The 57671-nt window shown below is 47.1% G+C and carries 47 protein-coding genes, 1 tRNA gene and 1 riboswitch; of the genes, 28 read left to right on the forward strand and 20 right to left on the reverse strand.

Annotated features, from left to right (window positions below; genetic code table 11):
• Positions 1 to 487: 487 nt before the first annotated feature.
• On the reverse strand, positions 488 to 949 hold the full coding sequence (locus tag IKW96_RS08620; RefSeq protein WP_296573218.1) for a hypothetical protein: 462 nt from the start codon (positions 947 to 949) through the stop codon (positions 488 to 490).
• A gap of 135 nt (positions 950 to 1084) precedes the next feature.
• Between IKW96_RS08620 and IKW96_RS08625 the strand changes: the two genes are divergently transcribed.
• Complete coding sequence (locus tag IKW96_RS08625) at positions 1085 to 2539, forward strand: polysaccharide biosynthesis C-terminal domain-containing protein (RefSeq protein ID WP_296573221.1); 1455 nt, start codon at positions 1085 to 1087, stop codon at positions 2537 to 2539.
• A gap of 42 nt (positions 2540 to 2581) precedes the next feature.
• Here the strand turns inward: IKW96_RS08625 and IKW96_RS08630 are convergent, their stop codons facing one another.
• Positions 2582 to 3613: a dockerin type I repeat-containing protein gene (locus IKW96_RS08630; protein ID WP_296573225.1), complete on the reverse strand. Its 1032-nt coding sequence runs from the start codon at positions 3611 to 3613 to the stop codon at positions 2582 to 2584.
• Entirely contained in the window at positions 3610 to 4278 is a 669-nt protein-coding gene (locus IKW96_RS08635; RefSeq protein WP_296573228.1) for a hypothetical protein, read from the reverse strand. The genes IKW96_RS08630 and IKW96_RS08635 overlap by 4 nt, the downstream gene beginning before the upstream one ends.
• Positions 4279 to 4594: 316 nt before the next feature.
• On the opposite strand from IKW96_RS08635, the gene IKW96_RS08640 reads away from it, so the two are divergent.
• The gene (locus IKW96_RS08640) at positions 4595 to 5254 is read left to right on the forward strand and encodes a GNAT family N-acetyltransferase (protein ID WP_296573229.1); all 660 of its coding nucleotides are present in this window, start codon (positions 4595 to 4597) and stop codon (positions 5252 to 5254) included.
• A gap of 105 nt (positions 5255 to 5359) precedes the next feature.
• The gene (locus IKW96_RS08645; protein WP_296573231.1) at positions 5360 to 5881 is read left to right on the forward strand and encodes a hypothetical protein; all 522 of its coding nucleotides are present in this window, start codon (positions 5360 to 5362) and stop codon (positions 5879 to 5881) included.
• 85 nt (positions 5882 to 5966) lie between these two features.
• On the opposite strand, the gene IKW96_RS08650 is transcribed toward IKW96_RS08645, so the two are convergent.
• The 9 genes from IKW96_RS08650 to IKW96_RS08690 all read right to left on the reverse strand — a co-directional run bounded on the left by IKW96_RS08650 (position 5967) and on the right by IKW96_RS08690 (position 16580).
• Entirely contained in the window at positions 5967 to 6656 is a 690-nt protein-coding gene (locus IKW96_RS08650; protein ID WP_296573233.1) for an L-ribulose-5-phosphate 4-epimerase, read from the reverse strand.
• Positions 6646 to 8079 (reverse strand): L-arabinose isomerase, encoded by a 1434-nt coding sequence (gene araA / locus IKW96_RS08655; RefSeq protein WP_296573236.1) that lies wholly within the window; start codon positions 8077 to 8079, stop codon positions 6646 to 6648. Before araA ends, IKW96_RS08650 begins: the two co-directional genes overlap by 11 nt.
• A gap of 19 nt (positions 8080 to 8098) precedes the next feature.
• Positions 8099 to 9685: an FGGY-family carbohydrate kinase gene (locus IKW96_RS08660; RefSeq protein WP_296573239.1), complete on the reverse strand. Its 1587-nt coding sequence runs from the start codon at positions 9683 to 9685 to the stop codon at positions 8099 to 8101.
• Positions 9682 to 10773 (reverse strand): sugar ABC transporter permease YjfF, encoded by a 1092-nt coding sequence (locus IKW96_RS08665; RefSeq protein ID WP_296573242.1) that lies wholly within the window; start codon positions 10771 to 10773, stop codon positions 9682 to 9684. Before IKW96_RS08665 ends, IKW96_RS08660 begins: the two co-directional genes overlap by 4 nt.
• Positions 10774 to 10803: 30 nt before the next feature.
• Complete coding sequence (locus IKW96_RS08670; RefSeq protein ID WP_296573245.1) at positions 10804 to 11901, reverse strand: ABC transporter permease; 1098 nt, start codon at positions 11899 to 11901, stop codon at positions 10804 to 10806.
• A complete protein-coding gene (locus IKW96_RS08675; RefSeq protein ID WP_296573248.1) occupies positions 11901 to 13412 on the reverse strand; it encodes a sugar ABC transporter ATP-binding protein in 1512 nt (503 codons plus the stop codon). The genes IKW96_RS08670 and IKW96_RS08675 overlap by 1 nt, the downstream gene beginning before the upstream one ends.
• Before the next feature lie 143 nt (positions 13413 to 13555).
• Positions 13556 to 14599 (reverse strand): ABC transporter substrate-binding protein, encoded by a 1044-nt coding sequence (locus IKW96_RS08680; protein WP_296573253.1) that lies wholly within the window; start codon positions 14597 to 14599, stop codon positions 13556 to 13558.
• Between the two features lie 147 nt (positions 14600 to 14746).
• The gene (locus tag IKW96_RS08685; RefSeq protein ID WP_296573256.1) at positions 14747 to 15439 is read right to left on the reverse strand and encodes a helix-turn-helix transcriptional regulator; all 693 of its coding nucleotides are present in this window, start codon (positions 15437 to 15439) and stop codon (positions 14747 to 14749) included.
• 52 nt (positions 15440 to 15491) lie between these two features.
• The gene (locus IKW96_RS08690; RefSeq protein ID WP_296573258.1) at positions 15492 to 16580 is read right to left on the reverse strand and encodes a GntR family transcriptional regulator; all 1089 of its coding nucleotides are present in this window, start codon (positions 16578 to 16580) and stop codon (positions 15492 to 15494) included.
• Positions 16581 to 16904: 324 nt separating this feature from the next.
• Between IKW96_RS08690 and IKW96_RS08695 the strand changes: the two genes are divergently transcribed.
• Both IKW96_RS08695 and IKW96_RS08700 read left to right on the forward strand, forming a co-directional pair.
• On the forward strand, positions 16905 to 18320 hold the full coding sequence (locus IKW96_RS08695; protein WP_296573261.1) for a GGDEF domain-containing protein: 1416 nt from the start codon (positions 16905 to 16907) through the stop codon (positions 18318 to 18320).
• Between the two features lie 133 nt (positions 18321 to 18453).
• A complete protein-coding gene (locus IKW96_RS08700; RefSeq protein WP_296573264.1) occupies positions 18454 to 20421 on the forward strand; it encodes a metallophosphoesterase in 1968 nt (655 codons plus the stop codon).
• A 60-nt stretch (positions 20422 to 20481) separates the two neighbouring features.
• Here the strand turns inward: IKW96_RS08700 and abc-f are convergent, their stop codons facing one another.
• Together abc-f and IKW96_RS08710 are read right to left on the reverse strand one after the other, a co-directional pair.
• Positions 20482 to 22008: a ribosomal protection-like ABC-F family protein gene (gene abc-f, locus IKW96_RS08705; protein WP_296573267.1), complete on the reverse strand. Its 1527-nt coding sequence runs from the start codon at positions 22006 to 22008 to the stop codon at positions 20482 to 20484.
• Between the two features lie 382 nt (positions 22009 to 22390).
• Complete coding sequence (locus tag IKW96_RS08710; RefSeq protein WP_296573270.1) at positions 22391 to 24874, reverse strand: glycoside hydrolase family 3 protein; 2484 nt, start codon at positions 24872 to 24874, stop codon at positions 22391 to 22393.
• 235 nt (positions 24875 to 25109) lie between these two features.
• On the opposite strand from IKW96_RS08710, the gene IKW96_RS08715 reads away from it, so the two are divergent.
• The 11 genes from IKW96_RS08715 (at position 25110) to IKW96_RS08765 (ending at position 37370) form a co-directional block, all read left to right on the forward strand.
• A complete protein-coding gene (locus IKW96_RS08715; RefSeq protein WP_296573273.1) occupies positions 25110 to 26651 on the forward strand; it encodes a serpin family protein in 1542 nt (513 codons plus the stop codon).
• Between the two features lie 258 nt (positions 26652 to 26909).
• On the forward strand, positions 26910 to 27371 hold the full coding sequence (locus IKW96_RS08720; protein WP_296573276.1) for a sigma-70 family RNA polymerase sigma factor: 462 nt from the start codon (positions 26910 to 26912) through the stop codon (positions 27369 to 27371).
• Positions 27368 to 28525, forward strand: a complete 1158-nt coding sequence (locus IKW96_RS08725) for a hypothetical protein (protein ID WP_296573278.1) — start codon at positions 27368 to 27370, stop codon at positions 28523 to 28525. Before IKW96_RS08720 ends, IKW96_RS08725 begins: the two co-directional genes overlap by 4 nt.
• 127 nt (positions 28526 to 28652) lie before the next feature.
• Positions 28653 to 30041: a dockerin type I domain-containing protein gene (locus tag IKW96_RS08730; RefSeq protein WP_296573281.1), complete on the forward strand. Its 1389-nt coding sequence runs from the start codon at positions 28653 to 28655 to the stop codon at positions 30039 to 30041.
• Positions 30042 to 30057: 16 nt separating this feature from the next.
• Entirely contained in the window at positions 30058 to 30885 is an 828-nt protein-coding gene (locus IKW96_RS08735) for a hypothetical protein (RefSeq protein ID WP_296573284.1), read from the forward strand.
• Complete coding sequence (locus IKW96_RS08740) at positions 30879 to 31928, forward strand: acyltransferase family protein (protein ID WP_296573287.1); 1050 nt, start codon at positions 30879 to 30881, stop codon at positions 31926 to 31928. Before IKW96_RS08735 ends, IKW96_RS08740 begins: the two co-directional genes overlap by 7 nt.
• A 45-nt stretch (positions 31929 to 31973) precedes the next feature.
• A complete protein-coding gene (locus tag IKW96_RS08745) occupies positions 31974 to 32705 on the forward strand; it encodes a GNAT family N-acetyltransferase (protein WP_296573290.1) in 732 nt (243 codons plus the stop codon).
• A 92-nt stretch (positions 32706 to 32797) separates the two neighbouring features.
• Positions 32798 to 33142 carry a hypothetical protein gene (locus tag IKW96_RS08750; protein WP_296573292.1) on the forward strand — a complete coding sequence of 115 codons (345 nt, stop codon included), beginning with the start codon at positions 32798 to 32800 and terminating at the stop codon, positions 33140 to 33142.
• A 48-nt stretch (positions 33143 to 33190) separates the two neighbouring features.
• The gene (locus tag IKW96_RS08755) at positions 33191 to 35413 is read left to right on the forward strand and encodes an ATP-dependent RecD-like DNA helicase (RefSeq protein WP_296573295.1); all 2223 of its coding nucleotides are present in this window, start codon (positions 33191 to 33193) and stop codon (positions 35411 to 35413) included.
• A gap of 15 nt (positions 35414 to 35428) precedes the next feature.
• Positions 35429 to 36448, forward strand: a complete 1020-nt coding sequence (locus tag IKW96_RS08760) for a rod shape-determining protein (protein WP_296573298.1) — start codon at positions 35429 to 35431, stop codon at positions 36446 to 36448.
• 82 nt (positions 36449 to 36530) lie between these two features.
• Complete coding sequence (locus IKW96_RS08765) at positions 36531 to 37370, forward strand: PIN domain-containing protein (protein WP_296573301.1); 840 nt, start codon at positions 36531 to 36533, stop codon at positions 37368 to 37370.
• Positions 37371 to 37494: 124 nt separating this feature from the next.
• Here the strand turns inward: IKW96_RS08765 and IKW96_RS08770 are convergent, their stop codons facing one another.
• The gene (locus IKW96_RS08770) at positions 37495 to 38319 is read right to left on the reverse strand and encodes an Mrp/NBP35 family ATP-binding protein (protein WP_296573304.1); all 825 of its coding nucleotides are present in this window, start codon (positions 38317 to 38319) and stop codon (positions 37495 to 37497) included.
• A 187-nt stretch (positions 38320 to 38506) separates the two neighbouring features.
• A riboswitch (FMN riboswitch) is annotated at positions 38507 to 38620 on the forward strand.
• Positions 38621 to 38768: 148 nt separating this feature from the next.
• On the opposite strand from IKW96_RS08770, the gene ribD reads away from it, so the two are divergent.
• From ribD to IKW96_RS08815, 9 genes are read left to right on the forward strand one after another with little or no spacing between them, the layout of a single operon-like run.
• Complete coding sequence (gene ribD / locus IKW96_RS08775; RefSeq protein WP_296573306.1) at positions 38769 to 39878, forward strand: bifunctional diaminohydroxyphosphoribosylaminopyrimidine deaminase/5-amino-6-(5-phosphoribosylamino)uracil reductase RibD; 1110 nt, start codon at positions 38769 to 38771, stop codon at positions 39876 to 39878.
• Complete coding sequence (gene ribE, locus IKW96_RS08780) at positions 39859 to 40503, forward strand: riboflavin synthase (protein ID WP_296573310.1); 645 nt, start codon at positions 39859 to 39861, stop codon at positions 40501 to 40503. The genes ribD and ribE (IKW96_RS08780) overlap by 20 nt, the downstream gene beginning before the upstream one ends.
• Positions 40504 to 40517: 14 nt before the next feature.
• The gene (locus IKW96_RS08785; protein WP_296573315.1) at positions 40518 to 41420 is read left to right on the forward strand and encodes a hypothetical protein; all 903 of its coding nucleotides are present in this window, start codon (positions 40518 to 40520) and stop codon (positions 41418 to 41420) included.
• Between the two features lie 5 nt (positions 41421 to 41425).
• Complete coding sequence (locus IKW96_RS08790) at positions 41426 to 42625, forward strand: bifunctional 3,4-dihydroxy-2-butanone-4-phosphate synthase/GTP cyclohydrolase II (RefSeq protein WP_296573318.1); 1200 nt, start codon at positions 41426 to 41428, stop codon at positions 42623 to 42625.
• Between the two features lie 10 nt (positions 42626 to 42635).
• The gene (locus tag IKW96_RS08795; protein WP_296573321.1) at positions 42636 to 43103 is read left to right on the forward strand and encodes a hypothetical protein; all 468 of its coding nucleotides are present in this window, start codon (positions 42636 to 42638) and stop codon (positions 43101 to 43103) included.
• A 12-nt stretch (positions 43104 to 43115) separates the two neighbouring features.
• On the forward strand, positions 43116 to 43646 hold the full coding sequence (locus IKW96_RS08800; RefSeq protein WP_296573324.1) for a hypothetical protein: 531 nt from the start codon (positions 43116 to 43118) through the stop codon (positions 43644 to 43646).
• Positions 43647 to 43664: 18 nt separating this feature from the next.
• A complete protein-coding gene (gene ribE / locus IKW96_RS08805; protein ID WP_296573326.1) occupies positions 43665 to 44132 on the forward strand; it encodes a 6,7-dimethyl-8-ribityllumazine synthase in 468 nt (155 codons plus the stop codon).
• Positions 44132 to 44788 (forward strand): HAD family hydrolase, encoded by a 657-nt coding sequence (locus IKW96_RS08810; RefSeq protein ID WP_296573329.1) that lies wholly within the window; start codon positions 44132 to 44134, stop codon positions 44786 to 44788. Before ribE (IKW96_RS08805) ends, IKW96_RS08810 begins: the two co-directional genes overlap by 1 nt.
• 15 nt (positions 44789 to 44803) lie before the next feature.
• A complete protein-coding gene (locus IKW96_RS08815; RefSeq protein ID WP_296573333.1) occupies positions 44804 to 46450 on the forward strand; it encodes a hypothetical protein in 1647 nt (548 codons plus the stop codon).
• Between the two features lie 34 nt (positions 46451 to 46484).
• Here IKW96_RS08815 and IKW96_RS08820 read toward each other — a convergent pair whose 3' ends face one another.
• The 3 genes from IKW96_RS08820 to IKW96_RS08830 form a co-directional block, all read right to left on the reverse strand.
• Positions 46485 to 49487, reverse strand: a complete 3003-nt coding sequence (locus tag IKW96_RS08820; RefSeq protein WP_296573336.1) for an ABC transporter ATP-binding protein/permease — start codon at positions 49485 to 49487, stop codon at positions 46485 to 46487.
• A 184-nt stretch (positions 49488 to 49671) separates the two neighbouring features.
• Positions 49672 to 50817 carry a ribose-phosphate pyrophosphokinase gene (locus tag IKW96_RS08825; protein ID WP_296573338.1) on the reverse strand — a complete coding sequence of 382 codons (1146 nt, stop codon included), beginning with the start codon at positions 50815 to 50817 and terminating at the stop codon, positions 49672 to 49674.
• 71 nt (positions 50818 to 50888) lie between these two features.
• A complete protein-coding gene (locus IKW96_RS08830) occupies positions 50889 to 51419 on the reverse strand; it encodes an inorganic diphosphatase (RefSeq protein WP_296573341.1) in 531 nt (176 codons plus the stop codon).
• Positions 51420 to 51785: 366 nt separating this feature from the next.
• Between IKW96_RS08830 and IKW96_RS08835 the strand changes: the two genes are divergently transcribed.
• From IKW96_RS08835 to IKW96_RS08845, 3 genes are all read left to right on the forward strand, one after another.
• Positions 51786 to 53717 carry a GGDEF domain-containing protein gene (locus IKW96_RS08835; RefSeq protein WP_296573344.1) on the forward strand — a complete coding sequence of 644 codons (1932 nt, stop codon included), beginning with the start codon at positions 51786 to 51788 and terminating at the stop codon, positions 53715 to 53717.
• A gap of 122 nt (positions 53718 to 53839) precedes the next feature.
• Positions 53840 to 53912 (forward strand) — tRNA-Ala (locus IKW96_RS08840).
• A 141-nt stretch (positions 53913 to 54053) separates the two neighbouring features.
• Positions 54054 to 54845 carry an AraC family transcriptional regulator gene (locus IKW96_RS08845; RefSeq protein ID WP_296573347.1) on the forward strand — a complete coding sequence of 264 codons (792 nt, stop codon included), beginning with the start codon at positions 54054 to 54056 and terminating at the stop codon, positions 54843 to 54845.
• 68 nt (positions 54846 to 54913) lie between these two features.
• On the opposite strand, the gene IKW96_RS08850 is transcribed toward IKW96_RS08845, so the two are convergent.
• On the reverse strand, positions 54914 to 56488 hold the full coding sequence (locus IKW96_RS08850) for a TIR domain-containing protein (RefSeq protein ID WP_296573352.1): 1575 nt from the start codon (positions 56486 to 56488) through the stop codon (positions 54914 to 54916).
• Between the two features lie 79 nt (positions 56489 to 56567).
• Positions 56568 to 57320, reverse strand: a complete 753-nt coding sequence (locus IKW96_RS08855) for an amidohydrolase family protein (RefSeq protein WP_296573355.1) — start codon at positions 57318 to 57320, stop codon at positions 56568 to 56570.
• Positions 57321 to 57671: the final 351 nt, after the last annotated feature.

Genomic DNA, 57671 nt, shown 5'->3' on the forward strand with positions numbered 1-57671 from the left:
GCGCAACACTTTTTTTGCCTTTTTTTATTTTTGAGTGAAAAACTTTGTAGATTGTGGGAAAACGGCTCATAAGAACAGCCGCGGCAAACAGTTGATACAGGGACAGGCTGCTGAAGAAATAAAAAGCAGGCGGATACTCCGAAAATGAAGTTTCCGCCTGTCCGCTGCATGCGGTATGTATGAAATGCATAAACAACATTAGTCCAAAACTAATTGTGATTTTATATGCAAGGAGATAAAGGCATATTCTCGTAAGCTCTCTTAAGATGGCTATGAAGGACATCACTAAAAAATGGACCTGACGCCGTCAGGACTGTAGCCGAATAATACTTTCATTTTGACAGTCAAATAATCATGTGCTGATATGCAGATGAGACCGACTGCTTTCACAATCGGTCTCATCATATACTCTTTTATTTCACTATTTCTCGTTTACACAGAATTTGGGATTGACTCGAACCTTAAGCAAACTTGAAATTAACAAAACTTATTTAAGTTCGCTAATCTTAGCACTCTTGACATCACTATAGAATGTTGATGTCTTGCCGTTCTTAGTTACTGTCACATATCCTACTGCCCAGATAGTATTGTCATCAACAGGTGTTACATTCAGTGCCTTAGATGCTGTAGGATCAGATGTTGGTTTATCAATACCTTTCTGCTGAAGTATAGCCAGTGCGTTTTCTGCTGTAATATCATCGGTATTTTCCTTAATGAAGATAATACCTGACTTTGTGATCTCATAACCTTCTGCGCCAACAGGGGGCATAACAAATCTTGCCTTTGTGCCGTCCTTGAGAACAGCATCTGCAAGCTCTGCCTTGATACCAGCCTCAACAGCCGCCTGCTCAGCAGAAATAACGTCAACAGTAGCTACTGCGATAGGATCGGTTGTGTAATTGTCCTTCCTGAAATGCATTGTGCCCTTGCCTGTACCTTTATCAGTCATTCCGCCTGTAACGAGAGTCTGTGCAAACAAGTTCGCAGCATAATAAAAACCTTCGTTTTTTTCCTATACTCGTTGCTATTTTCTTCATTTTATGATATTATGATATAATAATACACTCTCTTTCGGAGGACTAACATGAACAAATACAAAAAACTCGCAGTAAATACTCTCATTTTCTCCCTAGGCAGCTTTGGCGCGAAGATATTTTCCCTTTTGCTGAATAATCTTTACACAAAACATCTCAGCCCCTCGGGGCTCTACACAAAGACTCTTCTCGAGACCCTTGTGTTGTTTCTGCTCCCTGTGTTCACCTTTTCCCTTACGGAAGCGGTCGTGCGATACGGACTCGACAACGAATACGACAAAAAACAGGTATTCACAACGGCAGGTATCATAACACTGGGCGGACTGTTATTAATGCTGCCCGTAACGCCTTTCCTGCACCTTATACCCGTACTCGAGCCCATAAAAAGCTACTCCGCTTTGCTGTATATCTATGTTTTCGCCTCTGCGCTGAGAGCTCTGTGCTCACAGTTCGTAAGGGCGCGGAATATGGTAAAGCTGTTCTCGCTCGACGGAATACTGGCAACTTTTTCACTTTTCGCATTCAATATCATTTTTATCTCTAAGCTCGGCATGGGAATAAAGGGATTCATGCTCTCGATGATACTTTCCGACACCTGTTCGGCGATATTCCTTTTCATTGCGGCAAAACTCCATGAATATGCTGATATAAGGAGCTTCGACCACTCTTTCGGTAAAACTATGCTGCGCTTTACGCTGCCTCTTGTTCCAACGACGATAATGTGGACATTCACAGGCTTTTCAGACCAGATATTCATAGGGAATATGCACAGCGACAAGGTATTCCTCGGAAGGGACGCTGCCGGAATATACGTGGCTGCAACAAAGATACCGAACCTGATATCCATGATGTCCACTATTTCCATGCAGGCGTGGAATATGTCCGCAATCATGGAAAACAAGTCCGCAGACAGGGACAAATTCTACGAAAAGGTCTATTCCGCATACGAATCCCTGCTTTTTATCAGCTCCGCGGGACTTATACTGCTTATCAAGCCTGTTTCCGCAATACTGATAAACTACACAAGCTTTCCCGAATACAGAACAGCATACAGCTACACTCCTCTGCTCATCGCAGCCGCTGTGTTTACCTGTCTGAACCTTTTCCTTGCAGGCATATATACTGCGACAAAGCACACTAAAAACGCTTTTTACACTATCTTTGCAGTCGCAGCGGCAAATATTTTCCTCAATCTGGGACTTATCCCAATATGGGGCATTCAGGGAGCGGCTCTTGCAACATTTCTCAGCTATCTCCTCTGCTACATAATAAGAATGTTCGACGCAAGACGCTATGTGCCCTTTAAGTTTTCAGCGGTAAAAACAGCCGTAAATACTATACTGCTGCTGCTAATGAGCGTTCCTGTAATATTCGGCTTCGATAAGTGGTTCTTATATGAAATTCCCGTGGCTGCTGCTATAGTTTTCATCAATAATAAGGCGATTTTTGACACGGTAAGAAAGCTGCTCGGCAAAGAGAGCGGAACAACTGAAAAAACGACGTAAAACCATAAAAGCGGTCCCGAAGGACCGCTTTTTTTCATCAATTTACAGCTCAGGAGCTTTCTTTGTAAAGGTTATCCTGTAGAAATAATTAATGCCGTCATTTACAGTGATCTGAGACATAATGACCTCTTCACTGCCGAACTCCACCAATTTTCGTGTAACATTACCATAATCGCTGGTCTTTATCATTACTCCCTCATCTGTAATTCCATCTATCTCGAGTATAAGCACTCCGTGTCGGACTCTTCCTTTCACGCCTCTCTCCCATTTTCCGCTGCTGCGCTCATAAAAAGCATCACCGTCCGCAGCTTCATATGTATTGGTAAAAGTACCATGTCCGAGATCCTGCCCTGCGACACCGTATCCGCCATAACTAACTTCAAACTTCATTTCTGTGCTTTCACTTTCAAGTTTTCCGAGGAGAGCCTTTCTCATCATGACAAGATCAAAAGCATAAAGGACTCCGTCTCTTGTGAAGTCGGCAGCTACCCAGTTTACGGCGTCCTTCTCTTCCTTTCCGAGAAGAAGGTTCTGCAAAGCAACAATGTCGGAGACCGCCAGCTCATTGTCATTGTTGAGATCTCCTGCAATGTATGTATCAAGCTTATAAACTATGTCCATGGAGCCGTCGGGATATTTTACGACAGTTCCCTTTTCGTCCGTGAGATAATTTCCCGCGGGAAGCGTCTGCTGAGCTATACTGTACTCGAACAGATCATAGTCCGCATATTCCGCAAGGTCGCAGGTCATAGGATTTGTGTCAATGGTATAAGCCGCACGGTCAACATATACATAAATCGGAGAGCCGTTTTCCTCCCCTGCTTTTTCTCCTATTTTCGGAATCAGCATCACGTTTGCCCCGTTAAGGTCAACAAGCTCGCCCGTTATGCTGTCCTCGAAGGTTATCCTTGCAACTCCCTCGCCAAGTCCGTCCTTTTTCAGCTCGATCGTCGAAAGATCATCGCTAATGACGTAATTCTTTTCATATGACGCTGTTATCTCGGGATATTCATTATCAAGGTAATAGTCGAAGCGTACATTGACTTCGCCGCTTTTTTCAGGCTTGTAAATCACAAATTTATCCACGTCGCTGTCAGTTCTGTAAACATCGGGATTTTCCGTACAGTTGACAGCATGAACTCTGCAAGCTTTATCTCGTCATTCTGGGTTATCTTCCATTTCAGTATAGAAAAAGGGTTCCAGCTGGCACAAAAAGCCACAAAGCCGTTTTCAGCGCTTATTATTCCATGCTGCTCCCGATACTCATTATACTCTGTGATACAGTCGGGCGCCCATGAATAGATATCGGTCTCCGTCAGCCGACTGCTTCCATCGCTACGGAAGCTGTATGAACTTTCCATTTTTTCGCCGTGATACAGGCTGACATCAAAATCCTGAGGAGACATACAATTGTTTACACAGGCAACTACTTCATATGTGCGATTATCTTCGTTTACAATTCTTTCGCGGTAGAGAATTTCCGTCCCAAAGGGAACTTTTACCTCATATTTTTCATCATAATACTCAGGAAAGATAACGCAGGCAACATCACCGTGAACGCCTTTCCCGATATGAGTTGAGCCGTATGTATTGCTGAAATCAAGGACTTCCGCAAAGTTTCTTGGTATCCAGTCGGGAATCTCAGCTTCTTCGGCGGCAGAAAAAGTACCCGGAACTGCACTGAGCATTACTGCCGCAGCAGACAGCATTGCCAAAAAGCCTTTTCTGATCTTATTCATGATGAACATCCGATCCTCGCGCATATCATACACGTTTTTCTTCATTATAACAGCGATCCTGACATAAGTCAATAGCAAAAGTCTCTTTTTTTATGCAAACAGCTCATTTCCGCTTGACATTCCTCCCCTGTCATGATATAATGCAATTAAAGTGAAACAGGCGCAATTCCGCTGCATTCGCTTCATTTTATTTAAAGGAGATCGTTGTTTGAAAAACAATAACAGAACTGAGATAGCAGCGTAAACGGGTGGTTTGCGAATACTGTCTCACACAAGCCTCCCGTGTTCGGTCAACAATTTCAGGAGGAAAAAAACAATGAATAATAATGACTTTATCATACGCAGGGAAACTAAAAATGATTACCGCGAGGTAGAAAACCTCGCCCGTGAGGCTTTCTGGAATCTCAGCAAGCCGGGCTGCTTCGAGCACTACTTCATACACATTATGCGCAGTCACGCAGACTTTATCCCCGAACTCGACTATGTTATCGAGGTCGGCGGAAAAATAGCGGGCAGCGTCATGTACTGCAAGGCTAAGCTCAGGGACGAAAACGGGAACGAAAAACCGATAGTTACTATGGGACCGCTCTGTGTACTCCCCGAATATCAGCGAAAAGGCTACGGAAAGGCTCTGCTGGAGCATACTTTCAAAATCGCAGCCGATATGGGATACGATACGGTCATCAACTTCGGCAATCCCGATAACTACGTTGCAAGAGGCTACAAAAGCTGCCGTAAATACAACGTCTGCTTTGAGGGAGACTTCTTCCCTGCTGCGCTTCTTGTAAAGGTACTGAGAGAGGACGCTCTCGACGGCAGGAAGTGGTTCTACTGTCCAAGCGATGTTGACGCTCCGTGCGACGACGAAGAAGCTGTTGAACAGTTCGATGCACAGTTCCCGCCAAAGGTCAAGGGTTGGCAGCCAAGTCAGGAAGAGTTCTATATCCACAGTCATTCTGTGATAAACCGCGAATGATAACATCAGACGCCTCCGAGTTTCGGCTCGGAGGTGTTTTTTTCTTGACTATCCCGCATAATTATATTATAATTATCTTAAAATCAAACTAAGGAGGACAACTGCATGGAGCTTGAAGAAGAATACACCCGAAACAGAACAGTAATGAAGAAGATAAAGAATCAGGATACTCAATGCTTTATTGCATTCGCTGCAAATCTTATGATCATACTATTCATGGTCTATTCTTTCATAATGACCGGCAAATTTATATATCTGATAATAAGTCTGATAACAATATGTACTTCTGTTACAGTTTTTTCAGCGTATATAAGAAAAGGTTCTCCTCTTGCGATAATTTCCGCTTCACTGATGGCAGCCGAGATCGTACTGCTATTCATGGATTGGGGTTTTTCATTGATACCTCTTTTCGGCTTCGGAGTTTTTATGTATTACGCTGTTGTAAATGTTATCAACTGCAAAAAATACGAATGGCTCAGTCAGCAGGACGGATTCCCGAATTTTGAAGTTAAGCAGAAGATGTATGAAATGGAAAAGGCACAATGGGACATAAAGGATCCCTACACACAGAAAAAAGAAGACATCGAAAAAAGGAACTCAGGCTCCGGCGGAATGCAGGAGTTATAATAAAACAGTAAAAGGAAAAGACTTCGCATTGCTGCGAAGTCTTTTCCTCATTGGAGAGAAATTCTATTTATAATGGATGGTCATGCTATTTTGATTGTCCGTAATAGGCATTTGCGCCGTGCTTACGGAAAAAGTGCTTGTCAAGAAGTCTCTGCGGCATTGCTCCCGTATCGGGACGGAGAGTCTTTGTAATCCACGCCATAGCCGAGAGCTCTTCAAGAACTACCGAATTATGAACAGCTTCCATGCAGTCACCGCCCCATACGAAAGGACCGTGATTTGCAACCAGCACCGCAGGGATATTCTTGTAATCAGGGCAGCACTCAACGATAACTTTTCCTGTTTCGAGCTCATACTCGCCCTTGACCTCTTCATCGGTCATTTCCCTTGTACACGGTATCTCACCGTAAAAGTAGTCGCCGTGGGTAGTGCCGAGTGGAGGGATCCCCATACAAGCCTGTGCAAAGGAAGTCGCATAGCGGCTGTGAGTATGAACTACACCGCATACGCCCTCAAAGTTCCTGTATATTTCAAGATGTGTGGGTGTATCGCTTGACGGTGACAGCTTTCCGTCGACTTTTTTGCCGTCGAGGGTCAGCACAACTATATCATCAGCCGTCATGGTATCGTATTCAACTCCGCTTGGCTTTATTGCCACAAGACCTGTTTCACGGTCGTATTCGCTGACATTGCCCCAGGTAAATGTAACAAGTCCGTGCTTCGGGAGCAGAAGATTTGCTTTGAGAACGCGTTCTTTAAGCTCCTTAACGTCCATATATCACATCTCCGATCATGATATCGCGCTCAAGCTTTTCCTTAGTTGTATCCTTGTTGATAACTACAAGCTCGATACCCATTATTCTTGCGAAATCCCTTACAGTTTCGTCGGTGATATCATAAGAAAGCACTGTATGATGAGCTCCGCCCGCAATAATCCAGCACTCCAGTCCTTCGAGGAAGGACGGTGCAGGTCTCCACATCGTTCTTGCAACAGGGAGATTGGGCATTGACTGGAAGGGCTTTTCGCACTCGATATCCTGCTGGATAAGTCTGAGTCTGCCGCCGATGTCGATAAGCGAGAGAACCTTTGCTGAACCTGCCCTGCCCTCGAATACTATTCTCGCAGGGGGCTCCTTGCCGCCTATGCCAAGGGGATGAACTTCTATACGCGGTCTGTCCGCAGCGATCGACGGACAAACCTCAAGCATATGTGAACCGAGTATGAGCTTTCGCTCGTAATCGTATGTGTAATCCTCCATAAAGGAAGTGTTTCCGTCGGGATACATTGCCTTTACAACGGCTGTCATTCCTGCGGTCTTCCAGTCGCCCTCCGCGCCGAAGCCGTAGCCCTTGTGCATAAGGTGCTGGGTAGCAAGTCCCGGAAGCTGCTTCATGCCGTGAAGATCCTCGAATGTATTCGAGAAAGCCTTTGCCCCCTCGCGTACAAGTATCTTTTCGATAGCGATCTCTTCACGTGCCTGATATCTGATAGTTTCCTCATCAGCCTTGTCATAGTCGTAAAGCTCTGCGTATTCCTTCATCAGAGCGTCTATCTCAGCGTCTGTAACAGCATTCATGCACTCAACAAGGTCACCTACTGCAAATGTATTCACCTGCCAGCCCAGCTTGAGCTGTGCCTCGATCTTGTCGCCCTCTGTAACAGCAACTTCGCGCATATTGTCGCCGAAACGAACTATTTTAAGGCTCCTGCTGAACATTACTCCGACAGCGGCGCGCTGCCATTCAGCTATCTTTGCCTGCACCTCGGGATCCTTCCAGTGTCCTGCAACAACTGCTCTCGGTACGCGCAGCCGAGCCCCAATGAAGCCGTGCTCCCTGTCGCCGTGCGCCGACTGGTGCAGATTCATGTAATCCATGTCTATAGCCTCATTGGGAATAGTCTCGTTAAACTGCGTATGAAAGTGAAGCCAAGGCTTTTGTAAGATTGCAAGACCGTTTATCCACATCTTTGAAGGTGAAAAGGTGTGGCAGAATGTGATGATACCGGCGCATTCCTCGTCAAAGTTTGCCTCCCTGACGATACGCTCTATCTCAGACTCTTTCTTCACAGTGAGCTTATACTCAACAGGGAAAGGAAGCTTTAGTCCGTCTACTATTTTCTTTGAGTCCTCTTCGACCTGCCTGAGAGTTTCCTCACCGTACAGGAACTGAGAACCCGTAATAAACCAGAATTTCATTTTTGATCTATCCTTTCTTTCATTCGGATACTGCAGCTCTTACAGCTGAAAGACCCGAAAGATATTTTTTCATATATGCATTGATACCGTCGATGTCTTCCTGTTTCGGAGACACGGTGCTTCCGACCATATCGGCGAACACTCTGCTGCTCAGATATGTCTCGAGGCTCTCGCCGCTGCTCTTGTTGACCATGTACGCAGCAAGCAGGGCAATTCCCCATGCGCCGCCCTCACCTGCAGTTTTCATCAGCGTCACATCGGAGCCGAGGGCTGCTGCAAGGAAGTTCTGACTTGGGAAAGGCGTTTTGAAGAAACCGCCGTGAGCATATATACGCTCAAGCTTTACGTGCTCCTGCTCGGTAAGAATGTCCATGCCTGCCTTGAGCGAAGCAACACAGGAATAAACAAGACTTCTTGCAAGATTTTTTATGCTGAAATCCGAATCCGGACTCCTCATAAGCAGCGGTCTGCCGTCCTTTATGCCTGTAACCGGCTCGCCTGCATAATAGTTGTAGGACACAATGCCGTCGCAGTCTGCGCTGCCCTCTGCCGCAAGGGAATACATGGTATCATAGAGCTTTCCCTTTGGTATATCCAGCCCGAACTCTTTGAGAAGTCCGCCGAACATACTGAACCATGCGTCGAGGTCGGATGTGCAGCTGTTGCAGTGCACCATGGCCACAGGTGCGCCGCAGGGCGTAGTAACTATATCTATCTCACGATGTACAGCCGAAAGGTTCCTTTCAAGCACTATCATGGAGAATATGGAAGTTCCTGCCGAAACATTTCCCGTTTTCGGAGTTATGCTGTTTGTTGCAGCCATTCCGGTCTGCGCGTCGCCCTCGGGAGGACAGAAAGCAACTCCGGCTTTGAAAGTTCCGGTAGGATCAAGCAGCCTTGCTCCCTCCTCCGTAAGTTTTCCGGCGCATTCTCCTGCGGCAACGATACGGGGCAGAAGCTCTCTGAGATTCCTGCGGAGCTCTGTGCCTGCCGCAAGCTCGTCAAACTTTGCTACCATATCCATGTCGTAATCGCAGGTCTGCGGGTCAATAGGGAAAATTCCCGAAGCGTCGCCTGCACCGATAGTCTTTTCACCTGTCAGAAGATAATGTACATATCCTGCAAGGGTAGTTATAAACGCAAGTCTTCCTATATGCGGCTCGTTATTCAGCACAGCCTGATACAGGTGAGCTATGCTCCAGCGCTGCGGTATATTGAACGCAAACGTCTCTGTGAGCTTATCGGCAGCCTCTTCTGTCATGGTATTCCGCCATGTTCTGAAGGGAACAAGCTGCTGATCGTTCTCGTCAAAGGCAAGATAACCGTGCATCATTGCCGAAATACCGATTCCTGCGGCTTTTTCAAGCTTCACACTGTAGTTTTTTTCAACATTCTTCATAAGATCGGCAAAGCATTCCTGCAGACCTATCTTTACATTTTCAAGGGAATAGGTCCACACACCGTCAAGCAGTTCGTTCTGCCAGTCATGTATGCCAGCCGCAAGGGGCGAATGATCCTCGCCGATAAGTACTGCCTTGATACGGGTCGAGCCGAACTCGATACCGATCACTGCTTTACCGTTTTTTATCTGTTCTGCACTGCTCATGTTTTAACTCCTTTTACTTCCGCAGGCTTATCCGCAGAAAGGTTTGCCTTCTTGCGTCTTGCGATGATGATACTCTGGACAACAAGGAATATACAAAGCATCGAAGCATTTGTTATACCTGTCCACCATGCCTCGTCAAGACCTGCTGATGATACTATGTTCTGTATGAGAGCAAGTGAAAGTACGCCGAAAAATGTTCCTGCGATATTTCCGACGCCGCCCGTAAGCATCGTTCCTCCGATGATAGAGGAAGCTATGGCATTCATCTCCGCTCCCGTTGCGTGAGATGCTGAGCCTGAGCCTGCGTGCATAAAATATACGAATCCACCAATTCCGCCTAAGATTCCGCACATGAGATATGCAAGGAATGTCGTTCTCTTTACATTTATTCCAAGCATAAGTGCGCTTTGCCTGTTACCGCCCACTGCATAGAAGCTTCTTCCTGTCTTTGTCCATTTGAGGAAGAGGAAAAGTGCGGCAACTACCACAAGAGCTACAACGACGCCGATCTCTATATATGCGTCGATATAATCGCCTCTCTTGTTTACAGAGCCCATACCGGGGATTATTATTCTTGTTTCCTTGAGCTTTACAAATGCTTCGTTCTGAACATTGAACGGGTTTGTATTGACAATGGTAGTCATGCCCCTTGCAAAGAACATTCCTGCCAGCGTTACGATAAACGGCTGAATGTCAAGGTAAGCTACGAGTAATCCCTGTACGAGACCGAATGCAAGTCCGATACCGAGCGATATCATTATTGCACCAAAGACGCTGCCGTTGTGATGATCGAGATACACAGCCGAGCACATACTTACAAGAGCTGTCATACCGCCCAGCGAGATGTCGATACCGCCTGTTATCATGACAAGGGTCATTCCGCAGGCAAGTATTATCAGTGCAGCGTTTGCATTAAGCATATTAAAAAATGTCTGTGCTTTGAGGAAGCCTGCACCAAGTCCGAATATCGCAAATAAATACATGAGTATAAATACGATTATCGTTATTGACATAAGCAGATTAGTGTCAGATATTCCTCCAAGCAGACGTCGGCGTTTTGCGCCGGCATTCATATCTGTTTGCGGCATAAATCATTCCTCCGTTCTGCGCCGATGTTATCAGGTATTGCTCCCTGCTTTTTCGGGAGTACGCAGCTTTCTGAACACAGCTGCGATCTTTTCTCTTACTATCGGTGCGCTGAGTATAACAAGAACGATAACTACTACCGCCTTGTATGCAGGAAGAGCATCCGACTGTACCTGAAGCTTGTAAAGCGTTGTGGTAAGGAACTGGATAACATATGCTCCGAGTACCGAAGCAGTAATGTTGAATTTACCTCCTCCCAGTGAGTTACCACCGAGTGCAACTGCAAGAATGGCATCCATTTCAATATCCTTTGCAACTACAGAGTAGTTTATCGTACCTATTCTTGCAACTTTTATAAAGCCTACAACTGCAACGCAGAGTCCGAGGATGACATATGTAATAAACTTGATAAGTGCAGGATTCAGACCGTTCAGACGCGAAGTCTTTTCATTGATACCGACAGACTGGACATACAGTCTGAGGTTTGTGAATTTCATGACCAGCCATATCACAATAAAGCATACTATCGCTATGAACACAGGAGTCTGAACAGGTATTCCGGGGAAGACCGTTCCGAAGCTCAGGAATGTCTTGTCGTTTACTACAGGAAGCTCATTATTATTTATCCATGCAGCTATTGAACGTCCTGCTGTGAAGAGTATGAGCGTCGCGACCATCGGCTGTATCTTAAACACGGAAACGAGAGCTCCGTTGAAAGCTCCGAAGGCCATTGCCACAAGACAGCTTACAAGGAATGCCACAATAATAGGCGCCTGCAAAGTCTCGGGACGTGAGTTCGTACCGCAAAGCACCCGCAGTATAACGCTTCCGCTTATAGCGATCGCCGCACCCACACTGATATCCTGTCCGCGTGAAGAAGCTGTTACAAGAGTCATGCCGATAGCCAATATGGCAAGTTCAGAGCCGTAGTCGATAATGGAAATGAGATTTCCCGAAAATATAGGATTGCCGTCGTTGTTGTGCCCAAGGGTTATCTTGAAGAACGACGGATCAACTATAAAGTTGAAGACCGCAAGTATTATCAGAGCTGCGATCGGTATAAAGATCTGTTTTCTGATAATGGCTGACAGAAAAGATGTCTTTTCAGCCGTTTTTACCTTTGATGACATTACCGATCACCTCCCGCAATAGTATTCATGATAGTGTTCTGAGTCAGCTCATCGCCTGTAAGCTCGCCTACAAGCTTACGGTCGCGCATAACGAGGAGTCTTGAACAGGTACGCAGCATCTCGTCTGTCTCCGATGAGATGAAGGTAATGCTCATGCCCTCGGAAGCAAGCTTCAGAACAAGCTTCTGGATATCGACCTTTGTACCGACGTCGATTCCGCGGGTAGGTTCATCGAGAATAAGGTATTCCGGATTAGTAAGCAGCCAGCGTCCGAGGATGACCTTCTGCTGATTACCGCCAGAAAGCGATTTTATGGGAGTATTCACGGAAGCAGTCTTGATATCCAGCAGCTTTATGTACTCCTCTGCGAATTTGACTGCTTCTGCCTTTGAAAACGGCTTGAAGAATCCCTTTTTGACCTGTAATGCAAGTATGATATTGTCCTTAACGGAGAGGTCTCCCACGATACCGTCACGCTTACGGTCCTCGGGAAGATAAGCTATACCGTTCTTCATGGCGTCAATAGGCTTGTTGATCCTTACTTCCTTACCGTTGACCTTCACCCTGCCGCCTGTTACCTTGTCAGCGCCGAATATAGCTCTTACGCACTCGCTTCGTCCGGAACCGAGAAGTCCTGTGAAGCCGTTTACTTCGCCCTTGCGGATATTGAAGCTGAAAGGCTTTATGCCCTCAGAACTGCAAAGTCCCTCCGCTTCGTAGACATAGCCCTTATTTTCCTTGGAGTAAGGCGGAGCGTCGTTCTTGATATCCGCCATATCATCCAGCTCTTTGCCCAGCATTTTCGATACGAGCTGTACACGGGGAAGATTTTCTATCTCATATTCGCCCACGAGCTGTCCGTCGCGGAGCACTGTTATCCTGTCGCATACCTCATAGACCTGGTCAAGGAAATGAGTAACGAAAATGATTCCAACGCCGCGCTCCTTGAGCTGTCTCATAAGCTTGAAGAGCTTTGCGACCTCAGATTCGTCAAGGGAGGAGGTAGGCTCGTCAAGTATGAGCACGCTGCACTCCATGTCAACAGCTCTCGCTATAGCGACCATCTGCTGGACAGCTATTGAACAGCTTGCAAGCTGCTGAGTAGGTTTAACGGCTATTCCGAGAGAATCGAGAAGTTCCCCTGCCTTTTTATTCATGTTACGCCAGTTCACGAACTGACTTTTGCCTCTTCCGAGGAAAATATTCTCAGCTACCGACAGATTCGGGCAAAGCGATATCTCCTGATATACGGTGCTTATTCCCAAATTCTGTGCTTCCTGCGGCGAGTGTATCTGAACGGGACCGCTTTGTCCCTTGATGAAGATATCTCCGCTGTCCTTGATGTGTACGCCCGTAAGGACTTTTATGAGAGTAGATTTTCCTGCGCCGTTTTCGCCCATAAGCGCGTGTATCTCACCGCCGCGCAGCGTAAAATCAACATTTGTAAGAGCTTTTACACCAGGAAAGGACTTGTATATCCCTCGCATCTCCAGCAATGATTTCTCCTGCATTGCTTTTGCCTCCTAAGTGAGTTTTCATATTGCTCCGTAATGTGTAATACGGAAAAGTTTTTAAAATTAGTGCGGTGACATAAAGCATTCACGGATGCGTCACCGCACTTGATTTAATTATTCAGTGTCCTGTAACAGAATAATCAGATACCGTACTGCTCTACGTCAGCGTCGGTGATAGTCTTTGCATCGAAGCCCTTTTCGTCCATAATGATGGTCTTCTCAGGGAGTGTCTCGCCCCTTTCGAGCTTGTCGATTATGTCCTTGATGTAAGATGACTGGAAAGGATTGCACTGTCCGTCGTAGTTCCAGTTGCCCTTCTTGAGCTCCTCGAGGGCCCACTTGTTGCAGTCGAAGCCTATAACGACCACATCCTTGTCAACGCCGTGCGAGATATTTGCTCTGTCGAGAGCAGCAACTGCACCCATTGCCATATCGTCGTTCTCTGCATAGATAACATTGAACTTCTTGTTGGCGTCGATAGCTGACTGAACGATCTGCTGCGCCTTTTCAGCATTCCATTCAGCTGTCTGCTGTGTAACGATGTTCCAGCCGAGTTCCTTGGCTGTCTTGTCAAGAGCTCCCGAACGGCCCTTCTGAGCAGCCGAGCCCATTACACCCTGAAGGTGGATAATGTCGTATGCCTTGAGATCCTGAGACTTGAGCCAGTCAACAGCCTTTTCGCCTTCCTTGTCCATGTCTGAAACGATAGAAGCTTCATAGAGGCTCTCGTCAGCGTCGATAGTACGGTCGAAGAGGATAACTCTTACGCCTGCTGCCTGAGCGTCCTTGAGGACTGAATCCCAGCCTGCCGTATCAGCTGCGGAGAGGAGAAGATAATCAACTTCGTCCTGAATGAACTTCTGAGCGGCATTGATCTGCTCTTCGTTCTTAAGGCTGTAGGTAAAGGAGGCGTCAAAGCCGTTTTCCTTTGTAAATGTAGCCTTAAGGTCGTTAACATTGGCTGTACGGTAGCCCGACTCATTCGGATCGTTATTGATAATGCCTACTTTTATCAATCCGTCCGACTTCTTGTCGTCAGTCTTTGCTGTGTCTGCACTTGTAGCTTTTGGTGCGTCTGTTGTATCAGCCTTGTTCGACGAGCCGCTTGTTTCGCCGCAGCCTGCGAACATTGCACCGCAAAGGATCGTACTTGCAGCCATTGCTAAAATCTTCTTCATTTTCATAATTAAAATTCCTCCATCCGAATTTATTATGCCATTAACGTACATTCCGTTAACTTGTACTTACATTATAATCAATTTGTACTTACATTGATACCAAAAATGTTACACTAAATGTTTATTATTTTTTGGATATACTTCCTGTTTTTATCAAGGGCATATATTCGCACTGTTCTGGAACTGTCTCGGCGTCTGTCCCGTATACTTCTTGAATATCTGGCTGAAATACCTGTAATCGCGGAATCCCACGTCATAGGCTATCTCGTATATCATCTTTGATGTGCAGCAAAGAAGCTCCCTTGCGCGTGCTATCCTCGCAACAGCGATATATTCGGACAAATTTTGTCCGTACTCTTTCTTGAACTGTGCGCTGAGATAAGAGGGGCTCAGTCCCACAGCCTCTGCTACGAGCATAAGAGAAAGCTCGTCGTTCATGTAGTTCTTGTCTATGTAGTCCCTTGCCTTCGCAACTATGCTTCTGCTGCTTTCCTTTGCCGATTCCACGCGCCACATTATGCAGTCGTGGATTATCTTATGCAGGAACTTCATTGTATCGTCCGCAGTCATCAGCTCAGTGCCTATATCATCGGCAGTACCGAAATGTCCGAAGAACTTCTCATTGCTCACGCCTATCTTACGGGCAAATGTATGAGCTGCAACATAGATATCCATACATACGTACAATCTTATCATGAGCGACTTGATCCTTGTATACTCGACCTCGCTCAGAATATCGTCGAGCATCTCATCACAGTTCTCAAGGCAGCCACTTTGCAGAAGATCCTCGATCTTCTTGATATCAAGACGTTTGACGTCCTGCGCCATATCTTTTTTCTCATTCATACTTAATACCCCTCACGCTCCATTAACACCGTCTTATCTTTATTTATGAGTATCAGAGCTTTTTAACAGAATCCCGTATTTTAAGCTCGGGAGTAAATATGATATCGTCGTTTTCTGCCGTAAAAGAGCTTATCCCGTCTATCAGCTTCTCCGCAACAGCTTCGCCCAGTTTTCTCTGCGGATGTATTATCGTGGTAAGCGGAACATCGCATATCGACGCATATTTTGAATCATCAGTGCCTACTATCGAGAGGTCGTCGGGGACACTGATGTCATGCTCCTTGCAGAATTGCAGGAGCTTAATGGCAATGTTGTCATTATAACATACAACAGCAGTTGTCTCGCTGAGGAACTCCAGCAGACGGTTCCCGCCCGATGTAAAAATAAAGTTCTTGTCAGTCGTTGCAAACCACATAACATTTTCCTCGGCATTTTTCAGTCCGTGGGCTATGCAGCTCTTTATGAAGCCGCTGTATCGCTTATGTCCCTGAATATCGTCAAGTGCGAACAATCCTGCTATCTTTGTGTGACCGCAGTCAAACAGGTAATCCGCCGCCATTCTGCCTGCGGCTTCGTCGTCAAGAGCAACACAGGGATACCCCGACCACGGGTAGTTCGCATTGAAGAACACAACAGGGATATTCTTGCTCCTGAGCTCGTCATAAAGCGCCATATTCGGATTAGGGAGAGCACTCTTGGAGGGCTCCACGATAAGTCCCTGAACTCCTCCCGATATCATGCTCTGGAGAGCCTGCTGTTCTTCGGCAACCTTATTATGAGTTATCGCCAGCTGCATGGAATAGCCCGAATCGTTGAGAACGCTCTCGATGCCCGTTACGATCTGCGGAAAGATATAATCCGTAAAATACGTGGATATTACGCCGATATTCCGCGTCTGCACCTGTGAAACCGGAACGCTCTGCGAATAGCCGCCCGAAACGAAAGCGCCGCTGCCGCGGACACGGCAGATCACATTGTCGTTCTCAAGACACATAAGAGCCTGCCGCACAGTCTGTCTGCTGACGCCGTGTATCTCACAGAGCTCCTTTTCAGTGAGAAAACGATCTCTTGGTCTGAGCCCTTTGGAAGCAATATAGTTCTTAGCCCATTCCACGATCGCCAAATATTTATAATCTTCCATAATATCCTCCCATATCCGAAAAACATTCGGCTTTTTCTAAATAATACCATACAATTCTCTATTTGTAAATACAACTTTTACAATGCATACGCAAAATTGTATGTACATACAAAAAGTCTTTTCCCTGATTGTGCATTACGACAAATTCGCATTTAATTTTCGTCAATACATCTTCTGCAAATTAAAAGAATTTGTATTGTCCGCCTCTGAAACCGTCTGTTTTATCATAAAAAATTAACAAAATATCGGTTGATTGTTATTTAAAAGTATGATATAATACTATATAAGCCAAAAGCTATCTTAACCAGAATGCGAGGTATCAATATGGATTTTAAAAAACTGCTTGAATCATTTGACTCCGTGACCTGCATAATGTCAGTCGAAAAGAAACCTGACGGCGGCTACGGCGACATAAGGATAGTTGACGGAAACAAAGCATATATCGATTCTATAGAACGCAACGGCGACAGCAATACGGACATCGCAAAGGAAAAAGTATTTGTTCCGAACTCACTTTACACCAAATACTTTCCGCTTGATCTCAATTTCGAGGATTTCTGCTACCGCTCGGCTGTTAAGAAGGAAGTACTGCACACATATGTGCACCCGGGACGCTACGATATATGGTTCAACCTCTTCTTCATGCCCGTTAAAAGCGATGATGAGAACATAGGCTATTGCACATACACATACACGATCACGCTGAACGCTGATTCCGAACTCATGTCGAACATTCCGCTTGAGACTGCCTCAAATGTGCTCCAGGCGTGTATAAAGCTGTACAGCGGCTCGGATTTCCAGACCTCGATAAATGATGTTACAGCTCATATCCGAAAGCTCTGCAACGCCAACCGCTGCTGCATACTGCTCACGGATTTCAACGCCGGAATGTGCAGGCTTCTCAGTGACGACCACATAATCGAAGGACCTCAGGGTCCCATAACAGGCATAATCACCCCTGAGTTCTTCGATATTGTCTCAACATGGCCTGCAACTATCGACGGAAGCGACTACCTCATGATAAAAAACGAACAGGACATGCTGCACCTGAAAGCGCGCAATCCTGCATGGTACGAATCGCTGAAGCAGTACGACACAAACACTCTTGTGCTCTTCCCTCTCAACTACGGCAACGAGACCAAGGGCTACATATGGGTGACCGACTTTGACGTGGACGAAGCTCTGAATATACGCGAAACTCTCGAGCTGACCACATATTTCATCTCATATGCCATAGCGAACTATCAGCTTCTCAACCGTCTTGAGATAATGAGCACTATCGACCTTCTCACAGGCGTAAAGAACCGCAACGCCATGAACAACCGCGTCAATTCGCTCGTTGACGGCAAGGAGCCTTATCCTGCCGACCTGCGCGTCATCTTCGCCGACCTCAACGGTCTGAAACAGGTCAACGATAATCAGGGTCACATAGCAGGCGATCTCCTGCTGAAAAATGCTGCTCTTATTTTGCAGGACGCATTTATAGGTCAGGAAATATACCGTGCAGGCGGAGATGAGTTCACCGTTTTCGTGTCGGGACTGAGCGACGAAGATTTTGAACAGGGTATAGCAAAACTCCGCAGTTATGCCGACAGTTCCGACGGAGTCAGCTTTGCAGTAGGCTTCTGCTGTGACGAGGGCAGAAACGACATAAGGTATGCAATGGCGACTGCCGACGAAAGAATGTATGCCGACAAGGAAGAATACTACAAGCGCCACCCCGAGCGCCGGCACAAGTAAAACAACGCCCCGAAGCGGCAAAAGCCGTTGCTTCGGGGCTTTTTATGCAGAATATCCACCTAAAATGCATATGTTCCCTTTGACATACCGCTAAAAAAATGGTATAATAATAGCACTGAGACATTTTACGGAGGTGACACCTATCAATATACACACTAAGCTTTCTCTGCTGTTTGCGGCAGTTTCTGCCGCTTTTATGATGCATTTTGCAGACACATATGTTTACGGAGCAGCAGAGGACTTCTCAGCAACTGTTCCGCATACTTCCGAAAAAGGCGTCATAACACTCGATAACGATCAGAAGTGGTTCAAGGCTACGGAACTCGAAAACGGCAGAAATTACCTTATCACCGCCAGGAACTCTGACGGCAGAGACGTGCTCCTCACAGCCGACGACCACAGAAGCGCAGAGTACATATGGCATTTTTATGAGGAAAAAATGGTCTCCAGCACCACTCCTCATTACACCTACTTATACACTGATACTCACCGCCTCTGCTGTCACGGGAACGACCTGTATCTCACACAGGACTGGTGGTCGGAAGGCGATCAGACATGGAATTATTCCGACGGCAGACTATTCTACATCGACAACGGCCAAAAGACCTACCTTACCTATACTGATGGCGCCCCGGTTCCCTTCGGCTGTACAGACAACGCAGCGGAAGCAGCTGATATCGAGCTGTACACCAGCGGCGAGGAGCTTGCCCGATGCATAAAAACACAGCCCTGCGCTCAGAGCTTTGCAATAGAGGGCAGCGGCTATTCAGCTCCCGAATTTACTGTTGAGCTCCTTAATGATTCCATTGTTGCCGACAGCGTAAAATGGTTCATTGACGGAGAGGAAAGTGCAACAGGCGGACTCAGTTTTACTGCTGACGCTCTTGCCGGTCTGCCGACGGGAGTTCATCACGTTAGTTGTATCGTCGAAGCACATGACAGTACTGACCATTATTACCGTGAAAAATCGCAGGAAGCACTGTTTGTCATTGCAAAGGGAGCTGTTCCGGATTCTGTCATTACATTTTCAGACATACACGAACAGTACGACCTTATAAGCAAGGCTATCGAAAATGTTCTTGACCGCACAGACGGCTATATACCGTCCCTTATTGTATGTACAGGCGACATGATAAACGGTCCGACTATGGACTATGATACAATGATAAACACATATGCTCCGCGGATAAAGCCTTATCTCGGCGGACTTGATACCGTATATGTGGCAGGAAATCACGACGCCTCAAAGGCAGTTTCGGAGCTTTCCATAAAAGCCGGTCTCGGCGCTGACAGCGATTTTTCCGACGGCTGCGGAGTTATTTTCCGCGGGAACTCAGCCGCTGCAGCTTCAAACGGAAAAAGCAGCACCGCCGCAAAGGATATAATTGTTTACGGTATAAACTACGGTTCTCTCGAGAGTTCACCTGCTCTGCCGCAGGATTACAGCAATGTAAAAAGCCAGCTCGAAAGCTTTCTCAAAGAAACAGCCAGGAACTATAAGGGAGAGATAATCATTATTTCTGCCCATGCAGGTCTCCACGCACTTGGAGTTCAGCCACAAAGCGGCAGCTCAACAGGAGCATGGGCAGGCTCTACCGCCTATAATATCAGCAATTCCTACGATATCGCAGAGCTTATCAATTCCTATGCCGTGAAATATGACATGAACATTCTTTATCTGTTCGGACACGACCACTCACGAGGCGAAACGGAGTTCATACTAACCGAGGGCGACACCATTATTTGTCCGACAGATTCGGCAGATTGGCAGACAAATACTACAGAGCTCGGCTTCACTTACGCACATTCCGGCTACCTGTCCACAGTCATCGGCTCTGCCGACGCGCATTTCAGCTTTATTTACCGAAACGGCAATGATCTTGCATATGAGCTGTTCCGTGCAGGCTCGTCGGAGTACGTAAGACATACGGATATACCGCTGAAAAATTTAAAGCTTCTGAACGCGGCAAGTCCTGTTTCGACAGCAAAAGCCCTGAGAAGCACCGGAAACAGTCCGAAAACATCGGGACGTTTCAGCATTACACCATTCCTCATAATATCTCTTGCAATGGTAATAATAAGCAGGAAACGCAGGAAATAACTCAATATTGCATAAAACACGCCCGAAAGCAGCAGAAATAATGCTTTCGGGCGCTTTTGTTTACAATTCGATCACCTTGGTTGCAACTTTTTCGCGGAACCGCGTATCATGCTCCACAAAAAGCATAGTCGGCTTATATTCCAGCAGAAGCTTCTCTATCTGCATACGCGAAAAAATGTCGATATAGTTCAGCGGCTCGTCCCATATGTAAAGATGTGCAGGCGTGAGCAGACTTGACGCTATCAGCACCTTTTTTTTCTGCCCCTCGGACAGATCCGTCAGCGGCTTTGCAAACTGCGAGCGCTCAAAGTCCAGCTGCCTGAGGATCGTGCAGAACATACCGAGGTCAATCCCTCTTGCATAGCAGAAGTCCTGTACACTGCCCTTCAGCATGGAAGTGTCCTGATCCACATAGGAAACAACAAGCCCCGAAGCCACATCGCATATGCCGTTTTCGGTGATATTCCGTGCTTTTGAAGCGTCGCCCGCCTTTGCGAGTATATTCTTTATCAGAGTAGTTTTCCCGCAGCCGTTTCCTCCGTTGAGAGCAGCTCTGTCTCCCCTTTTCAGCTCAAAGGTTAGCCCCGAAAATACATTGCTCTCCGCCGTATTATACCGCAGGCTCAGCTCCCTCACATTCACAAGGGTACTGCTGTGATGAACGAGCTGAGAGAGCTTCAGCTCGGGAGTCCTCTCTATATCGCTGAGAAGCCCCTCTTTTTCCTCTATCTCCCTGCCAATGCGCTTTTCGATATTCTTCACTCTGCTCTGCATTTTCTTGGTCTTTGCACCGATAAAGGAACGGGTGCTTATACACCTGTCGTTTTCCTTGACAGGGTCGAAGCCGATCTTTGTACGCTCGCTTTTATCCGCCCAGTCGGAAGTCCTTTTTGCAGCCTGCCTGAGCTTTTTTATCTCCTTTCTGTGCTTCTCGTTCTCAGCTATAGCAAACTGATCCTTGCGCTGCTTGTTTTCCCACCAACTTGAAAAATTACCGTTCTGCACCTCGATAGTCTTTCTGTTCAGCACAAGGACATGGTCGATACAGGCGTCAAGGAGCTCGCGGTCGTGAGAAACGAGTATAAATCCGCTTTTTGAAGCGAGGTACTTTTTTACAGTCTCCCTTGCATTGCGGTCAAGATGATTTGTAGGCTCGTCTATCAGCAAAAACTCATTTTCACCGGAGAAAAGAACTGCAAGCAGCACCTTTGTACGCTCACCGTGACTGAGTGTGCGGAACGGTCTGTAGAGGAGCTCCGCAGTCTCGCCGAGCTGACTCAGCTCGCATATGACACGCCATTCCTCGCAGTTATGCTTTATATCTCCGATGAACTCAGAAGCTGATCCTTCCATCTGTTCCGTCGTCAGCTGATACGGAAAGTACTCAAATCCCGATGAAGTATCAATTGAGCCGCTGTAATTATACTTTCCCATGAGAAGATTGAGGAAAGTTGTCTTTCCCTTGCCGTTCCGCCCGATAAAACCGAGCTTCCATGCAGTATCTATCGAAAACGATACATTTTCAAAAACATTGTCAAAACTTCCCTCATAACCGAATGTAAGGGAATTAACACTTATCTGTGACATAATTGTTCCTCCTTCCGAGGTCCGAAAAAAGGGACCCTTTGCTGCCAAAAGATCCCGTTACGCACTTATAACCTCATGAAAAGAGAGATGACACGGCTGTAAAATCCGTCACCTGCAAATATATAAAAGCAAAAAGAGGTTATGAGAACATAATCCACTTTTGGCAACATGACAAGACAGTATGCCTGTAAATAATCACACTGTCAGATTGATATTCATGTGTTCAAAAGTGAATTATCTTTTCATCCTCACACCTCTTTCGTGAAATTCTACTGGTATTATAACACAGCTTTTTCCATTTGTCAAGAAAAAATGCTGCGGACAAGCCGCAGCATTTGCTGTGATCAGAAAAACTGATGTTTCAACTTTTATTATCTAACTGTCACTTGAACATTTTCTCATAATACTCAGGCGTATTGTCAGTTCCCGTGCCGTTCATTTCAACGATACACATAAGATCGTCGTCGAGCTTTCTGACATAGAAGTATTCATACTGCTTTTCGCCATTGTATTCAACCCTGACAACTTCGCGGAGATATTCTTCTTCGCCGAGCTTTACCTTTGCTCTTTCCTCAAATGTAAGTTCAACGGAGTCCGAGCCTGCTAAGTTTTCCAGGAAAGCCTTGAAATCGTCAAGGTATTTTTCCTCGGTATAGTCAGTTTCATCAGGAGCGCCGAGCTTTGTATTCAGGAAAGAGAATGCCATACTGTCGGTATCGCTGTAGTAATAGCTGTCCCAGGCTCTTGCAGTTTCGCGTATCTCGTCCTTTCCCTCGGAGCACTGATACAGTATGCTGTTTTTAACAGTCTGCATCTGACCTTCGGGGATAGGCTCGAAGCCCTCTGGAATACTTGCATTTATCTTTGCATATTCGTTGGTGTAAACACCATTCTTTAATGTTCCCTTAGTGTAATTCGTACCCTCTGTAGGGTCTGTCTCAGGCTCCTCCTCAAAAACAGAAGCACCACCCACAGGAACAGGCTCCTTGCGCGGAACGAAGCCCTCTCCGTAATTCAGACCGTAGCCCTTTTCAAGCCAGCATTCGTCAGTACCTATCTGCTTTACAGACTTGTACCAGGGCGACGGGAGCTTGCCTGTGAAATCAGCACAGCCGCAGAGAACGTCTGAAATTCCCTTGCCCTCAGAACCCGGAAGATAGCACATTACAACGCTGTCCCAGTTATTGTAGTCGCCCTCGTCGATGAGCACCTGTCTGCCTGCAATGATACAGGTAACGATCGGTTTGCCAAGATCCTTTGCTTCTTTCATAGACTTGCGGTTCTTCTCAAGACCGAGCTCGCCGCAGAGCTTGAGGTCCTCTGTATCGCCGTTCCATTCTGAGTACACCTGCTCGCCCACAACATTCAGAACAACGTCTGCATTCACGGCTTCATCGGGATTTGTGATAACTTTTATACCGTAATCGTCCGCATACGTCTTGAAAGCTTCAAGAACAGTGGTAACACCGGGTATCTTCTTTGTGAAGCTCTCAGCCCAGTCGAGAGTCCAGCCGCCGCACTGCACGCTTGCATCGTCGGAAGCCGGTCCTATGATATAAACGGAAGCGCCCTCCTTGAGTGGGAGCACATTGTTTTCGTTCTTGATGAGAACAAGGCTCTCCTCCACCATTTTCTCAGCGATATTCCTGTATTCCTGTGAGCCGACCTCTTTCTGCTTTGTTTCGGACTTCTCAAAGAACGGATCATCAAAAATACCGTTCTCCTTCTTGACCTTTATTATACGTCTTACAGCGTCATCAACACGTTCCTCAGTGATAGTACCGTTCTTTACAGCGTCGATGATGATATCCCTTGCCTCGTCGTATTTCTCAGGCTCCATGAGCATATCGATCCCTGCATTTATTGCAGCTACCACCTGCTCCTCGAAGGTCTTGTTGGGGATATGGTGAATGGATTCCCAGTCGCTGACAATGAAGCCCTCAAAGCCCATCTCTTCCTTGAGCTTCATGATATACTTCTTGTTTTCGTGCATTTTCACGCCGTTGAGCATACAGTGGCTTATCATGATAGTCTGAGTACCTGCGTCTATCATATCCTGATATACCTTGAGCAGCTTATCTATCTCCGCGTCTGTAAGAGTAGCCTCTCCTCTGTCGATGAGGAAGCCCTCCTCGCCCTTTCCGTACTCAACGCTTCCCTCAGCAAAGAAGTGCTTTGCACAGGAGATTCCGCCGCCTGCGATATAGCCCTTGATGTAAGCCGAACCCAGCTCTGAGATTATATCGAGGTCTGAGCTGTAGCACTCGTATGTACGTCCCCAGCGGGGGTCTCCCGACTGAGTCACAACAGGGAAGAAATTCCACGGGATATGGCAAATCCTTGCCTCGTCAGCAACAGCCATTCCCATCTGATATGTAAGTTCGGGGTCGTTTGCAGCTCCGACGCCGATATTATGCGGGAATATAACGGAATCAAGGCAGTAGCCTACGCCGTGGGAGTGATCGCTTCCGTAAACGAACGGAATACCAGCCTCTGACCTGACAGCTCCCTCCTGGAGCTCATTCGTAATGTCCTGCCATTCATCATAAGATCTTTCCGAACCTGTATCCTCACCGAGAATGCTGCCGTAATCGTTTTCCTTCATTATGGTCTCAGGATCCATTTCGACTGTATAAATGGCAGGCTGGACCATCTGCGAAGCCTTCTGCTCGAGAGTGAGCTGTGCAACGATCTCTTCGGGAGTCATAGAAGCATACTTTTCATACTTTAATTGACCGTCATTAATTGTTGTTGTCTGTGCTGCGGTCGTTGTTTCGGTCTTATCGTCGGTCTTTGCTTTTTCCGCACAGGAAACCGACGATAAAAGCAATGCAATTGGTAATAACAGTGATAATGCTTTTTTCATGAATTTCTCCTTTTTTGATTTAAGAATGTTTTTACGTTTGCGTGCTTATGTCAAAAATTAAAAGTTATTGTTATTATATCACAGAATACGTATGAGGTCAACAAATAAAAGATATCAATCATTTACAAATTGTTTACAATTCAGGCCGCACATTTCAGTCATATAAAACGTTATGCTATACAGAAAGCACTTCCGTGCTCTTTGAGTGCAACTATAATTATGAGGAGGTATACTTATGAAATTCAGGAAGATCATCGCAGCTGCGGCTGCATTGACTATCGCAGCGCCTGCTGCAACATCAGCGTTCATCTCAAACGCCACACCGCCTTTAGACAGCAAGAACATTGTCACTGGCGACACGAATCTTGATCAGGTATTCAATCTTGCAGATATTGTATTGTTCCAGCGCTGGCTAAAAGGAGAAAAGGACCTGTTTCCTGCTTACGGCGAGCCCGCTCCCGGCGCAGACGCCAACAACGACGGCAAATTCGATGTATTCGACCTTATCACCATGAGAAGGCTTATCGTAAAGGATATAACATCAGCTCCCGAGCCGAGCTTTGCTCCGAACGCGCAGAACCTCTGTGCAGGAATAAGCAAATCTCCGCGCATAATAGGCACTGCTATGTCAGGCGGTGACACTGACAAGGAATTCATAGACAGCCAGACAAAGTTCACCGTCGATCTCTTCAAAGCCACATACAACGAAAGCAAAGGTAAAAACGACCTTATCTCGCCATATTCCGTGGCACAGGCTCTCGGCATGACAGCCAACGGCGCAAACGGCACAACTCTCAGTGAAATGGAAAAAGTCCTCGGCGACGGCATGAATATAGAACGCCTCAACGGTTATTTCCGTGGTCAGCGCGAAAGAACGGTCAACACAAGCGACTGGGCAAAGTGGTCGATCAGCACGGCAAACTCCATATGGGCAATAAACGACAGGACACGCATACAGGTGCTCCCAAGCTTTATCCAGAACTGCGTAGACTACTATGACTCAGAGTTCTACATTGCGCCTTTTGACGATACTACACTCAATGACGTAAACAACTGGGTAAACGAAAAGACAAACGAGATGATACCGTCAATTCTCAACCAGATCGAGCCTGATGACGTAATGTACCTTGTGAACGCAGTCGCTTTCGAGGCTCAGTGGAACGAGCCTTACGAAAAATATATGGTCTCCGACGGAAAGTTCACCGCAGCAGACGGCACCGAACAGGACGCAAAGATGATGTCGAGCTCCGAGTACTATATCAGCGACGAAAACACTCAGGGCATCGTAAAGGAATACATGGGCAGAAAATATGCATTTGCTGCACTTCTCCCGGACGAGAGCACTTCCATAGACAAGTATATAGGGGAACTCACACCCGAGAAGCTCAACGCTCTCCTCAAGAGCTTTGGCAGCAGCTTTGACATGGCAAGCGTAAAACTCCCGAAATTCAAGTACGAATACGAAAACGAGCTGAACGACGAACTGATCGACATGGGTATGCCCACTTCTTTCAGCAGCAATGCCGATTTCTCCAATATGTCAGCTATCGCAGACCGCAATCCACTCCACATCGGCTATGTCAAGCACAAGACCTTCATAGACCTCGACGAAAACGGTACAAAGGCAGCAGCAGCCACCATAGTTGTGATGAAGGACGAAAGCGCTCCCGCAAGACCAGAAAAGGAAATAGTTTTCGACAGGCCTTTCGTGTACTGCATATTCGATACAGAGACAAATATACCGATATTCATCGGCGTACTTAATTCATTAAGCTGATTTAAGACTTTTTTAAGTTTTGTTTGCTATAGTTTATGTGTAAAAAGCCGTATCTGCACATAAGCGGCGCAAACGATTTCCTTCTGTAAGGGGAAACACTCAGGTACCGTATCTTTATGATACGGTTTTCCTGTATTCAGGTGTTTTTTCAGCTGTTTTATAATGAAAAGCCACTTTTTTCACTGTTCCTGTTGATTTACATTATAATGTATGTTATAATATATTTTATATAAGACTTTCGGAGAAGGGGGCGAGCCTGTGTCCATTGATATCAATGAGCAGTACGACAAGATCTACCGTTACTGCTTTCTTCGCGTAAGACACAAGGAGACCGCCGAAGATATAACTCAGGAGACCTTTCTCCGCTACCTCGAACACCCGCAATACAACAGCGTTGACAAGACCCTGCAGCTGCTGTACACTATCGCAGGCAATCTCTGTCTTGATGAATTCCGCAGAAAAAAGACAACGGAGCTTACAGATACGGAGTTATCAGCCGATAACGTCGAGTACGACGTCCTTTCGGGAGTTGACCTGAAACAGGCTCTGAACAGACTTTCTGCCGAGGACAGGGAGATAATACTTCTGCGCTACGTAAACGAAGTACCTGTGAATGTTATCGCAAAGCTGTACAATATCTCGCGCTTTGCACTCAACCGCAGGATAAAGCATATCCTCGGGACGCTGCATGAGTATCTGGGAAGGGAGGAGCTTATATGACAGAAAAAAAGAAAAGCGCTCTTAAAGAAGCTTTCGGCTTTGAAGAGCCCGACAGAAAGGAAGAGTTCGCTCAGGAGTTCGCAAAACTTGAGAGCGGCAGAAATAAAAAGCCATTATTTCCCTTTATCATAAAATTTGCGGCTGCGGCTGCTATGATGACAGCCGTTATCGGTACTGCCATTATGATGCCGAAGGATATAAAGCATTTCAGCAGCGACAGTACGTTAACGGAAACCACCTCAGAAACTGCTTCTGCAGCGGTGAGTACGAAAAAAGCAGAGACCGCAACTGCTCCGCAGACCACCACTAAAGCAAAAACAACATCAACTGCAGCTGTTTCCACCGAAAAAGCTGAAACGACCACTGCTTCTGCTGTGGATACGACAGTTTCTGCAACAATAAAGGCCGCAACCGCTGCAACTTCGGCTCCCATAACAACAAGTACCGCGGCTGCAAGGACAGAAGCCGTACAGCCGACAACCAAAGCAGACATGCAGAATGAGAAGGAGGAGTCCGCACCGGGCCTGAGATACCGAGATCTGACGGTATCCGTCGACAGGAACTATCCTCTGCGCGGCAAGACCATCAGCGAGGAGGAATATTCCGGAAACGCTTCTAATAAGCCCGAAGTAATAGTTGAAGATTCCTCTGATGAATCGTTTCACCCAAAAGATAACGAAAAAAGCGGTATAAATATAGACATTTCAGAAATGTATAACGATTCCTGCGCCGTAGTACTTGCAAATCTTGACGAAATAGTGTATACTTCTATAGGCGGCGAAGCATTCACAGCAGAAAACATCACCGTCAGCAAGGTCTTCAAAGGCGATATCCGGGCAAACGACAGGGTCACGGTATTCTTCAGGGGCGGATTCATTCCTGCCGAGGAATACTCAGAGCTGTACGGTTTTCCGCCAATTGCCTGCCAGGAAGAGTACTCCGTTGAAGTCGCAGGCGAAAGCGGCGGCAGACAGAATGTGGGGCATTCCTACGTTTTCTTCCTCATGAACAACGGAGAAGCAGTTCCCGACGGAGCCTACGAGCCTGTAAAAATGGGAAATATGTCCGTTTTTGAACAGCAGCAGGACATATTAAGGGCTGTCGGCGACGAAAATCTGGTATTTACGATCCAACAGGCCGAAAACGGCTTCTGATATAAATTTTCCGAAAAAATTGCTTTTCGGATATTTCCAAAAAATTTTTTGTGTTTTTGTGTCACATTTTTCTTTCCCGATTCGTATATTAATATGGAAACGTTAATAAATGAAAGGAAGTCTTTTTATGAAACATCACAAGCTTCTGGGCTTACTTCTTGCTGCGGCAATATCGGCAGGAAACCTTCTGCCCGTATCTGCAAGCGCTGCCGTAACAGGTGACATAAACGGCGACGGTTCCGCAGACTCCACAGACCTGTCCTTATTGCAGGGCTATGTCCTCGGCAAGAGCGAGCTTACTCAGGCGCAGACAAAGACTGCCGACCTCAACGGCGACGGCAAGACCGACGTATACGACGTGGTAAAGCTTAGAAAAACTATCCTCGCTTCCGACAGGACAATAAAGTTCACATCTGTTACCGACAGGCTCACCACAGGCTATACCGACGCTTTCAAAAAGCTTGGCGTAAACGAAGGAGGAAGTGCAGTTACCTCGGTGACCGAACTGAAAACAGCTCTCTCCCCCTACCTGAGCGAAGCTGTTGTGAATAATTACCTCACAAAGTACAACGACGCGTTTTTCGCCCAGTCCGTACTTCTTGTAAAGCCCGTGTTCCTTACATCTTCCAACTATCAGAAGAAAAAGATATACACTACGGCTGAATGCGGCTGCAGCACAAGCTATGCAGGAACATATACGACGAAAAACGTTACCTCATATCTTAATATAAGAACAGACCACTCAGCGGCTACCGAGTCCATCGGCAGGATACCGCCCAATGCAATAATCCCCGTAAGCTACGGCAACGGTCAGTGGGCCCACGTTACCTACAACGGAGTATCGGGCTACGCAAATATGGATTATATGCAGAAGGTCTCAGAGCCTGCACCGTCCTTTGAATTCATTCCCGATGTAAAGGTGGATTCCGTAAAATATTCCGGCGGCAAGCTCAATATCACCGCAAGCGAGTTCAAGTCATCATCTTCTGACTTTGCTCCTGCAATACTGATACAGACCACTGTTTCAAAAAAGGACTACTACGCAGGCGGAACCGCATGGACAGTTACGGTAACTCAGCCGCCTGAGAACAAATACGATTATCCGCTTGCAAAAGCGCGTCTTGACGCTGTAGGCTGGGACCTTCAGGCAGCCTTCAAATCCGCGGCAGCAACGCCGTATTACGGACAGAAGCCCGATATGCCCCAGACCACGGATTACTCCCTCGAATGGTACGCCGACTACGGCTTTACCAACGGCAAGGGCAACTGCTATGTAATGGCGGCGATGTTCTGTGAAATGGGCAGACTTCTCGGCTACGACATACATCTTATCTCGGGCAAGGTACCGCTCAAGGACGGAACTATGGGCGCTCACTCATGGACCGAGGTAAAGATCGGCGATACAACTTATGTTTGTGACCCCGATTTCGCACATGAAACGGGTAACAACGGATATATGATAACATATGGTCAGTCAGGAACATGGAGATATGTAAAAGAATTAGTCATGGACTGATCAAGGAGGATAAAATATGAAAAAAGTAATTGCAACTCTCACATTCATTGCCGCCCTCATTCTTGCAGGCTGCGGAAATGTAACCCCTTCGGCTGACGTTGAGCCTGTTACCACAACTCAGGCTGCAAAGGTCAAGGTCGAGGATACCACATCAGCCGACAAGATGAAGCTCATAGGCGATAAGGCTACAGGCAGCTCTGTGTTCACCATCACTGTTGACAACAAGACAGGCAAGAGCATAAAGGGCTTCTCTGTAAAGTCCGGCTCTGAGGAAAAGTTCCCGAGCAATATGCTTCAGGAAAACGACCCTTTCATTAAGAACGAAAGACGTATGCTCTACTATGTTCCCGTTAACAGCGAGGGCTATGCTATCGGAAACAGCGACGCTATCGCAAACGAGGAATACCTCATAAAAATAGATTTCAGCGACGACAAGTCTGCTATTCTTCATCAGTTCCCCTTCGGCGACCTTGAGGGCTGCGAGCTTCTCCTCGACAAGGAAGTTGCTTACATAGAGTACACCTCAAAGCTCTCCGACCAGAAAGTAAGCACAAAGGAAGCTGAGAACATGATCGCTTCCCTGGAAGCTGAACAGGAGCCGACAACTGAAAAGCCAAAGGCTACCGAGCCTGTATACACTCAGCCCGTTTACGAAGAGCCCGTATACACTCAGCCTGCAACCACACAGTATGTCGCACCCACAACTGTTTACACAGAGCCCACAACAGTATACGTAGAACCCACAACACAGGCTCCCGCACCTACTGAGCCCGTTACGGAAGCTCCTACAAGTCCCGACGGCGGATGTGTCGCAGGTCAGGGCGGCGGAGCACTCACATGGTAAACGGTCGTGTGCTCTATCTGAGCCGCATAAAAGCATTAGCCTGTGCCGCAGTAGTTGTTCTGCACACGTTTTTCACAGCCGCAAATTATGCGGCTGTTCCATATCAGCTCCGCACCATGTCAGCCGTAAGGAACTGCATGATGTGGGCTGTACCATGCTTTGTTATGGCTTCGGGAGCACTTCTCCTCAACAGCAAACGAATACTGACGCCGAAAAAGCTTTTCGGAAAGTATTTCCTGAGAATGGTGTTCGCGCTTATCGTATTCTCTCTGCTTTTCTCGGTATTCGACGCTTTTACCACTGCCCATTATACCCCGTTTGAGACTGTAAAGGACACTTTCAGCGATATATTCCTTGGTACGGGCTGGCCGCATATGTGGTATATCTACCTGATGATGGCGATATATCTCATGCTGCCGTTTTACAAGCTGATATGCGACCACGCTTCGGCTTCAAAGATAAAATATCTGCTGCTGCTATACACGGTATTCCTTTCGCTTATACCGTTCATAGAGACAATATCCGGCAAGAAGCTCCCCTTCTATGTATGTGTTTTCAGCATTTATCCCCTCTATCTTTTCTTCGGTCACGCTCTCCACACAGGCATAATAAAGCTGCCGAAGAACGCTTCGGGAATAATGTTCCTCATATGCACAGGTATCACGGCAATGCTTACAGTATACGCAATGTCCGTGGAAAAGAGCTCGCCTGAGACAAGCAGGAGAATGATATCATTCCTGAGCGTTTATTCGTTCCCGGTATATGCAGCAGCTTCAATAGGAGCCTTCGCTTATATCCGCAAGACAAAGAATACTCCTGTTCCCGTTCTCGATACCATTGCAGCAGAGCTGGACACCTGCTCGTTCGGTATATATCTGCTCCACATGGCGGTGCTTAAATTCATTTTTGCAGTTATAAAGTTCAACCCCTTCGAGCACGGCGGTACAATAACTATCATCGGAATATGCATAATAACTCTTGTTATTTCATATGTATTGACAAGACTTCTGAAGCTTGTTCCGTTCGTAAAAAAGCTCATATGACCAAAAGCTCCCTGTGGGGAGCTTTTTATTACTGCGAGGTAAAATATGAAATCAATTGATACAAAAAACTACAAAAAATTTATCCGATGTGCGGAAAGTATTGAAATATGCAGGGTATTCCCACTTTCCGTCACAGAAGAATACCAGAGCGGCAGTATTTACGAGACCGTAAACTGCACCATTATCCGTCACAGGAACAACTTCACCTTTTTATCTGGAACTCCTAATGATGATGAGATACAGGAGTTACATGAGCTTATCCTTGCGGAAAAGCTGAAATTCCTGTGCAACGACAGAACATTATGCCAAAAGCTTGCGGATATGGGCGGAATTGAGCTCATTCCCCGTGATTTCTACAGCTACCCTGCGGAGACCGCTCCCGAACTCCATATACCCGAGGGCTTTTCCCTCAGAAGTATTGACAGGGAGCTTTTTGACAGCATAACAGGCGCAGTTCCTCCCTCTCTTTACTGGGACAGCTTCGGACAGTTCAGCAGGAACGGTCTGGGAGTCTGTATCATGCACGGAAACGAAGCTGCTGCATGGGCGTTCTCATCAGCAGTAAGCAGTAAAGAGGCTGATATCGGCATTGAGACCGCAGAAGCTTTTCAGCGCCGCGGACTTGCATATGCGGCAGCTGCCGCACTGATACGTGAGATACTCCCATCACGCCGCCCCACATGGACCTGCCAGCGCTCTAACCACGGCTCATCACGCACAGCGGAAAAGCTGGGGTTTGTCAGGTCAGGCGAATACCTGCTCATACGCCCACAATAAGCTATTTACCCGGACGTCTAAATGACGTCCATATGTTTTTTCGTAACATTGAACCGCTCAGAAGCATATAATAAGGCGAAAGGAGTGGTTTTATGGAAACTGCCGAGGTCATTGCCGTTTCAGTTGCGGCTCTGCTCATTGCTGCCGAGATAGTATGTCTTTATCTCTGCTCAAAGCTTAAATGCAAAAATTATCCCATGTGTATCCTGCTCCCAATACATAACGAGGACAGTGAGTTCACCAGGAGGCTGGACTGCATAGGCACGCATATCGAGGAGGGCGATCCGCTGATAGGCACTGTTCTTCTCATGGATATGGGTGCGAATGAAACTCAGATACAGCATTGCAGGGAGTTCTGTCAGCGCTATCATGCCGCAGAGATTATTCTCCCCGAAGATATGGAGAGCTCCATGAAAAAATATTTGCATTTTTCGTAATTATATAGTATAATATAAGTTGAATGTTTATGTGCAGAGGTGAAAACTGTGGAGCATGAGGTACTTCATATCGAAGGTACTGTGGAAAATGTCCTTTACAAAAATGAAAACAACGGCTATATCGTTCTTGACCTTGACGCAGGGGGCGAGCTCATAACCGTTGTGGGAGAGCTCGGCGACATCGAGGAGGGCGAAGGACTTATCCTTGAGGGAAGCTATATCACCCACCCCCGCTTCGGCACACAGTTCAGCGCAGTATACTGCGAGAGAAAGCTCCCCGAAACTGTAGTCAATATCGAAAAGTACCTTGCTTCGGGAGCTGTAAAGGGCATAGGTCCCGGACTTGCAAAGAAGATAGTGGAGGTTTTCGGTGACCGCACTCTTGATATCATGGAGAACGCCCCTTTCAGACTTGCGGAGATAAAAGGTATCTCCCCCAAAAAATGCGACGAGATAGCCGCAGAGGCTCAGAAGCTCTTCTGTCTGCGTAATCTCATGTCATTTCTCTCACAGTATGAGATAAAGTCGCGCTTTGCCATGAACACCTACAGGAAGTACGGCTCCGACGCCATGACGCTTTTGCGGCTCAATCCGTATCTGCTCTGCGGCGAGTACATAGACCTTGAATTTGCAAAGGCTGACACTATCGCCCATGATATGCACATCGCACGAAACGACAGCAAGCGCATCACAGCAGGAGTTCAGTACATACTCCGCGCCAACGGCGGCATAGGTCACACCTGTCTGCCACTTGAGGTACTTGCGAAAAAGGCGCAGGACACTCTCGGCGTATCGGAAAGCGACTTCTACAGCGCATACAACGCCGCACTTGACGACGACGAGCTCTTTGAATACGTAAAAAACGATATTGAGTTCGTTTATCTCCCCGATTACTTCTACGCGGAGAGCTTCATTGCGGACAGGATACATATACTGAAAGACTTCTCCTCTCCCGAGGACTTCAACTATGACACCCTCATAGACATCGAGGAGGAGGAGCATAACATAAAATACGAAAAGCTCCAGCGGCAGGCTATAACTACCGCAGTCTCACGGGGACTCATGGTGCTTACGGGAGGTCCAGGTACAGGTAAGACCACCACCCTCAACGCTATCATCTCCATATTCGAGAAGCGCGGAATGAAGGTGCTCCTTGCCGCTCCCACAGGCAGAGCCGCAAAGCGTATGTCCGACCTGGCAGGCTGCGAGGCTAAGACCATACACCGTATGCTGGAAGTGGTGTACGACTCGGGCGACAGGCTCACATTCGCCCATAATGAGAACAATCCCCTTGACTGCGACGTGCTCATCATAGACGAGATGTCAATGGTGGACGTTGTCCTCTTCGAGAAGCTCCTCCGTGCCGTAAGGCTGGGTTGCAGGCTCATAATGGTGGGCGACAGCGACCAGCTCCCCTCAGTGGGCGCAGGGAACCTGCTGGGCGATATCATCGACAGCGGCATAGTTCCCGTTACTGAGCTGAAAGAGATATTCCGACAGGCTCAGCAGAGCTGCATAGTCACCAACGCCCACAAGATAGTTGCAGGAGAATATCCCGACCTCACCCGCAAGGACAGCGACTTTTTCTTCTTCAGGCGCGACGACTATCAGAAAGCTTTGCAGCTCATAACAGACCTTGTGAAAACAAGACTTCCCAAGGCATACAACTACTCCCCCACTGAGGATATACAGGTGCTCACACCTTCACGAAAGGGCGTTACAGGCACTGTGGAGCTCAACAAGCTCTTACAGGCGGAGCTCAATCCCCCTGCTAAGAATAAGCAGGAGAAAAAGGGATACGTCTACACCTACCGCGAGGGCGACAAGGTCATGCAGACGCGGAACAACTATGACATCACATGGTCCAAGGACGGAGAACAGGGCGCAGGCATCTTCAACGGCGATATCGGCCGCATAATCAGCATTGACAACAGGAGCTCACTTGCAGTCATAGACTTCGACGGCAGAAAGGCAACCTATACCTTTGACCTGCTCTCTCAGGTAGACCTTGCATACGCAGTCACTGTGCATAAAAGTCAGGGCTGCGAGTTTGAAGCCGTTATACTTCCCATAATGGGCGGCTTCGACAAGCTGTGCTACAGAAACCTGCTGTACACCGCAGTAACAAGAGCAAAGAAGCTCCTCATAATCATCGGAAATGAGGAGAATATATATAAAATGGTAGACAACAACAAGCGCACGCGGCGTTACACCTGCCTGCGCCATATGCTCACAGGACCTGCAAGGACAAGCTCCCCCTTTGAGCAGTAAGAAAGGAAGATAAAAATGGCAAATACTGATATCGGAATCGACCTCGGTACTTCAAATATCGTTATGACTATGGGAAACAAGGGCGTTGTGCTCAGCGAGCCCTCTGTCATAGCCTACAACACAAGAACGGAGAGAGTTCTTGCTGTCGGCAGGGAAGCCTATGAGATGATAGGCAGGAATCCCGACTATATCGCAGTAAGACGTCCTATCAGCGAGGGAGTCATCTCCGACGACGACCTTACCCACAGCATGATACGCGAGTTCATCATAAAGGTTACAGGCAAGCAGCTCATGAAGCCCCGTATCGTTATCTGTATCCCCTCATTCATCACCGATATCGAGAGCCGTGCAGTCGTTGAAGCTGCAAAGAGCGCAGGTTCGAGACAGGTCTATCTCATTCAGGAGCCCATTGCGGCTATGATAGGCGCAGGTGTGAACATAACCAAGGCAAAGGGACACATGATAGTCGATATCGGCGGCGGTACCACGGACGTTGCTATCGTTTCCATGAACGGCGTTGTGCGCTCACACACGGTAAAGGTGGCAGGCAACGCCATTGACCGCTCAATAATCAAGTATATGCAGAACAAGTACAAGCTCCTTATAGGCGAAAGGACTGCCGAAAAGGTGAAGATAGAACTCTGCAACCTCTATGACCCCAGCGACGAGGTCACATACATCGTCAAGGGCAGAAGTCTCCTCAAGGGACTGCCTGCACAGGTGCTTCTCAGCGAAGCGGAGCTGTTTGAAGCTATCGAGGACGACACTTTCGCTATCATGGAAGCTATCCGCAAGGTACTTGAAGAAGCTCCCCCCGAACTGGTGGGCGACATCTACGACAATGGACTTCTCCTCACAGGCGGCGGAGCCCTCCTCGGCGGACTTACCCAGCTCATCAAGCGTACTCTCGGCATAAACTGCAACATCGCCAAGGACTCCATAAACTGCGTTGCAAAGGGCACGGGCATGGCTTTCGGAAGAATGACCACTCTCCTTGACGGCTTTGAGGCGGCTACGGTTTATAAGTACAGGTAAGATGTTAATAGCAGTGTTTTGAATTTAGAATTGAAAAATAGGATTGAGTATGGGAAAATAGTTATCACACACATAAAAGAAGGTGTTTATAATAGATTCATATTATTTAGTAGATTATGAGAATGTAGGGATTAATGGTCTTTCTGGATGTAAAAATATGATTGCATCCGATCATATCATTATTTTCTTCACACAAAATGCTCGCAAGATTGATATGGCTGAAATTGCCAATCATGGAAAAGCAGAACTGAAAATGATAGAAATCCCTGCTGGAAAACAATCGACAGATATACATATAGGTTCCTATCTTGGTTATTTAGCTGGTAAATCAAAATGTAACATCGTAATTATCAGTAATGACACAGATTTTGATAACGTCATTAAATTCTGGAAAAAAGAACTATGTATTTCAGTTTCACGAAAGAAAAAACTGCAAGGAACAACTGTCAAAAAGCAAAACACTAAACAAGTAAGCGTAACAACTTCAAAAGAATCTCAAATCCGCTCACTTTTTGGTCAGAAATTTAATAAATCTCCATATTCTACAAAAAAGGAAGCTATTATTACTCTTTTCCTAAATGCCAAAGACAAACAATCTCTCAACAATGAATTGACTAAACTTATACCAAGCAGCAATATTCCTGCATTATATAAAGCATACAAAGAATTCATTAAAAATCTACCATCTAATAAATCCAATTCAAAAGTTGATAAAAATATGCGCGAAGCACAATTCAAATCAGTTTATGAACAAAAATTCAAAAACGGTGTATATAAAGAGAAACAGGATAGAATCATCAATATTCTCGTAAATTCTACCACAAGGCAACAGATTAATAGTGAACTATGTAAAATCATTCCCAGTGAAAATGTAAGTAAGATAATAAAGCATTTCAAACCTATGCTGAAGAATTTACCGTAACAAATAATAGCCCCGCACCACTGAATCACCAGTGATGCAGGGGGCGTTTTATATTTTCACTTTCAAAGAAAAAGGGCGCACACTGTGCGCCCATACTTATCACTATGCACTTATGACCGGCAACTCAGAGCGCAGCTATCTTCTCGGCCGCTTCTGTGAGCCACTCGCCCTCGAAGAGCTCGATAGTTCCCTGGTCGCAGAGCTTTGCAAGCTGAGGGTCGATAGGGAGCTTAGCAAGTACGGGTATATCATACTGTGCAGCTATCTCCTCGATATGGCTCTCGCCGTAAATGCTGTGGCGCTTGCCGCAGTCGGGACATTCAAAATAGCTCATATTCTCGATGATACCGAGTATCGGTATATTCATGAGCTTTGCCATTTTAACGGCTTTCTCGACTATCATTGAAACAAGCTCCTGCGGTGAAGTCACGATAACTATACCGTCAACGGGCAGAGACTGGAAAACCGTAAGCGGAACGTCGCCTGTTCCCGGAGGCATATCAACTACGAGGCAGTCTATATCCTTCCAGATAACGTCTGTCCAGAACTGCTTGACAACTCCTGCGATAACAGGACCTCTCCATACAACAGGGTCGGACTCGTTCTCGAGGAGAAGATTGATAGACATGATGTCAAGTCCCATTTTTGTCTTGGCAGGGATAATTCCGAATTCGCAGGCGTCAGCCTTCTGATGTATGCCGAAAGCCTTGGGTATGGAAGGACCTGTGATATCTGCGTCCATTATTCCCACATTCTTGCCGAGTCTCTGCATGGAAACAGCAAGCAGTGACGATACGAGGGTCTTGCCGACGCCGCCCTTGCCGCTGACAACTCCTACCACCTTGCCGATACTGCTCATGGCATTGGGCTTTTCAAGCAGGCTCTGAGGCTCTGTTCTGCTGCCGCAGTCGCTTCCGCAGCTTGAGCAGTCATGTGTACATTCGCTCATTAAAAACACTCCTTAAAGATGTAATACTAATATTATATCACATAATTCCGAAAATAGCAACAGGATATTGACAAATGAATAACACAGTGATATAATAGCAGTTGAGAGTTAAGAACTAAGAGCTAAGAACTAAGGAACATAGTTCTGAATAAGTCACTTATATACCAATTCTCAGGTCTTGGATCCAATATATCTTCGGGGCAGGGTGAGATTCCCTACCGGCAGTATAGCCTGCGAACCTCTTGGTTGATTCGGTGAGATTCCGAAGCCGACGGTAAAGTCCGGATGAAAGAAGATAAACCGCACTATGTGCAGTATAAGTAACCGTGCCCCGATATACGGGGCTTTTTATATTTTCAGGGGATATACTGTCACGAAACAATATTTGCCGCAACGGGCGGATAATATCTGCCCCTACTCATTACTTATCACAGAAAACAGGAGGAACTATGTCTCACGAAGAATTCATGCGCGCAGCCCTTTTGATAGCCCGCAAGGGTATGGGCTTCACATCTCCCAATCCGCTGGTAGGAGCTGTTATCGTCAAGAAAGGCGAGATAATCGGCAGCGGCTACCACAAGAAATACGGCGACCTCCACGCAGAACGCAATGCTTTCGCCGACTGCGAGGCAAAGGGTATAGACTGCAAGGGCGCGGATATGTACGTTACCCTCGAGCCCTGCTGCCACCACGGAAAGCAACCGCCCTGTACGGACGCCATACTCGCACACGGTATCAAGCGTGTATTCATTGGCTCCTCGGACCCCAACCCCCTCGTTGCGGGAAAGGGTACGCAGATACTCAGGGACAGCGGCATAGAAGTGACCGAGGGCGTACTCAGAGACGAATGTGACGCACTGAACGACATTTTCTTCCACTTCATAACGACAGGTCTCCCCTTCGTGACCATGAAATACGCAATGACGCTCGACGGAAAAATAGCCTGCTATACGGGCGAATCCAAATGGATAACAGGTGAAGCCGCAAGGAACCATGTTCAGCTCGAAAGGCTCAGGCACAGCGCCATAATGGTGGGCGTGGGAACAGTTCTTGCCGACGATCCTCTCCTCACCTGCCGTCTTGAAGAGGGCAGAGACCCCATACGCATTATCTGCGACAGCAGACTGAGGACTCCCCTCGACTGCAATATCGTAAAGACCGCAAGGGAAGTCCCGACTATCATCGCAACGGTATCAGAGGACAGAGAAGCTGCCATACGCTTTGAGGAGGCAGGCTGCAGGGTAATAAGGACAGCTCCGGAAAACGGCAGAGTTGACCTCGGCGAGCTCATGAAGCTTCTTGGCGGCGAAAGACTGGACAGCATACTCCTCGAGGGAGGCAGCGAGCTCAACTGGTCGGCACTTAAGGCAGGCATAGTCAGCAAGATACAGGCATATATTGCTCCGAAGCTCTTTGGTGGCAGCGGAAAATCCCCTGTCAGCGGCGTCGGAGTCCCGACTCCGTCGGAGGCTGTAATGCTTGAAAACACAAAGATAATCAATATCGGCGACGATATCCTCATAGAAAGCAGGGTGAAGAATGTTCACGGGAATAATTGAAGAGGTAGGCACCGTCAAAGCCGTAAAGCGCTCGGGAGCTTCATCATTCATCGAGGTAGAGGCGAAAAAGGTACTTGAGGACGTTCACACCGGCGACAGCATAGCCGTTAACGGAGTCTGCCTTACGGTAACTCATTTCGGCGGCGGAGTATTCCGCGCAGACGTCATGAACGAAACTCTCAGCCGTTCCTCCCTCGGAAGTCTCACATCGGGAAGTCCCGTAAACCTTGAACGTGCAATGGCTGCAAACGGACGCTTCGGCGGACATATAGTCTCGGGACATATTGACGGCACTGGAACGGTCTCCGACATCAGGAACGACGGAATAGCCGTGTGGTACACCATAGATACTTCCCCGGAGCTTCTGCGGTATATTGTGGAAAAGGGCTCAATAGCCATTGACGGCATAAGCCTGACGGTGGCAAAGGTCACGGAAACATCGTTCAGCGTTTCCATTATCCCCCACACAGCCGCCCAGACTATCCTCGGCACTAAAAAAACAGGCGATATCGTCAACCTTGAAAACGATATCATCGGCAAATACGTTGAAAAGCTGATGAAGCCCTCGGAAACCGCCCCAAAAAGCGGCATTACCATGGAATTTCTCGCAAGAAACGGCTTTTAAAGGAGACATCGGATATGAAAGCACTGAAAGAGGTTTTAGCTGCATTTACAGCTGCGGCACTTCTCACAGGCTGCAACGACGGCATTGTGAAAGTCGACCCCAATGACCCTAAGATAAATGTTGACGGCATTGAGATAGACCTCAATGAAACAGAAAAGCAATACGAAACACAGAAGTTCACACAGATGGACTTCATATTTGATACTGCAAAGGAAGTATCGGAGTTCGGGTTGGATATAAACAGCGGCAGCGTGACCGTAGAGTACTCCCATGACGACAAGACTGGCTTAGCCCTTGATTATACGGTATATGCCGATACGGAGGAAGTCTGTCAGGAGGTCAAGGACCACCTGAACGCCATAACCGAAACAAAGGGCAGCAGAATGGATATACGTATTGTCGAGGACAAAACTCAGGAAGATATCACCGAATGGCTGAAAAAGAACATTCCCGACTGCCGCGTGGAATGCGACCTGTATATAACGGTCCCTGAGTTTGTCAGCAGCTTCGACCTGAAGGAATATTCGGGTGACCTCAGATTAAACGGGATAAAAGGAAAAATAAAAGGCGATGTGACCATAGGGAACATCAGCTGCACCGGTTCCGAATTCACAGGTCCTTCCGAAATAACCTGCAATGTCGGCAATATCTCCATGTCCTCCTGCACCTACAAGGCTGATACGGATATTTCCGTAAAAACGGGATATATCTCCTACGGTCTCCCCCTGAGCGGCTCTGACGGAGCAAAGATAGGAGTAAGGACTGAGACAGGCGCTATCAAGGTCAACGGCCTCAAAAACTATGAGGTTAAGAACGAGAAGAAGAAAAAAACTTCACACAGCCTTGATATTGACGCAGAGAACTGCAATATCAGCTTTAAAGTCGATAACGGCGAGATAAAAATTGATAAGGAGTAATCTTAATGTTCCAGTACAACACTGTTGAAGAAGCCTGCGAGGCTCTCCGAAACGGCGAGATAATACTCGTCACAGACGACGAGTCAAGAGAAAACGAGGGTGACATGATATGCGCCGCTCAGTTTGCAACAACCGAAAACGTAAACTTCATGGCTGCCCATGCAAAGGGTCTCATATGTATGCCCATGAGTGCGAAGCTCTGCGACAGGCTTCATCTGCCGCAGATGGTGGACTACAACACCGATAACCACTGCACGGCTTTCACGGTATCCATAGACCATGTGGATACTACCACAGGCATTTCCGCCGAGGAGCGCGGCTATACGGCGCGTATGTGCGTTTCTCCCGATGCAAGGCCCGAGGACTTCCGCCGCCCTGGGCATATGTTCCCTCTCACAGCAAAGAAGAACGGCGTTCTCGAACGCGAGGGACACACGGAGGCTACCGTAGACCTCATGCGTATCGCAGGCCTTGAAGAATGCGGACTGTGCTGTGAGATAATGCGTGACGACGGAACTATGATGAGAACTCCCGAGCTTCAGGAAAAGGCTCGGGAATGGGGCATGAAATTCATCACCATAAAGGCGCTGAAGGAGTACAGAAAAGTCCACGATGTGCTTGTGGAGTGCGTTGCGAATACTAAGCTCCCCACAAAGTACGGCGAGTTCAGAGCTCTCGGCTACGTAAACAAGCTCAACGGAGAGCACCATGTAGCTCTCGTAAAGGGCGATATCGGCAACGGACAGGATATCCTCTGTCGTGTTCATTCCGAGTGCCTTACAGGCGACGCTTTCGGCTCGCTGAAATGCGACTGCGGACAGCAGTTTGCTGCGGCAATGTCGCAGATAGAAAAAGAGGGACGCGGAATACTCCTCTATATGCGACAGGAGGGACGCGGCATAGGACTTATAAACAAGCTCCGCGCCTACGAATTGCAGGACAAGGGCATGGACACCCTCGAAGCGAACCTCGCTCTGGGATTCCCCGGAGATATGCGCGAGTACTACATCGGAGCGCAGATACTCCGCGACCTCGGCTGCAAAACACTGAGGCTCCTGACCAACAACCCCGACAAAGTATACGGGCTCAGCGGCTTCGGACTTGAAATAAAGGAGCGTGTGCCGATACAGGTGGACGCCACCGCCTACGACCTGTTCTATCTCAAAACCAAACGCGACAAGATGGGACATATTCTTAATTATTGAGGTGTTTATCATGAGTACATTTTTTACAGTCGTTCTTATCATTCTCTGCGCAGCCGCTCTTGTATATGATATATGCTGTTTCATTTCATGGTCGAGAGCAAAGGAAAAGACGTTCATAAGCAATATCCTGGCCCTCGCAGGCATTCTTGTTCTCGCTGTCGGAGGTTTGTTTGTAAAAAATACCATCCATTCCGTTCTGCTGATATCGCTGGTGGTGCTCCTTATCCCCTTCGATATCACCTGCCTTTCACCCGAGGGTATCAGGACTGCCATTTTTGCGGACAAGGGCATTTTGCCCGTGCAGAACCTGAGCTATGAATACAGCAAGGGAATGTTCGGAGTTGAGAAGCTCGATCTTTTCATTAACGATAAGAAGTTCGCAAGGGGCTTCAATCTCGGCATAAAAAAACCGAAGACAGTAAAAATGCTTGCCGACTGGTACGGAAAGCACGGCTATGAAAATCCCCTTACAAAGTAAAAGGAGCTTGTCATGACTACTTCGAGGATCATCTCTATTGTGATACTGTGTGCGGTAGGCGCGGTATTCGTTTTCGGTATCATCGGCTTTTTCATATTCAGAAGCCGCGTAAGCACGAAAAAAACTGCCATAAAAATCAAAAGGCAGCTCAAAAAGAACGCTGCATGGTGGGCTTGCTGCTGGGCGGCATGGCTCGTCATCGGCTTCCTCTACTGGAACAGTGCAAGAATAGCCCACGATACGGAAAGAGTAACTAATTTCGCTCTGCTTTTTGCGGCAGGCATACTCATTACGATACTGCTCCTGCTGGACTATACCATAGGGAAATATGCGTACATCACCTCTCAGAGGGTGTATTTCCCCGATAATTTCGGCTTTGCCCGTCAGAAAAAGAAGATAATGTACAGACTCACAGGCGACAGACTCAAGCTGTGGTTCGGAAACGCCCTCATGCCAAAGGAGTTTGAAGTCGTGGAAAAGAATGAGGAGCTGAAAAAGCTCCTGAAAGACTACTACAAGATAAACAAGGTCTCAAAGGATTAACGAAAGGAAGTAATTATTATGAAAACTTATGAAGGAAAGCTTGTCTCAAAGGACATAAGAGTAGGCATAGTTGTAGCCCGTTTCAACGAGTTCATCACCTCAAAGCTCCTCGGAGGCGCAGTTGACACTCTCAAGCGCCACGACGTAAGCGAGGGAGCTATCGACATAGCATGGGTACCAGGAGCGTTCGAAATACCGCTCATTGCTTCAAAAATGGCAAATTCAGGCAAGTATGACGCTGTTATCTGTCTCGGCGCTATAATCAGGGGCAGCACCTCCCACTACGACCTCGTCTGCAATGAAGCCGCAAAGGGTATTGCACAGGTTTCTCTCCAGACAGGCATACCTGTTATGTTCGGAGTTATCACCACTGAGAATATCGAACAGGCCATCGAGCGTGCAGGCTCAAAGGCAGGCAACAAGGGCAGCGAATGCGCCGAGGGTGCGATCGAGATGATAAACCTCATCAGAGAGATCGAGGCATAATGACAAATCTTATATTCGACTACGACGGAACTGTCCACAACTCCATGCTGACCTATGCTCCTGCATTCCGCGATACCATGAAATGGCTCTCGGACAACGGCTATATTGCCGAAAAGGAGTATACCGACGCTGAAATAAGCTGCTGGCTGGGCTTCAACTCCACAGATATGTGGAATAATTTTCACCCCGAGCTCGCCCCTGAGATACGCGAAAAAGCCCGTCTTATGCTGGGAAAGGATATGGCGGAGCGCGTTGACCGCGGCGAGGGAGCCCTTTACGACGGAGCTGAGGAAGTGCTTTCGGAGCTGAAAAAAAGCGGCTATACTCTCATTTTCCTGAGTAACTGCCGCTTTCATTATCTTGAGCGCCATAAGCGCGTTTTCGGTCTCGACCGTTATTTCGATCATTTCTACTGCTGCGAAGCCTTTGATTTTATCCCCAAATATGAGATATTCCGCAAAATAGCGCCGAATCACAAGGGAAGCTTCACAGTTGTCGGCGACCGTTTTCACGATATCGAGACCGCAGTCCGAAACGGACTTACGTCCATAGGCTGCGCCTACGGCTTCGGCTCGCGTGAGGAGCTCTCACAGGCCGACATCATCGTTGACAGCATAAAAGACATACCTGACGCCGTAAAACATCTTGCTGACTGAAAGGAAGTGCTGAAAATGACATTTCTCCGCTGTGTCTCCGCAGTTATGGCTGCTGCCGTGACTATTTCATGCTGTTCCTGCGCGGCTATGAACGATTCTCCGCCGCGTATCTCACGCTACAGGGACAGGGAAAGAGAATACAGTATAGGTCAGTCCGTAGCCGACGAAAACTATGAAGAAGCTGACGAGTCAGACGAGGAAATGCTTGATTCCGTACAGCTCGTTGTCAAACACTTCACAGAACAACTTGAAAAGCCACAGAACGAGGACAGGATACAGGAAAATACCGAACACCTGCTCGATATGCTTGACGGGATTTACGAAAGCCGAACTTTCGCCTCTGTGGACTTCTACAGCGACTATCAGAACGACGAAGCGATGGCTGCATATCAGAGCTCGGAGCACATTTATTCCGTTGCTGAGGATCTCATTTCCTACGCCTTTTACTGCGGAATGCAGAGTCAGTACAGTGAACTGTTCACAAACATAATTCCGCCCGAAATGGCGGAGCTTTACAGCGACGGCACGTATGATCTCGAAACTGCCCGTGCAGAAGCTGAGGCAGCTTATTACGACTCCTCAGAGGACAGGAACAGATACTATGAAGTGATCTCTGATGATACTCTTTCAGACGACGCAAAAGATCTTGAATGTGCTGAAATACTGATCGATATGCTTTCGGACGAAACTCCCGAGTCATTCTACGAGAGCTACTACAGGGACTACTCAGGCGAGGATATCCTTGCCCTTAAAGATACCGTACTCAGCGAGGTCATACCTGCGTATTACGCCATTGAAGAGGCCTGGCATAAGACCGCTCCTTCCGGCCAGTACGAAAATGATATGCTCAGTGAAGCTCCCTTTGATGTAATACGGACCTATGCAAAGGAACTCTCCCCCGATATCAGCAGAAGCGCAGACCGTCTCATAGACGAGGAGCTGTTCAGTATAAGCAACAATCCCGACGCTTTCAACATAGCCTTTACCGACGATCTTCCCACGCAGAACAGCGCTTACATTTTCATCGGTGAAAAGTCAAGGGACAATGTCCTTATGACCGCCGTCCATGAGTTCGGACACTTTCACGCTTCATTCTACGACGATACTCACGCCTATCTCATGAAAAACAACTATGATATCGCAGAAGTACAGTCCCACGGCATGGAAATACTGTTCACCAGTTTTTTCGACGATATATACGGCAGTGACGGCGACCGCAACAGGCTGAAAACTCTTGCGGATATGTGCTACTACATATTCAGCGCCTTTTATATAGGCTCATTTGAGTACGAGCTTGTCTCCCGTATAGACGATATTACACCCGAAGAAGTCGTCAGGCTGTATGAGAACTCCTTCAGCGACTACAACATCGGCTATCGTCTCAGCGATATCTCTCACCTTTACGAGTGCCCGGGATACTACATAAGCTATGCGACCTCAGGTCTTGCAAGCCTTCAGCTTTTCTTTGATATGAGGAACGACATGGACAAAGCTCTTGAAAAATACAAAAAAATTGCGAAAATATCCTGTTATTCAGGAGAATATACCTTCCGTCAGGCGCTTGCGGAATGCGGCTTTGAGGACGTTCTAAGCAAAGGGTACATAACAGGAATATCACGGAAAATGAGAGAATATGCCGCTGAAATAACAGCTCAGACATAAAAAAGGAATGCAAACGCATTCCTTTTTCTTTGTTTTATTCAGTTCTGAGTGCCACCACAGGGTCTTTCCGTGCTGCAACTCCTGCAGGTATAAGTCCTGCTATGAGAGTGAGCACCATACTTATGATGACCAGTACAACAGCTCCTGCAAACGGAACGTGTGCGCGCAGATTATCCAGCGACGTAACACTGTGTATAATTGCGTTTATAGGTATCGTAAGAAGCACTGAAACGCCTATACCGATAAGTCCTGCCGTAAGTCCCACAAGGAGAGTTTCCGCATTGAATACGGTGCGGACGTTCCTCTTTGAAGCGCCGATCGCTCTGAGTATACCGATCTCACGTGTACGCTCGAGGACTGAGATATACGTGATTATTCCTATCATTATCGACGAAACGACAAGGGAAATTCCCACAAAAGCGATAAGAAGATAGGAAATTCCGCTTATTATGCCGGTAATTGACGACATAAGCAGAGCCACGACGTCAGTATAGTGTATAACGTCTGCTTCCTTTGCTCCGTCGTTGTAGCGCTTTATGGCTTCCGCGATCTCGTCCTTGTCCTCGAAGCTGCTTGCATAGATACGTACTATTGACGGGTCTGATTCATCGGCAACTCCGAGAAGCTTCAAAACATCATCGTATGTGGAGTCTGATATCTCCTCGGGAGTATACTTCTCGAAGATGACTCCATAATTTTCAAGGCTTATCTCGGCTGTGTCAAGCATTGCCGCAAGCTCAGCGTTTCCGAGGGAACCCAGCTGCTCCTGGGACATTTTCGCGTACTGCTCCGCGATCTGCTCTCTTATAGCCTGTTCTGCGTAGCTCTTTATCTCCTCGTCGCTCATCTGACCGACAAAGGCAGTTATCTGAGAAGCGTCTACTCCCAGCTCAGCGGAGTACATATCCGTTATCTGAGCGATGAACTGTTCCCTGTCGAAGTCCTTCATAGCAGCCTCTACCTGTGCGTCTGCCTGCTTCGGGTCGGGCTGAGCTGCCACAAGTCGGAATATATCAGCCTTTGTGTCAGTATCGGCTTTTTTGATGAAAGCCTTTGCTGTCTCGGCTTTTTCCTGGGGAGTCGGCTCAACATAATCGTCGGTCATGAACTTTTTACCCGAAACTATATCGTTTTCATGGTCGTCCACCTGAGACCTGACTATTTCGCTGTCATTTGTCTGCTCTATAACGTAGTCCGTGAGAAGGTGCGTATATCCCACATAGCTTTTCAGCATAGGAGCCTTTACTCCCTCACGCGGACGGATGAATCCGACTATATTTATATCTGTTCCGATATCGTCGGAATTGAAGAGATATTCAAGTCCCGTCTGAGTAGCTGTGAGGTCGTTGAAGCCTTTTCCAGCAAGATCTTTCTGATAGTACTCGCACGGAAGTATCATCTTGAACTTCTTGTCTGTTATCTCGTCAATGCTCCACTCGACCTGACCGTAATCGGTTATCTCCTGATTGCTCATGACAGCCTTCAGCTTTTCGTTGAAGCCCTCCTGATCCTTGAGACCGAGAGCATAAACGATGATATCGGGAAGCTCATTGTTTCGCGTAAGAACTACAACTGCTTCATTGTAGCTTTCAGGCCAGCTGCCGTTTACGAGCTCATACTGTTCCTTTACGATATCGTTTACAGGCTCGCCGTTCTCACCGGGAAGGAGCTGCTCCATAACGTTAAGGCCGAAAGCCTGCATTTCCATGCCGGCCATAGGATTGTTCATGGTAGCGGTCATTATATCGGACTCGCCCATTCCCATAGCCTTGCCGTACATATCCATGAAGTCGACCTTTATGATATCACCCGAAGGAGACTTTGTGAATACAGGCATTTTAAGGTCATAACCGTAGCTGACTGCATTGGATTTATCCTTTATGACGCTGTCATTGTCAAGGAATGTCTTGAAATCCTTCATATTGTTTATCTGCTTTGCGGAAGCGTTGAAGGAATTGAACATATCATAGACCTGAGTATTTGCGTATACCGTATCGTCCCTGAACTCACGGCTGTTATACTCCTCCTGCTTGTTCATAAGGGCTTCTATCATGCCCGATGTATCCGTATTCTCACGCATTATCTCCAGCGGATATGAGGAAAGGGTCTCCTCCTGTATACTGTCGATAAGCTCGTTGATACCCGTTGAAAGGGCGAGTATCAGCGCAATGCCTATGATACCTATAGAGCCTGCAAAAGCCGTAAGAATAGTCCTTCCCTTCTTGGTAAGGAGGTTATTGAGAGAAAGCGATACCGCCGTACCGAAGGACATTGATACGCGCTTTTTCTTTTTCGGAGCTTTTTCCTTTGACTTTACAGCCTTATCCTTCTTCTTTTTTTCATTTCCGGACTTTCCGCCGCTGTAGGGAGCACTGTCCCCGGTTATCTTACCGTCCTTTATCTTTACGATACGTGTTGCGTACTTATCAGCAAGCTCCGGATTATGAGTTACCATAATTACCAGTCTGTCGCTTGCTATCTCCTTGAGGAGCTCCATTACCTGTAGTGAGGTCTCTGAGTCGAGAGCTCCCGTAGGCTCGTCGGCAAGAAGTATATCAGGATCGTTTATAAGAGCACGGGCAATAGCCACACGCTGCATCTGTCCGCCCGACATCTGATTGGGCTTTTTGTGGAGCTGATCTCCCAGTCCCACCTTTTCGAGAGCTTCCTTTGCGCGTTTGCGGCGCTCGGACTTTGATATGCCTGAAATGGTCAGTGCGAGCTCAACATTTGAGAGCACTGTCTGATGAGGTATAAGGTTATAGCTCTGAAAAATGAATCCTATGGAGTGATTTCTGTAGGCGTCCCAGTCCCTGTCCTTGTACTCCTTCGTGGAAACGCCGTTGATTATCAGGTCGCCCGAGGTATAGTGGTCGAGTCCGCCGATAATATTCAGGAGGGTGGTCTTTCCGCAGCCTGAATGTCCGAGAACGGCAACAAATTCGCTTTCACGGAAGGTTAGGCTCACTCCGCGCAAGGCAGCGACGGTATTCTCGCCGCTTCCATACTCTTTTACGATCTCTTTCAGTTGAAGCATATTATCCCCTGCTTTCTTTAAAAATTTAACCCTATCATGTTGCTTGTGATTAAATGTCACACAATATATTATAGCACTTTGACGAATAATTGTCAATCAGCTTTGTAGTTAATTAACAAGGTCTTAACGTATTTTTCACAAATGAAAAGGGCGCTGTTTGTAAACAACGCCCAATTAAAATTTATTACTTCATGCCGTACTTTATGAGAAGATTTTCGATCTTTGTATGAGGATCGATGATCTTGCTGATAGACACATCATGATTGATAGCTTCAATGAAATATGCGATATATTTTGATACATCGACCTCATGGAACCACGGTCTGCTGAGCAGCTCGGGAGTTCTGTATGTGAGGTTGGTACCGAATACGCCGTCGATAGTGCCCTCTTCATAAGCCTTATCGAACTTTTCAAGGCCATTGGTGAAGATAGCATAAGTAGCGTAAGCGAAGATCCTGCCTGCATTCTTCTTCTTGAGTGCGGAAGCAACGTCCAGCATGGACTCGCCTGATGAGATGATATCGTCTGCAACGAATATATCCTTGCCCTCAACGGGATTTCCGAGGTATTCGTGAGCTACGATAGGATTTCTGCCGTTTACGATAGTGGAGTAGTCTCTTCTCTTGTAGAACATACCCATTTCAACGCCGAGAACGGAAGCATAGTACATATTCCTGTTGAGAGCGCCCTCGTCAGGACTTACGACCATAAACTTTTCCTTATTGAAGTTGATACCCTTTATATCCTTGAGCATAGCCTTGAGTACCTGATAGGTAGGCATTACGTTATCAAAGCCCATAAGCGGTATAGCGTTCTGGACTCTCGGGTCGTGAGCGTCGAAGGTTACGATATTCGATACGCCCATAGCTTCAAGCTCCTGGAGAGCGCAGGCACAGTCAAGAGACTCACGGTAGCTTCTTCTGTGCTGACGTCCGCCGTAAAGAGTAGGCATAATGACAGTTATGCGGTGAGCCTTTCCGCTTGCCGCCTGGATTATTCTTTTGAGATCCTGGAAGTGATCGTCGGGAGACATGGCATTCTGCATTCCGAAATAATCGTACTTAATGCTGTAGTTTCCCACATCAACGATGATAAAAAGGTCCTTGCCGCGAATAGTAGACTTGATAAATCCCTTTCCGTCGCCTGAAGAAAATCTTGGACAATCGCTCTCAACGAGGAATGTATCCACATTGATGCCGCCTTTTCCTGCCCAGTCAACGAGATAATCGTCGATCTTCTTTCCCAGCTCTGTAACGCTGTTCATAGCGATAATGCCGATAGGTGCAACGTTGGAATCACTGCCGAATAAAATTTCACTTGAAGCTGTCATAACACTGTTTTCGCGCGTAAATACGCACGATACTCCTTTCGCTTTTTAGTCATTTTCGGTCTGATCAGTGCTTACTTGCAGAAATACTCGATATAGCGGTCAATATCTCCGCTTATGATCTCTTTTGCAATGTCAGCATGGTCGACCTCGTTAACGGCTGTTGTTTTGTTTTCAAGTTCCTTGTAAACCTTGAAGAAATGTGTCATTTCATCAAAAACGTGCTTCGGGAGCTCCTCGATATCCTTGTACATATTGTAATTCGGATCGTCAAACGGTATTGCGATGATCTTCTCATCGTGATGGCCGTTATCGAGCATTCTGATGACTCCGATAGGATAGCATCTCACCAGCGTGAGCGGCATGAGCTGTTCAGAGCAGAGCACCAGTACATCAAGGGGGTCATTGTCGTCTGAATAAGTCCTGGGGATAAATCCGTAATTCGCAGGGTAATGAGTGGAAGTATAGAGGATACGGTCCATTTTTATAAGACCTGTTTCCTTGTCAAGCTCATACTTGATCTTGCTTCCCTTGCCGATCTCTATCACCGCTATGAAATCATCCGGAGTTATTCTCTTTGGACTGATCTTGTGCCAGATATTCATAAATTTCCTCCAAAGCTTATCCGACCGTGCACGTAACACGGGTACAAAAATATTGATAAAGCCATTAAACATGACGTTATCCCCTACTAATTAGTATACCATTTTTTTGAGATTTGTCAATATACGCCTTCATTTTCAGCAATTATTATAAATTATCCTAAAATCATGAAGATTTTTCGTCTTTTCGACTTTGCCGTGAAAGTTCGTACATTTAACAATATATCTTAAAAAACAGCCCTTTGTTAATAAAACATGAATATTGCTAATGAATATTATAATAAAATACTCTTGCTTTTTGGATAAAAATATAGTAAAATATATTTGTAAAATTTCGTTCAGGATTATTTGAGGGGGAGGAAATTCTTTATGATCGGCTCACGGATCGCAGTTATAATCGAAGAGATGGGTCAAAGCTATCAGAGCACCATTTTAAGCGGCATAAATCAGGGCGCACGGGATTTCGGTCTGAACATCGCAGCTTTCACCTCTTTCAGCGGCGATATGGACAATCCGCGCCACGACATGGGCGAATTCAACATTTTCAGGCTGTCGGACTTCAAGGACTTCGACGGCGCCATTCTTCTCACAAATACCTTGTCCTACAAGCCTGTTGTCAACGATATCATCGATAGGATCAGAAGAGCCGGTATCCCCACCGTCAGCATAGACAACGACATAAAGGACTTTTACTATATCGGCAGTGACAACTTCACGGCAATGCGCCGGATAACCGAGCATATGATAAACGTCCACGGCTTCACGAGGTTCGCCTATATATCCGGTCCCGGAGGGAATCCCGAAAGTTCTGAAAGACTTGCTGCTTTCTGCACGGTCCTCGAAGAAAACGGCCTCGATATCTGTGACGACGCTATTTTTTACGGAGATTTCCGTTCACCCACGGGCAGAATGGCTGTGGAGCACTTCCTTGAGAATCTCCCAGAGCTCCCGCAGGCTATAATCTGTGCCAACGACGTTATGGCAGCTTCTGCAATAACCACACTCAGGACTCACGGGTATAACGTTCCCGACGATATAGCGGTAACGGGCTTCGACAACACCTACAACAATCATAACTATCTTGTTGAGCTCACGTCTGTAGACCGTCCCCTCGAGCTTACCGGAGTCCTTGCTTGCCAGATGCTCTACAATCACCTTAACAAGATACCGCAGGACAGAAAGCTCCTGCTGAATATGACTCCCCATTTTACCGAGAGTTGCGGCTGTTCACACAACGCCCTTTCGGACGTTTCCGAGCTGAAGGAGCTTAATTTCCGCAATTATTCCAACTTTGAGAACGTACAGGTATATATGGCTGTGCTGAACCGTATGTCCACCCAGCTCCTCGCCTGCAACAGCTTCGACGACTATATCTGCACTCTCAAAAAGACCACCATGGAGATTCACCCCGATGAGTTTTACTTCTGTCTCTGCGACAACTGGAACATAGAATCGGCTATAGATACCTCCATGAGCCTTGACGGGGTCGATAATTCCGTACCCATGACCTATACGGACGAGGTGACCATCCCCATTGCCTATGCAAACGGACATTTTATCCAGTGTGACAAGCTGAAATCCAAGAAGGTCTTCCCGCCGCCTGCCGAAAACGGCAAGGCAGGAAAGCTTTATTATATCACTCCCCTGCATTTCGGCGAGCGCTGTCTCGGCTACATGATAATACGCAGTACACGGCTGGAGCTGCAGAATATAATGTTCGAGACATTCGTTATAAATATCTGCAATTCCCTCGAAAACATGAGAAAGCTCATGTGCCTTGAATACGCGGTAAAGCGTCTCGGTAACCTCTATGTACAGGACACTTTTTCGGGAATATTCAACCGCAACGGCTTCGTTCATGCAACCAACGACATCTATCACGAATGTATCGAAAAGCAACGAGATATCATGCTTATGTTCATTGACCTCGACGGACTCAAGACCATTAATGACACATACGGTCACAGTACGGGAGACAAGGCTATATGCTGCATTGCGGACGTGCTAAGGGAGTCTTGTTGCAGCGGCGAGGTATTCTGCCGTTTCGGCGGAGACGAGTTCATTGTTTTCGGTGCGGACTACACTCAGGAAATGGCTGACGACCTGACTGCCGTGATACAGAACAATATCAAGCATATCAACGACAGTGCCATATATCCGTTCACTCTCAGTGCAAGCGCCGGCTTTGTCATTGCAACTCCGAAGATAGGTGAGGACATTTTCTACTTCGTTACGGAAGCCGACAAGAAAATGTACAACGAAAAACGCAAGAAGAAACACTCGCACTACCTCAAATCATAGCTGAAAGCCGCTGTCCTTTATGGCAGCGGCTAAAATATGCAATTGCAAATATGAACAAATTGTAAACTTTTATTATCTATGATAGACTTGCTTTTAATTACATGATATAATCATAATGTAACGGGCCCGTAGCTCAGTTGGGAGAGCGCTGCGTTCGCAACGCAGAGGCCGAGGGTTCGATCCCCTTCGGGTCCACTTTTCAAGCTCCGATATTTCGGAGCTTTTTTGTTTATAAGCAAAGCACAAAATGATATCACTTTTGTGCTGTATTCCCTTGACACAGCCTTGTATCCATGTTATAATAATGCTGTAAATCTTATTATGGCGGTGAAAAAAATGAAAATCGACGAGGTGGGCTTCAATCACAGACACAACCGTGATTTCTGCATTAACAGACCACAAGGCACCAAAAGCTGGCTCCTGCTGATAATAAAAAACCCTGCACATTTCAAAATTGACAGCAAAGATATCAAGACCTCGGCACATTCTGTCATTATCTACAGACCTTTTACTCCACAGTATTACTATCCTGCCACCGACGAATACTTCGATGACTGGGTCCACTTTTACCCCGACGAAAAAGAACAGAAAATGATGAACGAACTCAACATTCCTCTCAATCATCCCGTAAACATAGCCGATATCACCGATATGTCGGATATGATAAGGAATATGTGCTTCGAGCATTACTCTTCAAATCCGTACAAACAGCGCTCTATCGACCTGTATTTTCAGCTCCTTATGCTGAAGATGTCGGAAAAGGTCAGAAGAATGGCAGCTATCGCTGAAAAAAACGAGAGCATTTATTCAGAAAAGCTCATATGGATACGTCAGTCCATATACCGCTGGCCAAGCCGTGATTACTCCATTGACGACATGGCAAAGGAGCTCTGTCTGAGCCGTTCGCGCTTTCAGCACCTGTACACTGAGACCTTCGGCGTCAGCGTCAACAAGGACGTTATCACCAGCCGTCTGAACAAGGCTGCGGAACTGCTGAAAACCACCGATCTTTCGGTAAAGGACGTGGGTATCAACGTGGGCTACGGGAATACATCATATTTCGTGAAGCTTTTCGGCAGCTTTTTCGGACAGACTCCCCTGCAGTACAAACAGTCAGAAACAAAATAAAAAACGCCGTCATCGGGATCTTTCGGTCAATTGTACGCCTGTACAAACCGTTTTCCCGCTGACGGCGCTTATTTCAGCCGCTTTTCCTTTTTATCTGCCAGTCCTGCAAGGACTATGAATGTCAGAACTACCAGCACTGCTATGAGAACCGCCGCCCATTTCGCTCCGAATTTTATAGCAGGGATCAGAAGAACTCCCACAGCAACAGCGACATAGGTGAGAAAGCGCTTGCGGATAAGCACTTTTTTCCGCTGGCAGGCAAGTCTTTCTTCCTTTTCAGTCTCATGCCTGCGGCGTATCTCGTCGAGCTCAAGCTTTTCCTCCCCGTCGATCTTTTCCTGTTCCTTTGCAAATACAGCGTCGCGCACAGCGCTCACAAAGCGCTCATAGAACGTTGAGATCATAAGCTTATCGTCACCGTCGGCAAACTCGACGGCTTTTTTTATGTTATCCCCAAGCATTCCGCCAAACTGCGTCTCAAAAGCCACATCGTCGGCAAAATCAAAACCGTACCGCAGGATATAGTCGTCGGCAAAGCTGTTCACCACTTCCTCCAGCAGAAGGTCATTTCCGCTGCGGCAGCCATTGAACGCGAGGAACTTGGCAAAATGCGCCTGCCAGCACTGAGGAGCTGCGTCAAGTATCATATCGCTGTACTCCTCTGCGGCTTCAAAATCCTCGTCCGCAAGGAAAATATTCATTCTCCTTATGAGCTTTTCGGGAGTTGACCTTGCCGCCGCGGTCTTCCCCTCACTGACGCTGCCCGTATGGAGCTTTACAGTCCTGATAAGCTCCGCAAGAAAACTCATCTCCGAAGCATCCATTATATCATGATCTGCAAGTTCAGCGGGAACGTCGCCTCTGTCCGTATCCTTTATGCAGGTGATAACGAGCTTTCCGCTGTCCTTTCGGGCAGCAGCCGCACACCTGCTCCACTCTCTCCTGAACCTCGGCTCAGCAAAGCTTTCAGCCTCAGCGCTGACAACAAGAAGTATCCCCGCACCTTTTACAGCAGCGCTTATATACGCCTCTCCGTCCTTTTCTGACATTTCCCCGATGGTTTCGGGAGAATAGAACACCCTCAGCCCCTCTTTTGAGAGCTGACTGTATATTTCATCGGCAATGAGCCTGTCCCCGGAAGCTTCCGCTCCCTCAGTGCGGCAGCAGATATAGGCGTCATACCTTACTCCCGTGCCTACGCGCTCAAGCGTTTCCTTTCTGAGCATTTCTATAGCGGAAATCTCGCGGCGGTAAAATGCGCTCTGCTCCGAATCAGCAAGACTAAGCGCCGTGCAGCAGTCCCTGTCGTCATTGAGGGAAGTTCCGTATGCACGGTGACAAACAGGCAGCTTCATGCCCGAAACAGCTTCGTCCTCATAGAGTATGCCGCAGCGGCAGAGCACCTTTCCCCAGTAGCCCTCGGGCTCGTCAGGGAACTCCTCGCACAGCAGTGAAAAGAGCTTCTCCGCCCCCTCGAAATCCGTTTTGAAGCGAAGCTCGCAGGCTCTGTTGTACATTTCCTCGTATCTGCCGCTATACTGCCTCGGAACGGTCTGACGCGAGCCGCAGTACTCGCATTCGCAGATACTCTTTTCTCCGGACAGGGTCAGGAGCTTTCCGCACATTTTACAAACATATCCCACGAACTTCACCGCCTTTCATTCACATACTTTCCAATTATTATACCACAAAAAGGGCTTATAATCAAGTTTTTCCGATTTTTTACAGTCTATACACATATTCGGAATTTCTGTGCATGAAAAGCTCCCTCTGTACGTCGGTTATGTCAAGGCTCTCTGCAAGGCGCAGGTGTGCTTCCTGTGAACAGCTCCCGAAATCGGAACCGAAAATGAACCTGTCAGGCATGAGCCTTATGGCTTTTTCAAGCGAAACCTTTACTTCCGTAAGCCTTCCGCTGTCATCAGCCACAGAAGAGGTGTCAAAGTAAACATTTCCGCAGCCGCCGAGGACTTCAAAGCATTTGTCCGTCTCGGGATAGAAACAGTGGCAGTACACGAAGGTATTGTCCCGTCTGCTCTGTGCAAGTTCCCTCATTTTTTCTGGAGCCGCATACTGCGCCTCGTCCCAGCCCGTGTGGAACAGCACAGGCACGCGGAACTCCGCGGCAAGATCATAAACGGGAAAAAGCGAGCTGTCGGTGCAGTAAAAATGCTCATGCCCCGTGTAGACCTTCAACCCGATGATATCTCCGTTTTCAAGCAGCTCACGGCAGAAGCGGAGCTGCTCCTCAAAGCTGATGAGCGGACTTATCCCTGCAACGACCTTAATAACGCTGTCTCCACTGAAAAGCCCGGCGCAGTCCTTTACAGAGCCGATAACGCTCTCAAGCTCTGAATCCGCAATGACTACGCCCCTGTCGACTCTGTTTTTACTCATTTCGCGGAGCAAAGCACGCTTTTTTGAAGCAAGATCCGTAAAATCAACTGGAAGATGCATATGTGAATCAATTATCATAAAGATACTCCTTTCAGTTACAAGGCGTAAAACAACAAAAAACCGCAGATCACTCTGCGGCAGCTTACGATTATATGCAGAGCGGTCAATTTTGCAGCACAATAAGACCGCCAACGCAGTCCATGCACGTTAAATTCTGATCGTCCGCACTTTCCGACACATACGCTTACCGCTGCTGCGGCAGCCGTAACTTCGGGAGTATCACTTCCCTTTCGATTAATCGCCTTGTGACTAAATGATAGCATATTTCATGCATGAAGTCAAGTTTTTTCGTTCACATCGTGAAAAAAATGCTCCGCTAACCTTGCTATTTCGTTTATTATATGTTATACTAATAAATAGACATTTCGA

Origin of the sequence: Ruminococcus sp. (assembly GCF_017549005.1) — a bacterium.
Lineage (GTDB): Bacteria > Bacillota > Clostridia > Oscillospirales > Ruminococcaceae > Ruminococcus.

What these genes read in the sequence shown, in the direction of transcription:
- IKW96_RS08620 (WP_296573218.1), bottom strand. Translation starts at nt 949, where the DNA reads ATGACTGATAAAGGTACAGGCAAGGGCACAATGCATTTCAGGAAGGAC.
- IKW96_RS08625 (WP_296573221.1), top strand. Translation starts at nt 1,085, where the DNA reads ATGAACAAATACAAAAAACTCGCAGTAAATACTCTCATTTTCTCCCTA.
- IKW96_RS08635 (WP_296573228.1), bottom strand. Translation starts at nt 4,278, where the DNA reads ATGAATAAGATCAGAAAAGGCTTTTTGGCAATGCTGTCTGCTGCGGCA.
- IKW96_RS08640 (WP_296573229.1), top strand. Translation starts at nt 4,595, where the DNA reads ATGAATAATAATGACTTTATCATACGCAGGGAAACTAAAAATGATTAC.
- IKW96_RS08645 (WP_296573231.1), top strand. Translation starts at nt 5,360, where the DNA reads ATGGAGCTTGAAGAAGAATACACCCGAAACAGAACAGTAATGAAGAAG.
- IKW96_RS08650 (WP_296573233.1), bottom strand. Translation starts at nt 6,656, where the DNA reads ATGGACGTTAAGGAGCTTAAAGAACGCGTTCTCAAAGCAAATCTTCTG.
- araA (WP_296573236.1), bottom strand. Translation starts at nt 8,079, where the DNA reads ATGAAATTCTGGTTTATTACGGGTTCTCAGTTCCTGTACGGTGAGGAA.
- IKW96_RS08660 (WP_296573239.1), bottom strand. Translation starts at nt 9,685, where the DNA reads ATGAGCAGTGCAGAACAGATAAAAAACGGTAAAGCAGTGATCGGTATC.
- IKW96_RS08665 (WP_296573242.1), bottom strand. Translation starts at nt 10,773, where the DNA reads ATGCCGCAAACAGATATGAATGCCGGCGCAAAACGCCGACGTCTGCTT.
- IKW96_RS08670 (WP_296573245.1), bottom strand. Translation starts at nt 11,901, where the DNA reads ATGTCATCAAAGGTAAAAACGGCTGAAAAGACATCTTTTCTGTCAGCC.
- IKW96_RS08675 (WP_296573248.1), bottom strand. Translation starts at nt 13,412, where the DNA reads ATGCAGGAGAAATCATTGCTGGAGATGCGAGGGATATACAAGTCCTTT.
- IKW96_RS08680 (WP_296573253.1), bottom strand. Translation starts at nt 14,599, where the DNA reads ATGAAAATGAAGAAGATTTTAGCAATGGCTGCAAGTACGATCCTTTGC.
- IKW96_RS08685 (WP_296573256.1), bottom strand. Translation starts at nt 15,439, where the DNA reads ATGAATGAGAAAAAAGATATGGCGCAGGACGTCAAACGTCTTGATATC.
- IKW96_RS08690 (WP_296573258.1), bottom strand. Translation starts at nt 16,580, where the DNA reads ATGGAAGATTATAAATATTTGGCGATCGTGGAATGGGCTAAGAACTAT.
- IKW96_RS08695 (WP_296573261.1), top strand. Translation starts at nt 16,905, where the DNA reads ATGGATTTTAAAAAACTGCTTGAATCATTTGACTCCGTGACCTGCATA.
- abc-f (WP_296573267.1), bottom strand. Translation starts at nt 22,008, where the DNA reads ATGTCACAGATAAGTGTTAATTCCCTTACATTCGGTTATGAGGGAAGT.
- IKW96_RS08710 (WP_296573270.1), bottom strand. Translation starts at nt 24,874, where the DNA reads ATGAAAAAAGCATTATCACTGTTATTACCAATTGCATTGCTTTTATCG.
- IKW96_RS08715 (WP_296573273.1), top strand. Translation starts at nt 25,110, where the DNA reads ATGAAATTCAGGAAGATCATCGCAGCTGCGGCTGCATTGACTATCGCA.
- IKW96_RS08725 (WP_296573278.1), top strand. Translation starts at nt 27,368, where the DNA reads ATGACAGAAAAAAAGAAAAGCGCTCTTAAAGAAGCTTTCGGCTTTGAA.
- IKW96_RS08730 (WP_296573281.1), top strand. Translation starts at nt 28,653, where the DNA reads ATGAAACATCACAAGCTTCTGGGCTTACTTCTTGCTGCGGCAATATCG.
- IKW96_RS08735 (WP_296573284.1), top strand. Translation starts at nt 30,058, where the DNA reads ATGAAAAAAGTAATTGCAACTCTCACATTCATTGCCGCCCTCATTCTT.
- IKW96_RS08740 (WP_296573287.1), top strand. Translation starts at nt 30,879, where the DNA reads ATGGTAAACGGTCGTGTGCTCTATCTGAGCCGCATAAAAGCATTAGCC.
- IKW96_RS08745 (WP_296573290.1), top strand. Translation starts at nt 31,974, where the DNA reads ATGAAATCAATTGATACAAAAAACTACAAAAAATTTATCCGATGTGCG.
- IKW96_RS08750 (WP_296573292.1), top strand. Translation starts at nt 32,798, where the DNA reads ATGGAAACTGCCGAGGTCATTGCCGTTTCAGTTGCGGCTCTGCTCATT.
- IKW96_RS08760 (WP_296573298.1), top strand. Translation starts at nt 35,429, where the DNA reads ATGGCAAATACTGATATCGGAATCGACCTCGGTACTTCAAATATCGTT.
- IKW96_RS08770 (WP_296573304.1), bottom strand. Translation starts at nt 38,319, where the DNA reads ATGAGCGAATGTACACATGACTGCTCAAGCTGCGGAAGCGACTGCGGC.
- ribD (WP_296573306.1), top strand. Translation starts at nt 38,769, where the DNA reads ATGTCTCACGAAGAATTCATGCGCGCAGCCCTTTTGATAGCCCGCAAG.
- ribE (WP_296573310.1), top strand. Translation starts at nt 39,859, where the DNA reads ATGTTCACGGGAATAATTGAAGAGGTAGGCACCGTCAAAGCCGTAAAG.
- IKW96_RS08785 (WP_296573315.1), top strand. Translation starts at nt 40,518, where the DNA reads ATGAAAGCACTGAAAGAGGTTTTAGCTGCATTTACAGCTGCGGCACTT.
- IKW96_RS08790 (WP_296573318.1), top strand. Translation starts at nt 41,426, where the DNA reads ATGTTCCAGTACAACACTGTTGAAGAAGCCTGCGAGGCTCTCCGAAAC.
- IKW96_RS08795 (WP_296573321.1), top strand. Translation starts at nt 42,636, where the DNA reads ATGAGTACATTTTTTACAGTCGTTCTTATCATTCTCTGCGCAGCCGCT.
- IKW96_RS08800 (WP_296573324.1), top strand. Translation starts at nt 43,116, where the DNA reads ATGACTACTTCGAGGATCATCTCTATTGTGATACTGTGTGCGGTAGGC.
- ribE (WP_296573326.1), top strand. Translation starts at nt 43,665, where the DNA reads ATGAAAACTTATGAAGGAAAGCTTGTCTCAAAGGACATAAGAGTAGGC.
- IKW96_RS08810 (WP_296573329.1), top strand. Translation starts at nt 44,132, where the DNA reads ATGACAAATCTTATATTCGACTACGACGGAACTGTCCACAACTCCATG.
- IKW96_RS08815 (WP_296573333.1), top strand. Translation starts at nt 44,804, where the DNA reads ATGACATTTCTCCGCTGTGTCTCCGCAGTTATGGCTGCTGCCGTGACT.
- IKW96_RS08820 (WP_296573336.1), bottom strand. Translation starts at nt 49,487, where the DNA reads ATGCTTCAACTGAAAGAGATCGTAAAAGAGTATGGAAGCGGCGAGAAT.
- IKW96_RS08825 (WP_296573338.1), bottom strand. Translation starts at nt 50,817, where the DNA reads ATGACAGCTTCAAGTGAAATTTTATTCGGCAGTGATTCCAACGTTGCA.
- IKW96_RS08830 (WP_296573341.1), bottom strand. Translation starts at nt 51,419, where the DNA reads ATGAATATCTGGCACAAGATCAGTCCAAAGAGAATAACTCCGGATGAT.
- IKW96_RS08835 (WP_296573344.1), top strand. Translation starts at nt 51,786, where the DNA reads ATGATCGGCTCACGGATCGCAGTTATAATCGAAGAGATGGGTCAAAGC.
- IKW96_RS08845 (WP_296573347.1), top strand. Translation starts at nt 54,054, where the DNA reads ATGAAAATCGACGAGGTGGGCTTCAATCACAGACACAACCGTGATTTC.
- IKW96_RS08855 (WP_296573355.1), bottom strand. Translation starts at nt 57,320, where the DNA reads ATGATAATTGATTCACATATGCATCTTCCAGTTGATTTTACGGATCTT.